We start from the raw sequence: 57,115 nt of genomic DNA, 5'->3' as shown, positions 1-57,115 counted from the left end.
TGTAGCACTCTGAAACTGCTGCATAATTTTCTCCTTAAATTGATTCCGATTTAAGGGATTATGCAGTAGGGGAGTTGAGAGAATAAGCTGCAACGGGCGTCAAAGCGCACACGAACGGTCTGCGTTCGATCTGTGCTCACTGGATCACAAAACATCTCTTCCGGAATTTAGCGGCTCTTCGAAGCGACTACTGCTTCCGCCTGAATGACGCACGTCTCAATTTCTTGTTTTGACATGCGTTCGCTGCATTGGAAAAAGGTCCAGCAGCCGCTGGCGTTCGCGCTGCGCAGCTGGCGCAAATTTCGGCCGTCAAGATAGAGGAGATCGAAAGCGTCGAGGATGATTTCGCCGGGTTCGTGCGCCGTGTGCCGGCGGCCGAGCGCCCGCTGCAGCAAGCCGAAATCGGATCGCCGATCGTTGGGCGACGCTAGCTTTTAGCTGCAAGAGATCCGCGTTTGGTGAGAGCGAACTCCCGCCCTCCGTTGCGTGTTCTAGCCCGGTCAGCCGCGAGACCAGCCATCGTGCGCTCCCTTTCCGGTAATCACTCTGAGGCCGATTCCCCGGTGCGAGAGATCCTTCGCGTGTTGAAAAAGGTGGTGAGTGTCCGGCCGAGCGGCTTGCAGCTTCTTCAGGCTCGCGCAATATAACATCCTTAAATACATCAGTTAAAATCGGATACCGACCCGGCTCCAAAGGCGCTCAGCTTCTCCAGGAGTTTCTCAGATATCTCGAATTGCCGTGCCGTTCCGCGACCCATCGAGTTCTTGACGAGTGTCTCTTTCAACATTCCGCGCTTGACCAGAAGATCCACTGTCTCCTTGACGCCGCTACGCGTCAGAGCCGTTATTTCCATAATATTGGAAAGGGTTAGCTTCTGGTGGCTCTGGTTCATGCTGTAAAGGATCGTCATCATGCCGACCTGCTTCAGTCTGGCCTGGGGTGTCTCGTCGTCAAGTGGGTGATCGAGAATCTCATGCAGAATGAGACCTGAGAAGGCGAGATTGTGCCATTGGGGTTTGAGCGCTCTTGTCATGTTATTTTACTGTGTTATATACGTCAGTATGACGATGCAAATGAGGCAGTCCCATCTTGTCTGCGCGGGAATGTCTTGTTTCGGAGGACGTGTTCATGAAAAACCTTCTGCTCAACTCGTTTGTAGCCGCCTGCTACATCCTGTCACCCTATCGTATCTCCGGTGGCAACGCGCAAGCAAGCGACTGGGGTTGCCAGGTCGTCCTGTGCCTCTCCAGCCCCGATGGCCCTGCCAAATTTGCCGAATGCCGGCCTCCGATCCGGAAACTTTGGCGGGAGCTTGCCTCGGGCCATTCGTTCCCGACGTGCAGCGGCGTGGGCTTTCACAGTTCGCGGCCAGGCTACGAGCCGTATTATTGCGAAGCCGGATACCGGCTGGAAGGCGACTTTGGTCCGCACGGACGCAAAGCAACCTGCGTGTCAACTGCCCTGAAACAGGTGCGCAACGTATTCTGCGTCAGTCACGGGGACGGCCACCAGTTCGTCACAGATTCTGTCCGGTCACCGCGCTGGGAAAAGGAGGATGGACGCCTCCAATGCAAGGGGCATTCGACAGCCCGCCCGAATGTGCGATCGCAGCCCCATTATGTCGACATCACCATCGACGGGGCCGCAACGCAGCGGGTCTGGTACTGATCGATGGCCGTCGCTTTCGTGGACCTCGCGCAGACCTGCGCACCCTTGGTGGGCGTCAGAACGCTCGCCGCCGTCGTCAGTCTCGAGAGTCACTTCAAACCCTTCGCGATTCGTATCAACAGCGGCTTGCCTCTTCGCGTACAACCCACATCCAAGGCCGAGGCAATTGAGCGCGCTACCGCACTCGCTGCGGATCACCAGGACATCCAACTCGGCCTTGGCGGAATCGGCATGGAGGAACTGCGCAAGCTGAAACTCTCGATATCGGATGCGTTCGATCCGTGCCGGAACCTCAAGGCAACGGCCACTCTCCTCGACGGATACTATCGCCTTGCATTGCGTGCGGGCGCCAATGCAGCACACGCCGAAACGGTGATGCTTCAGTGCTATTACGGCCGAGACGACCCGTCTATCGATAATATGGTCCGATATGACGAGCAGGTCCGCCAGGAAATGGTCCGGTTGCTCCCCAAGCTGGCATCGCTTTCCATCGCCGGGTTGCGCGATGAAGCCCCTGTCGATGAGCCCTTAGACGCACAAGAGGGGTCAGTCGCAAAGTCTCTTCCCCAAGCCGATGAAGCCACCTCATGGAACGTCTTCAACGCCCAGCGGCGGTCTTCGGTTCTCGTCTTTCAAAATGATCGATCGGAGCAAAGTGAATGATCTTGAAAGCCAATCTTCGCCCTCTCGCGGCGTCTGCCTTGATGGCAGCAGCCATCGTTGCGTGCCTGGTCGAGCCGGCCTTTGCCCAGGCGGCCGGTGTCGAAACCGTCCTGCAAAACATCGTCACCATGTTGACCGGCAACATCGCCCGCCTGCTCGCCATCATTGCCGTCATCATTATCTGCATTGCCTGGATGTTCGGCTATATGGATCTGCGTCGCGCCGGCTTCTGGATCATCGGTATCGGCGGAATTTTCGGCGCTACCGAGCTGGTGAACACGATCGTCGGAGGCTGAACGCCATGGCCAAAGCCGCCAGCATCGAGGAGGACATCCTGTTCCTTGCCTGCACCCGCCCGGCCATGATTGGCGGGGTGACGATGGAGGCGATGGGCCTGAACGTCATGCTGACGACGATCCTCTACATTACGGCCGGATCGCTCGCCTACGCGCTTGTCGGCGTCGTCTTCCATTTCCTGTTTCGCACGCTGGTCAAACATGACCATAACATGTTCCGCATCCTCCTTTCTTGGATCGAGACCCGCGGCCGTTCGCGCAACACGTCATACTGGGGTGGCGCCACGCTTTCGCCCCTAAGGCTCACCAGACGCTACGACGAAAGGGACTTTGGCCTTGCCTAGCAACGCAACGCTTCGGTCCCGCGAACTCGGGCCGGAAACCTTCATTCCTTACGTGCGCCACATCGATGAGGCAGCGATCGCGCTCGATTCCAGGGCGCTGATGGTGGTGCTCGCGGTCGGCGGCGTGTCGTTCGAAACCGCCGATGTCCTGGAACTCAACAGCCTGCACCGCGAGCTGAACACACTCTACCGGAACATCGCCGATGAGCGCCTCGCGCTTTGGACGCACGTCGTTCGCCGTCGCGACAACGACTATCCGCAAGGGCAGTTCGCCAATCCCTTCTCTGAAGGGCTCAATTCAAGGTACCGCGAGCGCATGATCGGTGAGGACCTTTTTCGCAACGACCTTTACCTATCGCTGGTCTGGCATCCCGGTTTAGATCCCGCCGAAAAGGCCGCCAACCTGCTTCCCCGCCTGCGCAGGGCACGTCGCTGCGACGTCGAACTCGATGAGAATGCCTTGAAGCACCTGCGCGACAAGGTATCCGACATCACGGCGGGCCTGAAGCGCTTCGAGGCTCGCGTACTGTCCCTCTACGAACAGGATGGTATGTTGTTTTCCGAACCGAGCGAGATGCTGCACGAGATCGTGGGAGGCCGGCGCGAGCGCGTCCCATTGACTGAGGGCAGGATTTCCTCGGCGATCTACTCGGATCGGGTCATTTTTGGTCGCGAGACCGTCGAGATCCGCCATGAGGCCGACACGCGCTACGCCGGTATATTCGGGCTCAAGGAATATCCCGCCACCGCGCGCAGCGGCATGCTCGACGGCATCCTGACGGCGCCGTTCGAGCTTATCCTGACGCAATCTTTCGCTTTCGCATCGAAAGCCGATGCCCGCACCATCCTGGGCCGCAAGCAAAACCAGATGGTCAGTGCCGGCGACAAGGCGGCGTCGCAGATTGAAGAGCTCGGCGACGCCATGGACGATCTGGAATCGAACCGCTTCGTCCTGGGAGAACACTATCTTGCGCTGTCGGTCTTCGCGCCCTCGGTGAAGCAGCTCACCGAAAACATGGCGAAAGCGCGAGCCCAGCTTACCAACGGCGGAGCGGTGGTCGCCCGCGAGGATCTTGGGCTCGAAGCCGCCTGGTGGGGGCAGTTGCCAGGCAATTTCCGTTACCGCGCAAGATCCGGAGCAATAACGTCACGAAATTTCGCAGCACTGTCTCCCTATCATACCTATCCGACCGGCCAGAAGGACGGCAACGAATGGGGACCCGCAGTCGCCATGCTAAAAACGGCGTCCGGCTCACCTTTCTACTTCAACTTCCATCACAGCGATCTTGGCAACACATTCGTCTGCGGACCCTCGGGCACGGGCAAAACAGTGCTCCTGAATTTCATGCTTTCCCAGCTCGAAAAACATGATCCCCACATGATCTTTTTCGACAAGGATCGCGGCGCAGACCTTTTCGTCCGGGCAGCGGGTGGCCGCTATCTGCCGCTCAGGAACGGTCTTGCCACCGGCTGCGCGCCGCTGAAGGCACTTAAGCTCACCGCGCAAAACAGGGTGTTTCTCTCACGCTGGATCGGCAAACTGGTCGGATCGGCGAAACGTGAGCTCACGGTCACCGAGTTGCACGACATCGCCGGGGCCGTCGACGGCCTTGCGGATCTGCCGGTCGAAAGACGCTCTATCGGCGCCTTGCGCACTTTCCTCGACAACACCGATCCCGAGGGCATCGCCTCGCGGTTGCGCAGGTGGGAGAGGGGAGGTCCGCTTGGCTGGGTATTCGACAACGAGACCGACGACATCGGTATTGGCGCGAAATTCATCGGTTACGACATGACCGATTTCCTCGACAACGAGGAAATCCGGACACCGTTGATGGACTATCTGTTCTTCCGCATCGAGCAGCTGGTTGACGGGCGTCGCATCATCATCGTGATCGACGAATTTTGGAAGGCCCTCCAGGACGAAGGCTTTCGCGATCTCGCCCAGAACAAGCTCAAGACGATCCGCAAACAGAACGGGCTGATGTTGTTTGCGACCCAGAGCCCGCGCGACGCCATTGTCTCGCCGATCGCCCACACCATCATCGAGCAGTGCCCGACTCAGATCTTCCTTCCCAATCCGCGGGGCGATCATGCCGACTACGTCGACGGTTTCAAACTGACCGAGCGGGAGTTCGAACTCGTCTCGCGCGACCTTTCGATCGAAAGCCGCCGGTTCATCGTCAAGCAAGGGCATAACAGCGTCGTCGCAGAGCTCAACCTCAGAGGCTTCGATGACGAGCTCGACATATTGTCCGGCCGAACCGCGAGTGTCGAACTCGCCGAGGCGATCAGGGCGGAGGTCGGTGATCGGCGTGAGGACTGGCTACCGGTGTTTCAGCAACGAAGGAGAACGGGATGATGGACGCGAGCAGGATACGGGTTGCTCTTGCAGCGACAGCTTTCCTGTGGCCGGCCGCAATGGCATGCGCACAGGGTATCCCGGTGATCGACCAGACGGCGATCGCCAAGCAGATCGAGAGCATCACGCAGCTGAAGTCTCAGCTCGACACGCTCCACGAGCAGCTCCAGCAGGCTGAACAGCTGTATGGATCGTTGAACAAGATCACCGACATGGCCGACGTCGCAAGCCTGCTGAACGCCCCGTCGATCCGCAAGGCATTACCCCAGGATTTCAATGCCATAGAAGGCTTGCTGAAGGGATCCGGCAGCGGAGCCTTCGGGCGCGCCGCTTCGAGATTCCTTGAGGACAATTCGACCTATCGTCCGAGCGCCAATGATTTCTACGCACAGGAACTGGCGCGTGTCCAGAACCAGAATGCCGGCCAGATGAGCCTCGGTCAGCAGATCTACGATGCGGCCACCAAACGCATCGACGGCATCGATCAGCTGCGCCAGCAGATATCGCGCGCAGCGGACGCCAAGGACATCGCCGATCTCCAGGCTCGGCTACAGGCGGAGACGGCATTCCTGCAAACCGACGTGCTTCGCATGCAGGGCCTGCAGATGATGCAACAGGCACAGGTACAGGTCGATGACCAGCGAAAGGCAGAGGATTGGCGCAAACGCATGGACGCAATGGCAGAGGCGCTCAAATGAAATATGCGCTTGTTGGAACAATTGCGGTTGCCCTCTCGGCTTGCTCCGGCCAGACGGAAAGAACCTATACGGTCGACGAGGCTGATGAGGCTCTGCTTTCGAAGGTCCTGAAGGAATGCCGCAACAATCCCGGCGAGCTACGGGAGGCGCCCAATTGCCGGAACGCTGATGCTGCGGATTGGAAGCTGCGTCTTGAGCGCATGCGCAAATCGCTTGGAGGCTGAACCATGTATCAAGTCTTCAGCTTCGTCGACGGCCAGTTCAAAATGCCCGTGGAAACCTTTATCTCCTCTGGCACCTCGAACATTGCAAACTGGGTCACCGGTCCGCTCACCGCGGCGCTGACCCTCTACGTGGTGCTTTACGGCTACATTGTGCTGCGGGGTTCCGTTCAAGAGCCTATGCTTGAGTTTGCGTTTCGGGCAATGAAGCTTGCGATCATCGTCATGCTGGTAAGGAATGCCAACCAGTATCAGGTCTATGTGGCCGATATTTTCTTCGAGACACTGCCCAAAGAGCTTTCCCAAGCGCTGAACACGGGCACGACCCCGAGCGCCTCCACGTTCGATAGCCTGCTCGACAAGGGGCAGAAGTGCGCCCAAGAGATCTGGTCGCATGCTTCCTGGCCGGTCGACATCGTCACTGGCACTGGTGGGATAATGGTAATTGGCGCGAGTGTCATCGTGGCGACGATTGGTTATATCGTTTCGCTCTATGCGCGGCTGGCACTCGCCATCGTGCTTGCGATCGGCCCGATCTTCATCGCACTTGCGATGTTTCAGTCCACCCGCCGATTCACCGAGGCCTGGATCGGCCAGCTTGCCAATTTCGTCATACTGCAGATCTTGGTCGTTGCGGTCGGTTCGCTGTTGATCACTTGCATCGACGCGACCTTCACGGCGATTGAAAGCTATACCGACCTTCTGATGCGCCCGATCGCGCTTTGCGCCATCTGCCTTGCTGCTTTTTACGTCTTCTATCAACTGCCAGGTATTGCGTCGGCGCTCGCGGCAGGCGGGGCGTCCCTCACTTACGGATTTGGTGCCGCTCGGGATGCTCACGAAAGCACGCTGACGCGGGCAGCCTCGCATACCGTAAGTGCGGTCGGGCGCGGGGCAAGCTCCGTCGGGCGTCGGTTGAGACCGCGAGGCGTCGAATGACGGCTGCTCCCTCGCAAAAAGCAACAGGTTGTTTCCGCATGCTTCGCATCGTTTCGTTGGTTCTCATCACCGGGGCGCTTTGCGGCTGCGGCTCGACGTTACACCGGCTTCCCAAATGCGACGGCTACTCCCGCCGGCCTTTGAACCGGTCCATGTGGCAGTGGGAAGACACAAGCAAACTGAAGCAGTTTACATCCAAGGCCGTCCCCACGGGCACGGCGGACCCTGTTGCTTCCTATGCGGTGGAAACGGTCCCGGTCGTGCCAGCCGCCTTTGCCCTTGTCGATGTCGACGTTTCTTACCGCCCCTGTGAGGGCAAGTGACGTGGTGACTCCCGATAATCTCAAGAGCTATTTCGACAAGGCCCGCCGGTTCGATCAGGATCGGCTGATCCAGATGGAGCGCTCAGCCCGTATTGCCTGGCTCGTTGCTGGCTGTGCCAGTGTCCTGGCGGCTGCCTCCGTCTTTGCCATTGCAGCGCTCACCCCCTTGAAAACGGTGGAACCCTTCGTGGTGCGCGTCGATAATTCCACGGGCATCGTCGATGTCGTTTCGGCATTGACATCCACCGCCGGCACCTACGATGAGGCCGTCACCAAATATTTCGCGGCGAGGTATGTACGAGCGCGAGAAGGCTACGTCTGGAGCGAGGCAGAGGAGAACTTCCGCACTGTTGCCTTGCTGTCGACCCAGCCGGAGCAGGCCCGCTTTTCAGCGGTCTACCGGGGCAGCAATCCGGACTCTCCGCAGAATGTTTACGGCCGCAACGCCACCGCGCGCATCAGCATTGTTTCCATCTCCCTGATCAATGCCACCGTGACCTCTGTGCGCTACATGCGAATAATCACCCGCGGAGACGATGTGCGTAGCTCGCACTGGGTGGCGACGCTCACCTTTTCCTACGTCAATGCGCCGATGTCGTCCACCGACCGGCTGGTCAATCCCCTGGGCTTCGCTGTCAGCGAATATCGAGCCGATCCGGAGGCCATCAATTGAGAAAGACACTCCTGATCGTCCTTGCTCTGACCTTCGGTCTTTCCCCGACGGCGTTTGCGCTGGAAATTCCCCGCGGTGCATCGCAGGACGGCCGCATCCGCTTCGTGGACTATCAGCCCTACAATATCACAAGGATCGTCGGCACCTTGCGGTCCTCGGTTCAGGTCGAATTTGCCGCCGACGAGGAGATCGCTCACGTGGCGCTCGGCAACAGCGTGGCATGGGAGGTGGCACCGGCCGGGAACATCCTGTTCCTGAAACCGCGCGAAAATCAGCCCGTGACCAATATCTCGGTTGTGACGAGCAGACGCGATGGAACGACGCGCAGCTATCAGATGGAACTGACGGTGCGTGACGGAACAGTCGAAGCCGGGCAAAATACCTATTTCTACGTCAAGTATCGCTATCCCGCCGATGAGGCCCAACGCCGACGACTTGAGGCTGCCGCCCGTGCCCAAACTGCTGAGGCCGGCGCAGCGGATCGGGTTCTTGCCCTCCATGAGGCTTACGGGCCGCGGAACTGGCGCTATTCCGCGCAAGGCTCGGCCGCGCTCGAACCGCAGGCGGTCTACGACAACGGCAAGGTCACGACTTTCGCCTTTGTCGGCAATCAGGAAATGCCGGCAATCTATGTGGAAAATTCCGACGAGTCCGAGAGTCTGGTTCCGAAATCTGTCGACGGCAATCTGGTGCTGGTCCACGCGATCAGCCGCAAGTTCATTCTGCGCAGGGGCGGAGACGTTCTGTGCGTGTTCAACGAGGCCCACGATCGCCTCGGAATCAACCCGCAAACCAACACCACGTCACCGTCCGTCGAGCGCGTCGTCACGATGCAACCCGCTGAAGCGCGATAGGGAAGTTTCATGGCCGAGGAAGACAACACCCGGATTCCTGGAGAGCGCGCGGAAACATCGACCGGCCGTGGCCTAGACAACAACCCGATCCTCAAACGCGGCGCGGTTACCGTGGCGATCGTTGCTTTCGTCGCTTTTGCCCTCTGGTCGATGCGGGGTCAGAACGGACCGGTCGAAGGTGCACGGCCGGAACGGGTCGTGATCCGCCAGACGTCGGATTTCGAGCCGGCCAAGGAACCGGTCCAGCCAGTCACAACGCCGATGCAAGTCCAACTTCCGACGCCTGTGGTGACCGAGCGGGAGCCGACCGAGGATGACAAGCTGCTGGATGCTGCCCGGCGCGCGCCAGTGATAGCCTATGGTGGCGAAAAGGCGCCACAGACCAATCGCCGGAACCCGGAACAGAGTTCGGGCGCGGCGTCGAACTACCTTCCGCTCGACGCCAATCCCGGCACCCTCGGTTCACAGGCCGAAAACGAAGATCAGCGCCTCGATCGGATGCTGACACCGACGCAATTGCAGGGCTCGCGCGCCGGCACGCTCGGCAACCGGGATTTCATCGTGGCGATGGGAACCGCAATCCCCTGCGTCCTGGAGACGGCGCTCTCATCGGATCAGCCGGGCTTTGCAAGCTGCCTCATCAACCGAGATGTGCTCTCGGATAATGGCCGCGTCGTGCTGATGGAGAAGGGCACGCAGGTCGTCGGCGAATATCGGGGGGGCCTTCGCCGCGGTCAGAAACGTCTGTTTGTGCTGTGGAACCGCGCCAAGACGCCGACGGGAGTGATCATTACCCTTGCATCCCCTGCGACGGATGCTCTCGGTCGTGCGGGCATGGATGGCTATGTCGATACGCATTGGTGGGAACGCTTCGGCAGCGCGATTTTGCTGTCGATCGTCGGCGATGCGAGCTCCTACGCGAACGGTCGACTACAGGAAGGCGATGTCGAGGCGCAGAACACCACGAGTGCCGGACAACAGGCCGCCGCGATTGCCGTGGAACAGTCGATCAATATCCCGCCGACACTCCTGAAGCACCAGGGCGACCTGGTCTCGATCTTCGTCGCCCGTGACCTCGACTTTTCCGGCGTCTACCGGCTGCGCCTCAAGGAGCCGCGCAACAACATCTACGATCGCGCCGTCCTCGGCGATTTTAGCCACGCATCGCCACTCGTTACGAAATAGGAAATCCAGATGAGAGAAGCGGCCGACTCCGCTGTCGTACGCGAGCTCCTCGCTCCATTCTCGCCCTGTCTGCGCGACAAGTCGCTCTACGAGGTCATCGTCAATCGACCGAGGCAGATCGTAACAGAGGGCACGGCGGGGTGGCAGACCCACGATCTGCCGGAGCTATCGTTCGATAAACTGATGCGTCTCGCACGCGCTGTTGCAAGCTATTCCAATCAATCGATCGACGAGACCCGGCCGATCCTGTCGGCCACGCTGCCTGACGGCGAGCGAATTCAGATCGTAATCCCACCGGCGACGACCAGGGGAACTGTCAGTGTCACAATCCGGAAGCCGTCGTCGGTATCGCTAAGCCTGGACGATCTCGACCAGGACGGGCTGTTTGACGATGCGGTGCGAGCTGAAAAAAGCGCCGACTCGTCGGACCGGAGGCTTTTGGAATTTTACCGAAAGAAGGCCTACAAGGCATTTCTGCGAGAAGCCGTATACGCGAGAAAGAACATCATCATTTCCGGTGCAACGGGATCAGGCAAAACGACCCTATCGAAGGCGTTGATACGTCATATTCCTTCAAGCGAGCGTATCATCTCGATCGAGGACACGCCCGAACTGGTCATCCCGCAATCGAACCACGTTCGCCTGTTTTACTCCAAGGGCGCGCAGGGCACGGCGAAGGTCGGCGCCAAGGACCTGCTGGAATCCTGCCTGCGCATGCGGCCTGATCGGATCCTGCTGCAGGAACTGCGAGACGGAACGGCCTTCTACTATATCCGCAATGTGAATTCCGGCCACCCTGGCTCGATCACAACGGTCCACGCCGATTCCGCTCGACTTGCCTTCGAACAGATGACGTTGCTGATCAAGGAATCGGAGGGTGGCAGGGAGCTTGAGCGGCATGATATCCGCGAGCTGTTGACGATCGCCATCGACGTCGTCGTCCAGTGCAAACGCGTCGACGGACGGTTTCGGGTGAGCGAGGTCTATTACCGGCACGCCGAAGACACTCATCGATCGGTACGACTGCTCCGGAACTGACGAGGTCAAGCTGTTCCATGTTTTTTCCTAAGGGGCGCGCTCTCGGCGTGACCTTCGCTGTGAGGCCGCGTCCGCGCCATGCGGATCTCGCAATTGAAGTCAGCGGCGAACCGGCTGGAACAACTCAACGAGATTCCCGGAGGGGTCTACCAACAGAATTTGCGACCCGCCAGGCCCCGTAACGATATCGTTGCGGAACTGTGCGCCGGTGGTGCGTAAACGAGCGACCTCGGCAGGCAAATCGTCGACGATGAGGTGAATGCGGTTCCAGCCACCGGGCCGCGGTTGTTCTCCATCGGGCATCGGTCGGCCCGCCGAGCTGGTCGGCCCACTGAGCAAGAGCCGCAACGATCCGAGCTTGATGTCGGCAAAAGCGGGTGCGTGGCTGGAGAGAAGCGAAAAGCCAAGGTGTCTGGTGTACCATTCGACGGCCACTTCGACGTCATCGACCATGTATCGCACATTGACGATAGTGTCTGACATCCTTGCCTCCTGAAGTTAGGGCCGCCGAGCCGCGTTCGGCCAGCGGCGGCGTGGATTGGAATGGAAGTCAGACCTCATTTTACAGGGTAAGCTGCAGTGATTGAAGTCGACCTCGACGGCCCATCTGTCGCGGATTCCACGCCTTCTAGCGCGAGCCATGTCCGGTGGAGCCGATCAATGATGAAACGGTGGCCTTCCGACCAGAGCGGGAAACTCGACCGATCCGGCTACAGAGTGCGTCGGCCAGCCCGCAGCGATGCCCTGTTCTGAGGGCAGGAGTCGTGCCAGGTTATGCCGCGGATCGGTCCTTCCCGAGGTCACGCTTGCCGTTGAAGTATGCCTCCGTGAACTGTTCGGCGCTGATCGGTCTGCTGAACAAATATCCCTGCAGCGCGTCGCAACCGGACACCCTGAGAACCTCGGCCTGCGCTTCGGTTTCAATCCCCTCTGCCGTGACTGGAATGTCGAGCGCATTGGCTAGAGCGATCGTCGCGTGCAACACAGCTCCGGCGTTCTGATCATGGTCGAGAGTTGCGATCAGCGAGCGATCCACCTTCATGCGGTCGAAGCCGAACTGGCGCAGCGTTCCGACACTCGCAAACCCCGATCCGAAATCATCCAGAGCAACCTTTATCCCCGCAGCTTTGAGGCCATCTATGGCGCGACGGGCCTGTTCGGGGTCAGAGATCAGCACACCCTCTGTCAGTTCGATGCTCAAGCGGCGCGGATCGAAATCGGCCGTCTCCAATGCGTCGGTGACCTGCTTTACGAACCTAGGGTTCTTGAGCTGGAGCGGCGAGACGTTGACCGCCAGGCCTATGGCGGGCCAGGAGGTCGCCGCCTGAAGAGATTTCTTGAGAACCTGCAGGCCCAGTTGGTCAATCAAGCCCGAGCGCTCCGCCAGCGGAATGAAAACGTCGGGAGCAATCCTGTCTCCACCCTCCGTAATCCAGCGGGCCAGGGCTTCCACGCCACAGATCGAACCGGATTTCGCGTCGAAAAGGGCTTGGAACGCCACATCGATGTTGCCAGCCGCCAACGTCGTCCGCAACTGTGCTTCGAGAGCCGCCTGTCTGTTGGTATCATCATCAAAGCTGTCCTCGAAATCAACGGTCTGACCGCGGCCAAGGTCCTTGGCACGATAGAGCGCAATATCGGCGCGACGGATAAGTTCGCCCGTCTCGATCATGCCCGAGGGCGACGTTGCCACCCCGACGCTCGCACCGATCTCGATCGTGCGGCCGCCGATCTCAAATATCCTTGAAAGCCCACGCTGAATGCGATGGCCAATATCGGATGCTGGGAGGTAAGGATTCTCGATTGTGACAACAGCGAACTCGTCGCCACCCAATCGGGCAATGATCGCATTTTCCGGTAGGGTCTCCATCAAACGGTGCGAGACCGCGACGATGAGTTCGTCGCCGACGTTGTGTCCCCACGCATCATTAACTGCCTTGAAGCCATCGAGATCGATGAAGTGAAGTTTGATGACGGGGGTATTCGAATTTGCCTCGGCCGATATGCCGCTCATGCTCTCGAGCAGGCCTGCCCGGTTCAACAACCCAGTGAGCGGATCACGCAGGGCCCTGTAGCGAGCGCGACGTTCGCTTGCTTTCAAACTTCGGACGGTAACGGCTCCGACGATGCCGATGCCGCACAGGAAAACCACCAGGACTGCGCCTGCTGCCCGCAGGTCGCTGGCAACCATTGCGTAGCTTTTGGTCCCCGGCGCCTGCGATGGCCAGGTGAACGCCGCTACCTTGTTCCCAGCCACATCCGTGAGGATCGCCTCCAGCCGTCCGGGAACTGGATAAGGGTCGAGACTGAGGCCGGCAATGTTGAAGCTCTCCGAAACCTCTGCGACCACCGCGGGTGTGATGTGCTTGGCAAACACCAGCACATAAAAGTCTTGGGGTCTCATGGAAGGCTCGCGCTCAAACGGTTGGATGGCGGCCGCTCCGATCAAGGCTGTCCCCGCTGAGGAGTGAACGAAGTGCACGGGTACTGGGTCAGACGGGCCAGCGCGCCTTGCAGCTTTCAAGAGAGCCGAGAAATTACCGAAGAATTGTGCAGGCGGGACTTCCATCGGCGCGCCGTTGCGATATGCGATAACGGGCACGTTGCGGCTGTCAACGACGATGGCGGTATCGTAAAGTGGGTAGTCCGCAGTCGTAGAGCCCCAGTTCTCGACCGTCCAGTCTACCCGGGCGTCAGAGTTGACCTGTTCGAATGCGTCGTCCCAATAGGCATTGTCACGCACCGTCGCGCCGAGTTGTTTGCGAAGAGATTGCAGCGCGCCCGCCGCGGCATGCCTTGCACGTCCGTCGTCGATCGCGTCGGCCGTGGCCGTGAGTGTATTGATTGACCCGGCGACCAGCCCCGCAAGCACGGCGGCGACGACGACAAAAATTGTTGCGACAGCAACGACTTGTAGCTGCCTGCGACGGCCCTCCGAAAAGACGTGTCTATGCAATTGTTGGAATCCCCGCTCCTGGAATGTAGCATGTTCCCCGAGCCGAGAAACGCAGAAAGGCATCATGCCCGCAAGGCGCTGCAAAGCGAAACTTAACAAGGGCTGCCTAATGCGGGGTTAAGAGGGCATGTCACTACGGGAGCTGCCGTTTTCTGTATCAATGAACCGATGCATATTGCTCCAGAGCCAACAGGAAGAAGTGCAATGAACGTAAATTTCAGCGATGGGAAATGGCTGAACGAGCCGACCAGATGGCATGTTGATCACACCGGCCTGACCCTCACGACGGACGAAAAAACTGATTTCTGGCGGAAGACCTATTACGGATTTACCCGCGACAGCGGTCATTTTCTCGGCTTTCCCACGGCTGACAGTTTCACTGCCAAAGTGCGCATCCGGGGCGAGTTCCGCACGCTCTACGATCAGGCGGGCATGATGGTGCGCATCGATGAAAATCGCTGGGCAAAGACCGGCGTCGAGTTCACCGATGGCGAGCTTTTCCTCAGCACCGTGATCACCGACGGTAAATCTGATTGGTCGGTGTCGCGGCCGTTTGACGACCTTGAGGATTTCTACATCCGCGTGACGGTTGCAAAGGGTGCCATGCGAATACAGGCCTCGCGCTATGGCAAGGTCTGGCCCTTGGTGCGTCTTGCGCCCTTTCCGCTTGCCTCGGCCTATGAAGTCGGTCCGACCGCTTGCACGCCGGAGCGTGGCGACCTGACCGTCAACTTTTCCGATTTTGCGATCGCACCGGCAATCACCACCGACCTTCACGATCTGAGCTGAAGCAACCCCTCTCTGATAGGCATCCGATCCTGACACCGACATTTCTCAATTAGCGGCGAGCGCGCCGGGACATGACTCCGAAATTAGACACGATAGTTGCCTAATTCTCTCCGGGTGGTTTCACCAGCCATCGACGGACATGGTGCGTCAGCGCTGTCCGGATTTTCGGCCAAGAAAGACGCCCTATACAATCTGTACAGGCTGTGCGGAAGGGCGAACAATGAAGGACGATCTCGTGATCTGAATGCGTTCGTGCAGGTCGCGCGCAGCGCCGCGGGGCTGGTGCTGCCGAGCATCGTTGCACTATTCCAGGCAGCCTGTCCCGGCATCCGGCTGGAGGTGATCGCTGACGAGACCTTCAACGGCGTGTTGGCGGCCGGGTGCGATGCGGGCATCCGCTACGAGGAGCGTCTGGACCAGGATATGATCGCGGTACCGATCGGACCTCGTATCCAGCGCTCGCCGCCTCGTCCCGGCGCCGCTGCGTGCTTTCGTTGACTACATTAGGAGATCGGCTGGCCAGTTTTGATGCAATCACCGTGTACGGAATAGGCCGGGCCACGCGTGATGCCGCCGCAGGGGGCAGGCCAACAACGGGAGACGAGCGGAATCGCGGCCTGGTGCCGCCGCGAGCGCGTGAGGATGATCCGGTGATCGTCGACGCTACCCAAACCGCGTGTCGTGTTTTCGAGCGCAGGCGCCGGCTTCGACGTCAGAAAAAAACCTGGATACGATCTGGAAGGAGCAATCACCCGTTCCCATCTCATTCTACACAAGTGTCGCGGAGTAGAAATCATGGAAGCCGACACCCGGGATTTTGATGGGACAGCGATCGAGATAATCCCTCCGGAGCCGAGGAACTGTGCTGCCCTTGGCGTTGCGTTGTGCGTCTGTTGCCGACGGCCATTTGAACCGGAACCAGACGACTACGGAATTTGTCGGGAGTGTCTCGAATGCCCTGGCATACCGCGCAACATGGCAGGAGAATGCCGGCCGCCACCATCCGGAACCGCCGGTCGCCCATCGAAACCGTGATTGTTTCTGGAGATACGCCGAAGTAGTCGGAGCTGCCCGCGCAAGCGCGCGCTCTTGTCGAGACCGCACAAGATGACCAAAGTCAGCGCGGCCTGCGAACGGCACCGAGATTTCAGTCACAAATTTGTGCTGCCTGTAAGTTGTGCCGAGACTGTTTATGGACTGGTAATCCGCTGGCATTTGAACGCGAGACGCGAATCCCGCTGCCGCTCGCCAGGCGCCTTAAGTCGGTTTCCGATCGGCCCGCGAATGGAGTGATATCTCAAGCCCAGAATGGGCATCCCACGTCCAGTTGTACGGCCCACCGGCGACTCGTCGGGTACGCAACTTCGATCGATCGACGCCGCGTCACGCAAGTGGGGCAATCGCACCTTTTCCCTGCTTTGCCAAATTCATCATCAACTCGTTGACGATCAGGCACAGAGCTGGGACGCTGTTTACAAGACCGTATGATGCGGATGCAGCCGAATTGGTTTTCCCAGCAATGGGACAGCGCCTGCGACCCGCGCACTCGAAAAATTTTGTTCGTCCGCGGCCTCGGGCGCCCTTCTATATTTTAATAGGAGCAATAGCTTACATACCTTTGACGCGCTGTTGCAACTTTGGGGACAGAAGAGCGCCTTCATATTTCACACGTCAATGCCGGAAAACATTCGGAGCCCTCTATGAACACGCCAATGAGCCCCCGGAATGCACACGATATTCATAGCACCGAGGACGGTGCCACGATTGTTGGCAACGACGGGTCTATGGTCGACCTGAACGAGCTTCTTGAGGCTCTGCAGTCCATGCGGCGGGGTGAATTTTCGGCGCGGTTGCCCGGCAACAAAACCGGCCTCGCCGGTAAAGTTGCCGATGTGTTCAATGATATCGTCGCCGCCAATGAACGCATGGCCCGCCAGCTGGAACATGTCGGTCAGGTAGTCGGGCGCGATGGAAAGACCCGCACCCGCGTACGCTTTGGCCTCTCGGAAGGCGCATGGTCGGACATGGAGACGTCGATCAATACTCTCATCGACGACCTGCTCTGGCCGACAACCGCGGTCACCAGGACGATAACGGCGGTTGCAAAAGGCGACCTTTTGCAAACCGTCCCTTTGGACGTTGACGGACGTCCGCTTAAGGGCGAGTTTTTGCGCTCCGCAACCATAGTCAACACGATGATCAAACAGCTCAGTGTGTTTACATCCGAAGTGACCCGTGTGGCTCGCGAAGTCGGGACGGACGGAAAGCTTGGGGGGCAGGCGCAGGTCCGGGAAGTCACCGGCGTCTGGAAGGATCTGACCGAGAGTGTGAACTCCATGGCTTCCAACCTCACGGCGCAGGTCCGCAACATCGCCGATGTGACGATCGCCGTTGCGAACGGCGATTTGTCGAAAAAAATAACCGTCGATGTACGCGGGGAGATCCTGCAGCTCAAGGAAGCGATTAACACGATGGTGGATCAACTCCGCTCGTTCGCCTCCGAGGTAACGCGCGTCGCGCGTGAGGTCGGCACCGAAGGAAAGTTGGGTGGCCAAGCGCTCGTGCCGGGCGTCGCCGGAACGTGGAAAGATCTGACTGATTCCGTTAACGCGATGTGCGGCAACCTAACAGCGCAGGTCCGCAATATCGCTCAGGTGACAACCGCGGTGGCGCGTGGTGACCTGTCGCGCAAGATCACCGTGGATGTTTCAGGAGAAATCCTCGAACTGAAGGAAACCATCAACACGATGGTCGACCAGCTTAACGCATTTGCCGGCGAAGTGACGCGTGTCGCGCGTGAAGTCGGAACCGAAGGCCGGCTTGGGGGTCAAGCACAGGTGCCCGGGGTTGCCGGTACCTGGAAGGATCTGACCGACAACGTAAACTCGATGGCCTCCAATCTGACGGCCCAGGTTCGCAACATCGCGGAAGTATCGACTGCTATTGCCAATGGGGACCTCTCGAAAAAAATCACGGTCACAGTGTCCGGGGAAATTCTCGAGCTGAAGGAAACCATCAACACGATGGTCGACCAACTCAACGCTTTTGCCTCCGAAGTCACACGTGTTGCGCGTGAGGTCGGCACCGAGGGACGCCTGGGTGGACAGGCCAACGTGCGCGGCGTCGCTGGCACTTGGAAGGATTTGACCGAGAACGTCAATTCGATGGCCGGAAACCTGACGTCGCAGGTTCGCAATATCGCCGACGTCTCCACGGCGATCGCCAATGGAGACCTGTCCAAGAAGATCACCGTCGACGTGAAAGGCGAGATTCTTCAACTGAAGGAGACAATCAACACCACGGTCGACCAGCTCAATGCATTTGCCTCCGAGGTAACGCGCGTGGCGCGGGAAGTCGGCACGGAGGGAAAGTTGGGCGGACAAGCCCAACTCAAGGGTGTTGCCGGTACCTGGAAGGATCTGACGGATTCCGTGAATTCCATGGCGTCCAATCTGACGGGGCAGGTTCGCAACATTGCCGAAGTGGCAACGGCAGTGGCGCAGGGAGACTTGTCGAAGAAAATCACGGTCACGGTGTCCGGAGAAATCCTCGAGCTGAAGGAAACCATCAATACGATGGTCGATCAGCTCAACGGATTTGCCGGTGAGGTGACGCGCGTGGCGCGCGAGGTCGGGACAGAGGGGCGCCTGGGTGGCCAGGCCAATGTGCTCGGCGTCGCCGGGACATGGAAGGACCTTACCGACTCGGTCAATTCGATGGCCGGAAATCTGACCGCCCAGGTTCGCAACATTGCCGAGGTGTCGACCGCGATCGCCAATGGCGACTTGTCGCGCAAAATCACCGTCGACGTGAAGGGTGAAATCCTTCAGCTTAAGGAAACGTTAAACACCATGGTCGATCAGCTCAATCGCTTCGCCTCGGAGGTGACGCGTGTTGCGCGCGAGGTCGGTACTGAAGGCAAACTCGGCGGTCAGGCTCAGGTTCCGGGCGTCGCCGGCACCTGGAAGGACTTGACCGAAAACGTCAATTCCATGGCGTCCAACCTGACAGGCCAAGTCCGCAACATCGCCGAAGTGACAACGGCGGTGGCGCGCGGCGACCTTTCTCGCAAAATCACGGTCGACGTGAAGGGCGAAATCCTGGAGCTGAAGAATACGATCAACACCATGGTTGATCAGCTCAACGCATTCGCCGGCGAGGTCACCCGCGTCGCACGCGAGGTCGGCACGGAAGGCAAACTGGGCGGCCAAGCCCTGGTCCCGGGCGTCGCTGGCACATGGAAGGATCTGACCGACTCTGTGAACTCGATGGCCGGCAATCTGACGGCACAGGTGCGCAATATCGCTGGGGTCGCCACCGCGATCGCCAATGGTGACCTGTCACGCAAAATCACCGTCGACGTTCGGGGAGAAATCCTGCTTCTCAAGGATACCCTCAACACCATGGTCGATCAGCTCCGTTCGTTTGCGGGCGAAGTGACGCGCGTGGCACGCGAAGTTGGCACGGATGGGCGGCTTGGCGGACAAGCGGTCGTGCCGGGTGTCGCTGGCACGTGGAAGGACCTGACTGACAACGTCAATCTTCTCGCCGCCAACCTGACCACCCAGGTCCGCAACATCGCCGAAGTGACCACCGCCGTGGCGCGCGGCGATCTGTCCCGCAAGATCACCGTGGATGTGAAGGGAGAAATTCTGGAACTCAAAAACACCATCAACACCATGGTGGATCAGCTCAATGCGTTCGCCGGCGAGGTCACGCGCGTCGCTCGTGAAGTCGGCACGGAAGGCAAACTGGGCGGTCAGGCGCAGGTCCCCGGCGTTGCCGGCACCTGGAAGGACTTGACCGACACGGTCAATGTGATGGCAGCCAATCTCACAGAGCAGGTGCGCGGCATCGTCAAGGTGGTCACCGCGGTCGCAACCGGGGATCTCGAACAAAACCTGACGGTCGCTTCGAAGGGCGAGGTAGCGGCGCTAGCTGAGACCATCAACAACATGACCAAGACGCTTGCGACCTTTGCCGACCAGGTCACCACCGTAGCGCGCGAGGTCGGCGTTGAAGGGCGGCTCGGGGGGCAGGCGAACGTACCCGGCACGGCCGGTACCTGGAAGGATTTGACCGGCAATGTCAACCTCCTTGCGGCCAATCTGACGACCCAGGTCCGTGCCATCGCCGAGGTCGCGACCGCGGTCACAAAAGGCGACTTGACGCGATCGATCCAGGTTGAGGCCCGTGGTGAAGTTGCAGAGCTCAAGGACAACATCAACACGATGATCGGTAATCTGCGCTTGACGACGGAGCGCAATACCGAACAAGATTGGCTTAAGACCAACCTCGCTCGCTTTACAAATATGCTTCAAGGTCAGCGGGATCTGTCCACAGTCGGGCGCATGCTGCTGTCAGAACTGGCGCAACTTGTCGGGGCGCAGCATGGAGTGATTTATCAGGTCGAGGCGGAAGGCGATTTGTCGAGTCTGCGGCTGCTTTCCACCTATGCTGACGATGCCTTCAAAGGTCACCCCGATCGGCTCCAGATGGGCCAAGGGTTGATCGGCCAGTGCGCACAGGATGCGCGGCGCATCCTCATCACCGACATGCCGAAAAACACCGTACCAATCGGCTCAGGCGTGTTCAAGGCGCGCCCGCGAAGCGCAATCGTGCTGCCCGTATTGTCGGAGGGGCAGGTCAAGGCAGTCATCGAACTTGCTTCCATCGGAAACTTCACCGACCTGCAGCTGTCTTTCCTCGATCAACTGACCACGTCCATCGGCATCGTGCTCAACTCCATTGAAGCGACGATGCAGACCGAAGGACTTCTGAAACAGTCGCAGCAGCTTGCGACTGAACTCCAGACCCAGCAACGCGAGCTGCAGCAAACCAATGAACAGCTTGAACAAAAGGCGCAGCAGCTCGCCGAGCGCAACGTCGAGGTGGAAGCCAAGAACCAGGAGATCGAGCAGGCCCGCCGCGCTCTGGAGGAGAAAGCAACGGAGCTGGCGCTGACCTCGAAATACAAGTCCGAGTTTTTGGCCAACATGTCGCACGAACTTCGCACTCCTCTGAACTCGATCCTTATCCTTGGCCAGCAATTGGGCGAAAACCCAGACGGCAATCTTTCGGGCAAGCAGGTCGAGTTCGCCCGTACCATCCATAGCGCAGGCACGGATCTGCTCAATCTTATCAGTGACATTCTAGATTTGTCGAAGATCGAGTCAGGGACGGTGTCCGTCGACGCTGAGGAAATCTTCTTCAACAGCCTCCTCGATTTGATGACCAGGCCATTCCGTCATGAGGCCGATAACCGCAAGCTCTCCTTTGAGGTGGAGCTTACGCCAGATCTGGATCGCAGCATCGTCACGGATTCCAAGCGGTTACAGCAAATTCTAAAGAACCTGCTCTCCAACGCGTTCAAGTTCACCGATTACGGGGGGATCAAACTTAAAGTCTCGCCGGTGACGTTTGGATGGAGTCCCGACCATCCATCCCTTCGACACGCACCGTCCGTCGTGGCGTTCGAAGTGACTGACACGGGCATCGGCATCCCGCCGGAAAAACAGCGCATCATTTTCGAAGCTTTCCAGCAAGCAGACGCATCGACCAGCCGAAAATACGGTGGCACCGGGCTCGGGCTTGCGATCAGCCGCGAACTCGCAAACCTTCTTGGCGGCGAAATCCAACTCCGAAGCGCTCCGGGTGTTGGCAGCACATTCACGCTCTATCTGCCTCAGACATTTATCGGTGCCACGCCGATCGCGATGCGACCCAGCATAACCGATGCTGCTGCCGTTTCTATCGCGGCGCTTGCCACTGGCCTGCTGGGCGATAATCCCTCTGAGCAAATTCACGACGATCGCCACCAGATTAAAGCTGGCGATGCTGTCTTGCTGATTGTAGAAGACGACCCGCATTATGCCAGCGTGCTGGTCGACCTGGCCAGGGACAACGGTTTCAAGGTTCTTGTCGCCATGCGCGGCGCGGATGCATTGGCGCTCGCGCGCGAGTATCGACCGACGGCCGTGTCGCTCGATGTTTTTCTTCCTGACATGCTCGGCTGGACCGTCCTCAGCCAGCTCAAGCAAGACCCAACCACGCGTCACATTCCCGTGCAAATCGTGACGCAGGACGAGGACCGGCAGCACGGACTCGCCCGGGGTGCTTTTGCCTTCATAACCAAGCCGACCACCAGCGAGGGACTGACTCAAGCACTCGCAAAGCTCAAAGACTATGCGCAGCCGCGGCGCAAGCGCCTTCTGCTTGTCGAGGACAACGAGGGCGAGCGTTTCGGCGTGACCGAACTCCTCGGTCATGATGATATCGATATCGTGAGCGTGGATACCGGGACGAAGGCGCTGGAATTCCTTCGCGAGACTTCGCCAGATTGCATTGTGCTCGATCTCAAGCTGCCGGATATGACGGGATTTGATGTATTGGAGTGTATTCGTGATGATGCCGCGATCGGTGACATTCCAGTTGTCGTATTCACTGGGCGCGAGCTTTCTCTCGAGGAGGACGCCCAACTCCATTCCATGGCGCGCAGTGTGGTGGTGAAAGGGGTCGAGTCACCCGACCGCTTGCTCGATGAAACAGCACTGTTCCTGCACCGGGTCGTTTCTGATCTGCCGCTCGCAAAGCAGGCGATGCTGGAACGGCTGCACGGTTCCGACGATGATCTGGTCGGAGAAACGGTTCTGCTCGTCGATGACGATGCGCGCAACATCTTCGCGCTCAGCAGTGTTCTGGAACGGCGCGGTATGAAAGTCCTGACGGCAACAACGGGCAATGAGGCGATCGCTGTAATCAACGCACAACCCGGCGTTGCCATCGTGCTTATGGACATTATGATGCCAGGCATGGATGGATATGAAACAATGCAGGTGATCCGGTCGAATCCAGCTTTCCGCCGTCTTCCTATTGTCGCCCTTACGGCAAAGGCTATGAAAGGTGATCGCGAGAAATGTCTGGAGGCGGGAGCTTCGGACTATCTCGCCAAGCCGGTCAATACCGAGCAGTTGCTTTCTGCGCTGCGGATGTGGTTGCATCGTTGAGGAAAGTGAGATGGACCCGGTCAACATCCTGCTCGTCGACGACCAACCCGCAAAACTTCTCAGCTATGAGGTTATCCTTCAGGAGCTGGGCGAAAATCTCATCAAGGCGAAATCAGGCCGCGAGGCCCTCGAACATCTTCTGAGAACGGAAATAGCTGTCATCCTCGTCGATGTATGCATGCCCGACCAGGACGGATTTGAACTTGTCGCAATGATCCGCGAGCACCCGCGCTACCAGAAGACGGCGATTATCTTCGTTTCCGCCGTAATGATGGCCGAGCCTGACCGCCTGCGCGGTTACGAAGCCGGAGCAGTGGATTACGTGTCCGTCCCGGTCGTGCCGGAATTGCTGCGGGCGAAGGTCAAGATCTTCGCGGAACTGTACCGCAAGACCCGCCAACTGGAGCGGTTCAACGCGCAGCTTGAGCAACGGGTCGCCGATCGTACTGCCGAACTTCAGGCGTCCTCGTCCCAATTGGCCGCGCTGAATGAGCAGCTCGAATATCGGATAGAAGAGCGGACACGCGAGCGGGAAGAAGCCCTTGCCCAGCTGTTCGAAGCGCAGAAACTGGACACCATCGGTCAGTTGACGGGCGGCGTCGCTCACGACTTCAATAACCTTCTGATGGCAGCTCTGAGTAGCCTCGAGCTCCTCAGTAAGCGCCTGTCGGACGGCGACGATCGCAGTCGCCGGTTGCTTAACAACGCCATCCAGGCTGCCGAGCGCGGAGCGGCGTTGACGCAACGCCTTTTAGCCTTTGCTCGCCGACAGGAATTGAAACCGCAGGCCGTCGATATCATCCGCGTCGTTACCGGCATGGAAGACCTGCTCCGGCGTGCCATGGGCCCCGGCATCCGGCTCCGGAGCGAGTTACCCGATGACTTGCCCTGGGTCTTGGTCGATACAAACCAACTTGAATTGGCCTTGCTCAATCTGGTCATAAATTCCCGCGACGCCATGACGGAAGGCGGTACGGTCACGATTTTCGCTGTTCCAGAAACCGTTCGTCAGGAAGGAGCGAAACTCAAACTCGAGCCCGGCAACTATATCCGGATCCGGGTAGCTGACACCGGCTGCGGTATGGATGAGGACACTCTGGCCAGAGCCACGGAACCCTTCTTCACGACAAAGGGAACGGGCAAGGGAACCGGACTCGGCTTGTCAATGGTCCAGGGTTTGGCTGCTCAATCCGGTGGGACGCTTGTCCTGTCCAGCAAGCCCAGCGGGGGCACCGCAGTAGATCTCTGGCTACCCGTTGCGGGCCAAATCCCCTACCAAAGTCCTGTCGCGGAAGACGAGGCGCCAGTAGAAGAAGGCGACCAGGTCTCCCGGACCATTCTCGTGGTCGACGATGACGCCTTGGTCAGCATGGGCACTGCGGCGATGCTCGAGGACCTAGGGCACAGGGTCACGGAAGTTAGTTCTGGTAGGGATGCACTGGCTGCATTAGCACGTAACCAAAACTTCGATCTCGTCATCACTGATCATGCCATGCCAGGTATGACGGGCAGCGAACTCGCTGCACAAATCAAAATCTCCTATCCTGGAATGCCCGTCATCTTGGCTTCCGGTTACGTCGAACTGCCTGGCGGCATCGAACTGCCAGATATACTCCGGCTGAGCAAACCGTTTTCACAGGATCAGTTGATTGCGGCACTCTCTCGATCGTTCGCATCCGAAGCGTCACCGGAGAGCAGCGTTAAACAATCCTACAAATGAAATTGTCCGCGTCTCATATCTGAAGCGGGGGCTTCAAGCGAGCTTGAGAAATATGGAGAAGCTCAAACCAGTTGCACGATGGAACAAGTTCGGATGCCGGCCATTTGTCTTCCATGAAAGCTGCCCTGCCGATGCAACTGCTCGTTCTGGCCATATCCGTTGGCGATACTGCGGCGCGCGAACTCCTTCCCGAAGCGATCGATAGCGCTTCGATCGCTACCATCGGGGCAGAGGCGCCCGCGCTCGCAGATCCCGACCCCGCGATCGTCCGTCTTCAGGTCCTGCTCGACCGTGCGGGTTCGTCTCCAGGCGTGATCGATGGCTTGTATGGCGAGAACCTCAGCAAGGCGGTGGCCGGCTTTGAAGCCATGAACAGTCTTCCTGTCGATGGGAAGCTGGATCGGGATGTCGTCGCCCGATTGGAAGACCCTGGCCCCGTCGTTGCGAGCTACGTCGTCTCGGCAGAGGATGCCACGGGCCTCGTTGACAGAATTCCTGAAGACTATGGCGAGAAGGCAAAGATGGAGAGCCTCGGATATACCAGCGTTGCGGAGAAGTTATCCGAGCGGTTCCACATGGATATTGATCTTGTGAAAGCACTCAATCCAGTTTCGCAGTTCCTGTCTGGTGATACGGTGTGGGTCGTGAACCCCGGTCCTCTAAGGGATGGAAAGGCGAAGAGAATCGAGGTCAACAAAAAGGCAGGGCAGGTGCTGGCCTATGCCGAGGATGGATCACTGCTTGCAGTGTATCCCGCGACGATCGGAAGTGAGGATAATCCGGCGCCCTCAGGCAGGCACAAGGTCAAGGGCGTCGCAAGGATGCCGGTATACAGATACAACCCCAAGCTCAACTTCAAACAGGGGAACAATGACAAGATCCTGACGATTCCAAAAGGACCAAACGGTCCGGTTGGCAGCGTTTGGATCGATCTGACCGAACCGACTTATGGAATACATGGGACACCTGAGCCTAAGCTTATCGACAAGGTTGGATCGCACGGTTGCGTGCGGCTGACAAACTGGGACGCGGAAGAGCTAGCCGGGATGGTCAGGCCAGGGGTGCGTGTCGACTTCGTCAATCGAAGTTGGGCCGTTCCAAGGTGAGTATCATTGGCTTCAATCTTCCTTTGGGCGAATGCCATCCCTCGCTGTGCCAAGGCCATCGTCTTGTGCCGGTTGCCGTGCTGAGGGGGTGCTTGTCGACGATGTGCTCGTCGGGGATCAAACCCAAAGCGCCAAAGGGGAGGAGGAACCAGGCCCGGCATCTGGCTGGTGGACCCCGATCTTCGAGCTGACATTCTTCCCGCTTCTGTCTGGTATTCCGCTCCTCTTGGTCGATGTCGGGCGCAACGACAATCTTCATACCGACCTTCAGAACGTCTGTAGACGCGACGCTGCTGGCCGGGCCCCTGAGCTCGGTGGGCGCGACGACGCAATCGCGAAACTCGCGACAGCAGGCAAAATCCGCCCCGCAGGGTCTATTGCGCCGCACGGAAATATGTTGCGCCGCAATAGGTCAAAAGAGAACAGAGTTCCCAGAATGGTCGTCAAATATCATACTAATGAAATTTCATTCTACGACCGGCGATCCCCGAATTGACAAACCGGACATGTCATGTACTTTTAGAGCTGGGACCGATATCTGGAATATTTTCAATTCTCTCATTTCTATGAGACGCAAACCGCGTCCGCTCGTATCCGTGCCAATCAGTATTGCGCCATGAACGGAGATTTCAGTGATGAAGCAGGTTGTCGAATACCAGGGTATTCCGGTTGGCGTTCTCATACCGCGTGATGGCGGCCTTGCCTTCATGGCAGTAAAATACGATGTGATGGAGCTCGATGGCAGACCCTTTTCGTCGGCGGCCGAAGCGCGCGAAGCTATCAGAGCGCTTGTGACACAACGTATCGCCTTCGCAGCCTAAGCCTTCCGAGGAGGCGTCTCCGACGCTTACCGGGAACCCTCCCGAGCAAAAAAGCCGACCGTCTCCGCGTCGGTACCGCTGGACTGGCGCACCGAACGGCGCCGGCGTCGAGCCTCTACACGTCCGCTATATGGCGCTCTGCCGAGGAGTCGGGTTTTGCTCGTCCGCTTCCTGTTCGAGCCGCTCGACCGCCGCCGCGATGCGCTCGGGCTGTTCATGTTCGAGGCCGACGACCTCGTTGCGGGTCTCACGCATCGATACGATGATTTCGTCGAGCTTGGCGTGGATTGCCGCGGTGTCGCGATAGCCCTGGATCAACACGATGCTGGTGATCACGATTGCCGCGACCGACAGTGCATAGGTGACGACGTTTGTAAAGCCGAACGGCACCAGGGCGGTGCTGCCCACCATCGCCGCGATCACGAAATAAAAGCCTGGAGGGCGGGAAAGAAAATCCGCCATTCGAAAGAGAAAGTCGTTCACGTCAGTCCTCCGCAAATCGGTGCCTATTAACGCGCCAATGCGGATCTAGTTCGAAGCCAATGCGTGGAGCGCCGCGATGCGCACAACTTGCTGGCATCGTCGGCAACTCTTGAGGATGCCCGCTTTGAACCCGATCTCCGTTCTCAAGCGGGCTACTTTTAATCTTCACCCTCGCGGATGGCCGAGGTCTCTTCGTTAAACCGTCCACGAAGATCGTTGTTATCACTTTGCATTCCTGGTTCAAAAGGATCTGCCGATTCCGGCGGCCTGGCGGGCGTAACAACGGCCGGCGCGCTTGCTCAATCTGTCTCCTTCGCAACCGGCGCAATACCCGTCGGACCAAAGTCGTATACCCAATGCGCAAAGGTCCGAGACCTTGGCAGGTGTGGAACATCGGGCCGCTACAACCCGTTCGTCACCATGCGTGAAATTATTCCGCTGAACAGGAAGGCTAAATGATGCAAGTCTCAAGGTTCAAAATCGCGCCCTTGGCGCTGTCGGTGGCTATGTTAGCCACCTCGTTCACTCCATCACAAGCATTCGTCACCATGCGACCCACCCAAATCGCTCAACCGGCGCCAGATGTCGACGTCGTTCAATATCGCAGCCGGGACGGCGACGACTGGCGCAGACGTCATGGATTCTACCGCCGCGGTAACGAGGCCTATTACAACGGCCACCGTGGCTACTACGAACGCCGGCGCGGCTATCGCCACTACAACGGAATGTGGTTTCCGCTCGCCGCGTTTACCGCCGGCGCGATTATTGGAGGGGCGGTTGCCGAGCGACCGGCCCGTTACGGTGGCAGCCATGTGGAATGGTGCGCAATCCGCTACCGCAGCTACCGGGCTTACGACAACACCTATCAACCGAACTACGGTCCACGCCGCCAGTGCAACTCTCCCTATTGAACGGCAGAGCTACCGTGAAACTGTCGATCGGCCGGAGGCGGACTTCGGCCGAGAAGCAGCGGAACCGGCAGGGCGCTCGTTTGCCGGTCTGGAGATGGGAAGCCCCTTGTTCATCCGGGAGGCGTAGGACCTTAGCCCAAGACGTCCACATTTGGGCGTTTGCATCATCAACGCTGATATAGGTGTTGATATTGCACATATATTCCTGAATGCTAAAGTAAATCACCGATCAGAAACCGCAAACCTTCGATCGATCGGCTGGAGGTTTTTGTCGATCCCCTCACAAAGCCTCTATACGTCGCTGCCATCATTAGTGGCACAGCGACGAGGGCCCGGGCGGTGATTCTCGCACACCGCTCGGGCCTTACTTCTATGCCGTCCTTGTGCTGGCGCTGGCTGGCAGTCGAGACGTTCCACGTAGCGGGCGATTTGTCGCGCGCCGGTGATACGTCAACTGGGTCGAAGGCACCGAGATTTCGGCCACAGCGTCCGGTTTCACTTTACACTTGCGCAACTCGGACATGAAACGCCACAACGCCTCATCGATCGCGCGGTGGGCATCGGCGAGAACGCGGCCTGTTTTTCCGCTGTGGCGGACACAGCTGTAATTGACCGCGGCGTTGATGGCGATGTCGGCAAATCGTCGACAAGCGGGCGTGGCATTGACATGTAGCAACACGGTTCGAACGTTGACGGCAAACGCGAGTTCGAACTCGATGGAAACGAATTCGCGATCAAGCGCGATAGGTTGAAGGCCCTCCAGAAAAATCCACCCTAGCGGCTCGGCGCTCATCTGCATCACTGACCCTCCGTCATTGTCTCGCCCGCTGAAAGTCGAGCCTGGTTTCGGCGCATAGTGGCCTGAAACCAATCCGCCTGCTTCAGCCTTTGGTCCGATGGGGAGGGTGACATTGGTCCGAGGTCGCCAAATAACTTCTGCAGGCGAGCCACGATTATCGCGACCTCAAATGTAAGGTGATCGGCAGGTTCGCCGCCCGCCACCATAAGAGCGATAGGTATTGTCCCGGGCGTCGTAGGAACGATACCGAGCCGCACCATTGCCCGTGCAAGTCATCACCATGAGCGGCCGCTTCCTCGGCCAGGGGCGCACCATCACTCGCGTCGGTGCGCGGGACGAACGGTGGTTGACACTGGCGGCGCGGTCCATTGTAGGGCTGATAGCTGTTGTCGGCCGCCCGATAGGACCTGTAGCGATGGCGGCACCATTCCATCGCTGCCTGACCGTCCCCGTCCGTCGACACTTCCACCGCTCCGGTGACCACAGTGTGGTCAACCGCATTCCATTCGAGGCTGTCGTCTGCCATGTCTATTGCCTGCATCTCGCTGCCGTCGTCTGAGGCTGCTTGTGCGGGCCGGACGTCGTGGGGGCCCACGTTCAAGGGGGGAAGACGCTCGAATTGCCGTGCGCTGCGATTGACCTTCACCGGATGGGCGGTCCAGAGGGATGGGGCGTTGATATTGTCGAAGCGGTGCGGCTTTGGCTCCGGCAGGATGGAGGAAATCGCACCGAGGCTTCCGGCAAAGAGTGTCAGCAACAAAGCGATTCTCACCAGGGGCAGGAAGACCTCTCTCATGACTTCGTTCCCACTCACGCAGCTCCTTAGTTGATCAGCGCCGCGTATTTCGGCCGCTGGCCAAGGCTATTTCGACAAGTTGGATTGGGAGAGTGTGGCGGGCACAAAGACCTTTGCGGTCTGCTTGGTCTCCTCGATATTGTGGGCGGCCACGAGAAGGAGGCCGATGGCCACCATCGCTGCGCTGATGCAAAGGCACAGTCCGGTGACGGACAGGTCGGATTTTCGCGATTCGTCGTGGGATATCATCACTCTCTCCTGACTTGGATGTAATTGCGCGAGGTTGGAACGGCAGCGGCATTGAGCCGCTGCCCAAGGGCATGGCCCCTGCTACTGGAGGACCTGCACGACGGTGTAGGTCTTTGGATCGACGATGACGCGCTGATCGTTGACGATCGTGTAAGAGTATCGGGGATCTTCGGCGACTGGCATCAGCACGACGTCGCGAGGCAGCGGCTTGCCGACGACGATGGGCTGCTGGACGACAACAGACTGCTGGACTGGCTGCTGCTGCACATAGGTTATGACCTTTTCCGGCGGCCGCTCAAGCGCGCTCCCGGCAACGGCGCCAACCACAGCGCCGACGCCGGCACCCACCGGACCGCCGACAATGGCACCCGTTGCAGCACCGCCGATCATGCCGGTCGTGGCGCCCTCCTGGGCGGAAGCCGCCGCCGCGAACGTTCCGAAAAATACGACACCAATGGTGATCAGTTTGGTCTTCATGACATGCTCCTTTTGAGTTCTTTCGCCGGAGCACAACGCCACATTGCGCCTGCCGTTCCGCGCTAGGACCTTTGCCACGAACATCCGACCTTTTGCCCATGCTCAGGTGGGACCTAAGTCCCATCCGGGAACCAGGCTGTGCCCTGTTTCGTTACCGCATTGGATGGTGCTGGGTGCGACCGACATGACAACGAAAGCGAAAGGTCTGGCTTTGATCGCAGCGGCAGCGCTGGCGACGACGGGTCTTGCGGCCGACTCGTCGCGCGATGAAACGTCACCGGCCGTGGCGCAGGTGGCGCCCTGGGAGGACCGAAACGTCAATCTCGAGGCGGCGGTGACGGTAACATTCAGCGAAGATATGGATCCAACCAGCATCGATGCGGGTTCGCTCCGTCTCTCGGCAGCGGGCGCACCGGTCGAGGCGAGCGTCTCATACGACGAGTGGACGCAATCAGCTGTGCTGACGCCAACCACGCCCCTTGCAGGTGATACGACATATACAGTGAGCCTTGCCGCTGATGCTGGCGACCGGTCCGGCAACACGCTGACGTCCGGTCAAAGCTGGTCGTTCACGACACGGCGCGACCTTGAGCGCGGTTTCGGCGGGCCTGTCCTGATCGTCACCTCACGAGCGTTGCCCTTCAGCAAGTATTACAGCGAGATTCTGCGCGCCGAGGGGATTGGCTCGTTTGAAAGCGTCGACCTTTCACGTGTCACCAAACAACTGCTCGACCGGTTCGATCTGGTCCTCTTGGGCGAAATGCCACTGAGTGAAGCGCAGGCGGCAATGTTTTCCGGTTGGGTCTCCACAGGTGGCGATCTGATCGCCATGCGGCCGGACAAAAAACTTGCTGGCCTGCTGGGATTGAGAGACCAGTCGGCATCGCTGAGCGAAGGTTACCTGCTGATCGACACCGCAGTAGCGCCCGGCCGCGGTATTGTTGACGAGACGATCCGATATCATGGCGCGGCCGATCTTTACCGGTTGAAAGAAGGAACGATCGAAGTCGCGCGGCTCTACAGCCACCTGTCCAACGCCACACCGAATCCGGCCGTCACGGTGCGTGCCGTTGGCAAAGCAGGAGGCCAGGCAGCGGCATTTACCTACGATCTTGCCCGGTCTGTCATCTACACCCGCCAGGGTAATCCCGCATGGGCCGGTGAGGATCGCGACGGCAATTCGATCATCCGAGCCAATGATTTGTTCTTCGGCGCCAAGGCAGGCGACAGGCAACCCGACTGGAACGATTTTGACAGGATTGCCATCCCTGTTGCCGACGAGCAGCAACGATTGCTTGTCAATTTGATGAATTTCATGCTCGAGGGCAAGGCTCCGCTGCCGCGGATGTGGTACTTTCCCAAAGAATACAAGGCGGTTCTTGTGATGGCGGGTGATGATCACAGGACCCCCAGGGGAACCGCGGATTCATTCGATCGGCTCAAGGCCAATGAACCTCGGGGATGTCTGCTCGCCGAGTGGGAATGCTATCGCGCCACATCATGGATTTACGCGAGCGGCCCTTTGTCGGCGAAAGAGGCCAACGACTACGTCGCAGACGGCTTCGACCTCGGCGTACACGTCGACACGGGCTGTGACAATCTGCAGCGACCGGACTTCGAAAGGACGTTCCACCGCGAGCTCTTCGGGTTCCGCGCCAGGTATCCGGATCTGCCCCCACAGACGGGAAGTCGCACGCATTGCGTGGCGTGGGGCGACTGGGCGTCGACGCCGAAGACTGAGGCGCGTTACGGGGTTCGCATGGACCTTAACTATTATTATTGGCCAGGCACATGGGTAAAGGACCGTCCCGGTTTCATGACCGGTTCCGGCCTGCCGATGCGGTTTGCCGATCTCGACGGGAGCATGATCGACGTCTACCAGGTGACATCGCATCTAGTGAACGAAAGCGAAATGAATTTCCCATCAGCCATCGAAGCTCAGCTTGACCGGGCTCTGGGATCCGAGGGATATTATGGCGCGTTCGGCACACATTACGACTTTAGTGACGGTTTTGATGAACAGTTGACGACCGCAGCGAAAGCTCGCGGCGTGCCGCTGGTTTCCGTGCAGCAATTGCTCGATTGGACCGACAGCCGCAACAACTCGCATTTCGCCCATATCGCCTGGGACGGCAACGCCCTTACCTTCGAAGCATTCGCCGACCGGCGAACCGGAACAATGCTTCGCGGAATGGTCCCGGCGCGAACCGCTGGGAAGGAGATATTGGCCATCAGCCGCGACGGCCAGCGCGTGAGCTACAAGACCAAGACTGTAAAAGGGGTCTCTTACGCCATGTTTCCTGTCGAGCCCGGCGTCTACCGGCTGATCTATGACCTGCGCCAAATCAGCGACGCAAGTTCTGTCAGGTAATGCGGGATCTGGCGACCGTATCGCCGCCACCTGCCTCGCAACGTGCCGTCGGAGCGAATCGTGGCTTCCCCCATATTCGCACTCTTCCATTGTCCAGATTCGAGTCGAACGCTGCTCGTAGGCACGCTGCGAGACCCGGGCGTCATGCCCGAAACCGCCCGGGCCTCGGGTCGCCACCTTTGCGGGTGTGGCGGCTCTGCAGAGGATGGGTAGATCGAAGGGAATGAACAACGGCCAAAGATGGGGGTTCCTTGGCGGCTTCCTGTATTCTACCTCCCTAGCCGCCCATCGCAAAAAAAAGCGATATCACAATGAAATGAGAAGTCGCCAGAACGCAGCTGTTAGCGGCGCATCCGACAGGGCCAATTGCCAGCGGGCTTAGAGGGGATGACAGCCGGTTTGGTTTTTTTCATCGATTGTGATTCGTTGGCCCGGAACCAAGGCGTATTTTTTGGGTTGTCGGTGATCATTTGGGTGCTGGGGAGGGCGACGCCGGGCCTTTTGCAGCTCAGAGCGGTAGTGGGATCGCCGATCGGAAGGCGTTTGGAATGGGCAGGCGCTGGGCCTCGGCGCCCCGGGTGTTGACAATGGCAAGGCAGCGCTTCCGCTGACCGCGTCGAGCGGCCCATATCCAACTCCGCCGGCGCGCCTTTTCCGCAACCGGTAATCGTGCGTCCCGCTCCGTGCGGTAAGCCTGCCGCTTTTGACTATGCCGCCACGCGACGTGCTGCCTTTTCGGCGGCTTTCTTGTAGTCTCCGTATTCGTCCAAGATCGCCTGCGCCTCCTCGAGGCTAATTCGAAATTTCTTGGCGAGCGCTTTTACGTCAATTGGTTTCGCAGGCGTCGGCGCCTGGCTCTGGTCGGTCATCGTATTCTCCATTTGAATTATCCGGCACATATCAATCGCACCATCGGGCGCGCGGCCGTCATGTTCGTATATGGAGTTTCGATGGTGGGCTTTCCAGTGACGGCGTTCGTCTAGTGCTTGAAGCGGTGGGCAGATCTGTCTGCTGCATCGCGATCTGAACCGTGCGCTTCGATGATGCGCTTCGCATCTTTTAGTTCGAGCCCGTGCTTTTTCGCGAAGTACGCGACGTCGTATTTTCCGCCTTGGGCCGCGAGCCTACGATCCTGGATTTGCTTCTTCCTGGTCTGCGACATTCCCGATCTCCATCTATTTGAAGCTTAACGGTCTCCGAGAATAGGATGTTCCCACGATTGTGCCGTAGGGCCGCGCGAGCGTTGTGACCTTCTGGAAGTCCCGCGACCGCGATCCAGGCAACGCATGTCATGCGCGGTCGCCTGACCCTCGTCAGTCGGATGCGGGTGCAAGAATAGCCGGGCATCATGATTGGCTCTTCTGCCTGGTCCGGATATTCCGAAAACGCGAGGCGAAGGTTCTCAGAACACCCTCGATCGCGTCCGAGGTCTCGACAGTGCCCCGCCGTGCATATTCGCCCTGTCGATGATCTCCAGCAGCCAACCGCCTCCATCAGAAAGGCTGATTTGTTCCTTCGAACCTGGTTCGTAAAAAAAAGCCGGCGACAGGATCCGAGCCCTTAGGGACAGAGAGAAATAAAGCCACGGCGCGATTGATCAAAGCAGCGGGACAATCTAAGCGTCAGCTGTCGATATATTGGAGGCGATAATGGGTGTAACTTTGAGGATGGGTGCTGACTACAGCATCGATATGAGTGATTTTGATTTCAATGCCTCCGAGCTGCCAAGCGCATATATCAGTCAGTATAATAGCACCACGATCGTGGGCTACGCTGACGGGGTAAAGGTGACCATCAAAGGTGCTGGTTTCACGTACGGTAGCAGCGGCATTACCGGCGGCGAAATCCAGAGCATTTCGGAAACCTGGGATGGTGAAACACTTTTTTCGCTAACCGGTCTGCAACTGTCCGTTAAATCCATTTTGAGTGTAGTTGAATCGGGAAGTATCTCCGAAGCCAAAAAGCTGCTGACATCCGCGCTTTCGGGCGCCGACGATATGTTCGGCGGCCAATATTCCGACACGCTTTACGGCTTCGGTGGCAACGACTACCTCGCGGGAGGCCGTGGCGACGACGCGTTGAGCGGAGGCTCCGGCGTTGATAGACTGCAGGGCGGTCTCGGAGTCGACACACTGTTCGGGGGCACTGGCAATGATACATTTGTCTACACGTCCGCCACACAATCAAACGCACGTCTCGGCCTCGACACGATACGCGATTTAACGATCGGCGATAAAATCGATCTGTCGGGTATCGACGCCAGTGTTAGTGCTACCGGCAATCAGGCATTCAGTTTCATCGGCACTGCCACGTTTCACGGCAAGGCGGGTGAGTTGCGCTTCGAGAAGAAAGCGTCCGACACATACATCTATGGTGACGTGAACGGGGACAAGGTGGCTGACTTTGCCCTTCATCTGGATGATGCCGTGACGCTGAGCAAAGGCTTCTTCGCCCTCTGATGCACTGCGTTCAATGATGGAAGGCTCCCTTGAAAGGGGCTTTTCACCAAGCCAAAAATCGAGGGCAACGCGCTCGGCCGCCCTCCTTCCCAAATGAGTGCTCGAGGCGGACGGGTGCGGCTGGCGTGATGGCCGTTCTGTCGTCGCTCACTTGCCAATTCCTAAAGCAGGTCTGGCTCTTGCGGTCGATCTCTTCGATGATGACCGGACTGTCGTCTTTTGGCGATCTCACGCTTCTGCCGATCTTCCACTTGGTCATCAGATCGACAGGGAAGATGGCGTCACGCGACGGGGGCGTTGCGTTTTTCCAGAGGCCGGGAGTGGCGCGAAAGTAGGAGGGGGGAGGGGATTCTGTGACGGGTTAGGAAGGCTGGAGAGAGGCTCCGGCTGGCCCGTCATGGAGAAAAAGCATGGCACAGGCCATCCAGAAGATCACGCTCAGCGTCGCGCGTGACATTCCTTTCAACAAGCTGGTGCTCGGCCAGCAGAACGTTCGCAAGATCAAGGCGGGCATCTCCATCGAGGAGCTGGCAGAAGATATTGCGCATCGCGGCTTGCTCGCGAGCCTCAACGTCCGTGCCGAACTCGATGGCGAGGGCAATGAGACCGGCATCTACCGTATCCCGGCCGGCGGGCGCCGCTACCGCGCGCTCGAGCTGCTCGTCTCCCAAAAACGTCTGGGGAAAACGGCGGGTGTCCCCTGCATCGTCAGCCGTGGCGATACACTGGATGTCGAAGACTCGCTTGCCGAGAACGTCCACCGCGTCCAATTGCATCCGCTCGACCAGTACCGAGCCTTCCAAAGCTTACGCGAGCAAGGTCTCGGTGAAGAAGAGATCGCTGCACGCTTCTTCATCTCGGTCGCAACCGTCAAGCAGCGCCTGAGACTTGCGTCCGTCTCGCCGCGTCTTCTCGATCTTTATGCCACTGACGAGATGACGCTCGAGCAGATCATGGCCTTCTCGATCAGCAATGATCACCTTCGCCAGGAGCAGGTCTGGGATACGGTATCGCGGTCACATGCGCGCGAAGCCTATTACATTCGCCGCCTTTTGACCGAAACGGCCATCCGTGCCAGTGACCGCCGTGCGGTCTATGTTGGCGTCGAGGCCTACGACGCTGCCGGTGGCATCGTGATGCACGACCTGTTCGAGCAGGATCGAGGCGGTTGGCTCCAGGATCCGGCACTGCTGGAACAGCTGGTGATCGAAAAGCTCGCGATCGACGCTGAAACCCTCAAGGCCACCGAAGGCTGGAAATGGGTCGAGGCTGCTGTGGATTTCCCATACGGTCATACGTCTGGCCTTCGCCGCTTCTACGGCGAACAAGTTGACATGACCGAGGATGAGCTCGCCCGGTACGACATCCTCAAAGGTGAATATCTCAAGCTCGACGCCGACCACGCTTCTGCGGGGGAGTATTCCAAGGAAACGGAAAAGCGGCTTGAAGAGCTCCGCAACGAGCTCGACCGCATTGACGACCGGCCCAATGTCTTTGATCCCGAAGAGGTCGCCCGCGGCGGTGCCTTCATCTCGATTGGTGCTGGTGGAGAGCTCAAGATCGAGCGCGGTTTCGTCCGGCCGGACGACGAGCCGACGGTGAACGTCGACGCAAGAACCGACGATGTCGATGGCGATACGGAGGTTGCGACCAACGGTGTCGTTGCAACGTGCGAGGTTTCGCTCGCCGCTGCGCAGGGCGAGGAAGAAGACGATGCAGCCCGACCGCTTCCGGATCGGCTGGTCCTTGACCTCACGGCGGCGCGCACCATCGCCCTGCGCAATGCGCTCGCCAACGATCCCGTCACTGCCTACATCGCCGTGCTTCACGCCTTTGTACTGAAGACCTTCTACCGTTACGGCTCTGATTCATGCCTCGAGCTGGCGCTGCAGAGTGCCAGGTTCAGCCAGACAGAGGGTCTCGCCGACACGGTCTGGGCGAAGGAAACTGATCAGCGCCATGAGGCCTGGGGTCAGGATCTGCCCAAGAATCCGAACGCGCTCTGGAACTTCCTGACTGCACTCGATGAGGTCAGCCGCCAGGTCCTCTTTGCTCATTGCGCTTCGTTGTCGCTGAATTCGGTCATCGAGCCGTGGAACAAGCGCACCCGCGCGATCGCGCACGCCGACCGGGTCGCCCGGTCGATGGGCTTCGACATGGTCGAGGCGGGTTGGACCCCGACAGCCGCCAACTACTTTGGCCGCGTCACCAAAGCGCACATCCTCCAGGCCGTCCGCGAAGCAAAAGGCGAGCAGTCGGCACAACTGATCGATCACCTCAAGAAGTCAGACATGGCCCGCGAGGCCGAACGCCTCCTGGTAGCAAGCGGCTGGCTTCCCGAACCGCTTCGGATCCCTGCGGATGAGATTGAACCGTGTGCGACCAACGATGGGGCCGGCGATCTGGGCGATGACGGTGCCGGGGATGCGGCCGCTGCCGACCCTCCAGCCGTGCTGACCGATGAGCCGCGCACCGACGAGCTCCAAGAAGATCTCGACGCCGCTGAATAATCGCTTCTCTCGAACAACCCGAGGCCCGGCCACGGTGCCGGGCCGTTGCAGGTACGGACATGGAGATCCGAACATGTTTCAATGGACAAGATCCTGCTCCTATGACGAGGAGCAGAAGCGCCGTTTTCATTCTATCGCCCGTTCGCGGCACAAAAAGCTCGCCGCTGAACTCGCTCTCTCGGTCGGCACCTCCCATATCTGCTCGAACAAGGCGGGCATCGCCGTTTCCGGTGAGATCACCCTGCATCACGAGCAGGTTTAGCTACAGGTCGGTCAATTCGGTCTCGGCTCGGGCCATGGCATTCTCATCCGCACCTGCAACACCCGCGGTCCGAACCACTTGGTCCCCCTGCTTGACGATATTCACGCCCTGGCCGCCAAGGTCCGTGCGATTACCGGCGCTGGGAGATCGACATCGACCCGACCAGGCCAAAGCCACGCGGCCTGATCCTTTTTCCACCTTCCGTCAACCTCACCCGGCATTCGCCCCTGCGATGACCGGTCTGCTTTCAAGGTGCTTCATCATGAACCTGTCACCCACAACGCCTCGCCCTGTCACCTCCGGCTATCGTGTCGATATATCGCGCGGCGAACGCATCGGCCGTGTGTCGTCGGAATGGTTCTCGCGTCCTGACGACGAGCGCTATCTCTCGCTTGGCAACCTGTATGATGCCGTCAAATTCCGCTCCGAGCGCGCGCACCCCCGCACCGTCGAAAGCACGGCGATCCGGGTGGAAGCCACGCGTGACAATGCCGAACGGCTTGAACTCATCATTCCCGGTCAGCGCCAACCGGTCGCACCAACGCACTGGAGCTACGGGCAGCTCTGCAGTCTGGTCGGTGCGCCCGCGACCTACATGCGCCAGTTGCCGGCGCCGCTTGCCGCCATCAACTTGCAGCACGGATTGCTCAACCACCGCGCCGAACTTGTGAAAACCCTAGAGACGGACAATGGCCGTCTCGAACTGCGGGCGGTCACCGGTCCCGAATATGGCCGCATCTGGGATCACGAACTTGTCTCGGCAGTGATGAACATTGCCGGCAATGGCACCGGCGACACCATGTGGAAAGTGCCGGGCGTGCTCGACTGGGCGACGATGACGCACAACCCGTTTGTCGATATTACCAAGGACACTACGACCCTTTACGCCAGCGACCGTGATGTCTTCCTGTTCCTGGTGGATGACACACATCCCATCGAAGCCGGTCGCCTGCCGAACGGCGAACCGGATCTCTATTTTCGCGGCTTCTATGCTTGGAACAGCGAGGTCGGCTCCAAAACGCTCGGCATAGCATCCTTTTATCTTCGTGCTGTCTGCGCCAACAGGAATCTCTGGGGCACGGAGGCCTTCGAGGAAATCACCATCCGGCATTCGAAGTTTGCCGCCCAGCGCTTTGCGCACGAAGCGGCTCCCGCGCTGACAAGCTTTGCCAATTCATCGCCCGCTCCGTTTGTCGCCGGAATCAAGGCCGCCCGCGAGCGCGTCGTTGCTCGCGGGCAAGAGGATCGCGATGCGTTCCTGCGCCGGCGCGGCTTCTCGAAAGGCGAGACAGGCAAGGTCATCGAGATGGTCCTTGCCGAAGAGGGGCGGCCGCCCGAGACGATCTTCGACTTCGTTCAGGGAATTACCGCTCTGGCACGAACAAAGGCCAATCAGGACACCCGTCTCGACCTCGAAGGCAAGGCAAAGAAGCTTCTGGAGAGCGCCACCTGATCCCTTCCCTCCGTCCCTCGATCTCATGGCCCAGCCGTCGGCCCCGCCGGGCCGGCTTTTTAAAGCTCAGATGGGTGTCGTCATGCGTCACTGCCCGCCCTCGTGGCACGCGCCCGATTCTGCCGAAACCATCAAGACGGTAGGCAGTGGCAAGACTGGGTGCTGTAGCCGGAATGTCTCTCATGGCAGCTCCGGCATACCTCCTTGCCCAACGCGCCATATCCATGGGGTCATCTCCGCTCTCGCTTCGATCATTTCGCCCAGTATCCTTTCGTAGTCCTCATCAGCCCCTGCCGGCACAACGAACATTGCAACTGCTGCAGGCCGCTGTTCCGGCAACGTCAGCGAAACGATCGGCTGCTTGCGTGACAGATTGAAACGCAACCCTTTAACGCTCTTGCGTTTCGACCCCGACAGCCTCTCCAGAAGGCGTTGCTCATGGACGCTTTCGAACGGAATCCAGTTCTCGTTCACTACCATCAAGGCGACCTCGTCAACCGCCGCAATCCCGGCGGCGGAGATTCCAAATGTGGCGATAAGGATGAGGTGGAATTCGTCCCCCGATCGCCACAGCTCAAGCTCGGTTTCGTATCTGACATTCAGCCGGTTCCACGTTGATTGCTCGACCATGAACGGAAAGGGGAGGTGACGGAGGACAATCTTCCGGCCGTCACGCGCGGCCGCGAACTCTTTTATTTCACCGACAGCCAGCATGAGTTTCCTCGTCCCCGAACCCGACGACTGCGCCCCCGCAAGGGCTGCTGCTCTGCGGGCGGCAATGGCGTCCTTGTCCTCCTGGCGGAAAACCTCCGGCACGAAGAGAAGATCACTGAGTGGCCCGCCACGAACCGTCATCTGTCGCGCGGCATGCATCAGACTGCTGCGGACCCTTCCCCATCCGCGTTTCCCGGCCCAGAGCGACGTCCACTCCGTCAATTCCCCCACGTCCCACAGATAATGCAGCATTCCTCGCAACGACAATCTCTTCGTTTCATTGCGCAGAGTGTCAGACGCTTCTCCCGGGGACGCTGGCGCCGTGCCTACGCCTCGCTTTGACAGCGAGAAATCGAGTTTCAGCACCGCAGCCCCGGACGCGTCATCAATCTGGATGGCGTTTCCGATCAATGGCCCGAGCCCTGATAGTTCATAAGGGGGCTCATAGGACGGGCAGGCTGGATCGTGATCTCGTCCCGAGAGCGGCATTCGCTTGATCAGGTATTGCCCGTCGAGACGCGCGATATACATGGCCACTGACGGCTCCCGGCACCTGCAGTACGGGCGAAGCTTCCGCGCGACGGCGTCCTGCAGGGCCGACTGAAACTCGGTCATGTCCTCGTCGAATGTCCGACCGCCTATCGTGAACCGCCGCATGTTCTGTCTCCTGCCCGTAATCCCCGTTCGGCTCGGCTGCTGGAAACGCCGCTCGCCAACCCTCCAAAACCAAAGCCGATATACTGATTTAAATAAGACAGTATATCGCGCCGGGCGCTGCAGGAAAACCCTTGGCGCAAGCAGAGCAAGAGAAGGGCCTGGGGCAGGTTGGCCTGGCAGAGATTGAAGAGCGACCGGGCATTTCCTGCTGCCGGACAAGGGTTACCCATGAACGCGCGATCAAAGCTGATGATCAACGGCAAGTCCGACCGGCCGGCGGGTATGTGAGCGGCATCGCGTGGTCGAAGCCCGTTCGTGAGGGAGGAGGCGTATCCATGTTGTCTGCCTCGGAACTGGCAAGTCGTCTCGCGCGCGACGCCGAGGCGGTTTGCCGCCATTATCTCTGCGCCGGCCGTCGCGCCGGAAACTACTGGATCGTCGGCGACGTCGCCAACAGCAGGGGTCGCTCGCTCTACGTCCGTCTCTCCGGCTCCCGCGCCGGCAAATGGACAGATGCTGCGACCGGCCAGTATGGCGATCTGCTCGATCTTGTCCGCGAGGCCTGCGGCCTCGTCGACTTCCGCGATGTCGCTGACGAGGCCCGGCGTTTCCTGAGCCTGCCGCGACCCGACCCCGCTCAGTTTCGCACGCATGAATCGAACGGGACAGCTTCCGTCAGCCGACCGGCAGCGGAACGGGCTCGGCGCCTGCTCCAGATGACCCAGCCGGTTTCGGGTACGCTTGGCGATCACTACCTGCGTCGGCGCGGCATCTTGCGGGCGTCGGTGCATCGGGCGCTGTGGTTCCATCCGTCCTGCTATTATCGGGATCTCGTGACCGGGAGCATGACGAGCTATCCGGCCCTTGTTGCGGCCGTGACCGACCCGGCCGGCCGCGTCACGGGCGTGCATCGGACCTGGCTTGATCCGAACGGCGATGGAAAGGCGAAGGTGGATGATCCCCGCCGTGCGCTCGGCGATCTGCTTGGCAATGCCGTTCGCTTCCGGTTTCCGATCCGTGAACCTGTGTCTGTCATGGCGGCAGGCGAGGGCCTCGAAACCGTGCTGTCACTGTCGGATGTGCTGCCCGCAATGCCGATGGCGGCGGCGCTCACCGCCAACCATCTCGCCGCCCTCAGACTTCCCGCCGGATGCCGGCGCCTCTACATTGCAGCCGACGCCGATGCTGCAGGCCGGCACGGGATCGAAGGCTTGAGCCGCCTGGCGCAGGCGGCGGGGATCCTGCCGCTCGTGCTTTCCCCCGAACTCGGCGACTTCAACGAGGATCTGCGGCGGCTGGGGCCGGACCGGTTGACGGCGCGGCTTCGCGAGCAACTCGCTCCGGAGGATGCGATGGCCTTCCTGCCCGCATGATGGATGTCCATCAAAGGCCCGCTGCAAGGTCCGCGGCCGGGCGGGAGGGCTTGACGCCGCCGCTCTCCTTCCCGGTGGCGCGCGCCTGCGGGCCTGCCGAGAGGCGACCTTTACCACGCGCGATCCGGGCCTTCAGCGGGTCAGTCAGGTTTCTTCCCCTGCCGGGCCGCAGGACGGCCGACATTCCTCGCGCTCCAAGAAACCTTCCTTCCGCCGCCCGGCGCTGCGCTGGTCCGCTGCGCTTCGCGCCGCGGTTCCGGCCCGTCTCCGCGTGATCGGGATCGCCGTCAGGCCGCGAGAGGCGCGGCCGCAACCGGATGGAGATCATCATGAACCTTTCCCTTCCCTTCGATGACCGCGATGAGCCCTACCACGCATCTTCCCCGACCGATCGCTTCATCTACGAGATGCAGATCTTCGGATATCGCCCCTTCCAGGACGAACCCGACCCGCGACCCCTGCCGGAAGAGCCGGTCGTCCAGATGTCGCTGACGACGATCTTCGATGCCCTGTTCGAAATGCTCGGTGAAACGCGGCTGGAGCCCGATCTCGAGGATCTGCTCTGGTCGGCCGTCAATCTGTTCCATCGCACCGGCGAACGCATCCAGCGGGAACTGCAACGCAATGAGGATGCGCAGCGCACCGGACAGCGCGAGCAGGACGGCTCGGAGGTCAAAAGCGTTGAGCTGGAACGCCTCGTCGCCGAAGGCATCACCCTTCTCGAACGTCGCAACAGTTTCGAGTTCATGCGCGACTATGCCGCCGACCTGTTCGAGGCTCAGATAGGATCGGCATGGCGGCCGCGCACCGGCTCCAAGGTGAGCCACGCCAACATGACGGCGGCGATGATCGATTCCAGAGACTTTCTCTCTGCCAGACGCCGCGCCGAGACCGAGGTGCTGATCCCGGCCGGTACCAAGATCGCGTTCGGCGGCGGCATGGACTACAACGATCACGAACGGGTCTGGGCGAAACTCGATCAGGCCCTCGCCAAGTACCCCGATATGGTGTTGCTGCATGGCGGTGCGCCAAAAGGCGCGGAACGCATCGCCGCCTGCTGGGCCGAGGCCCGCAAGGTGACGCAGATCGCCTTCAAGCCGAACTGGACGAAGCACGTCAAGGCCGCGCCCTTCCGCCGCAACGACGACATGCTTTCGGTCATGCCCGCCGGTGTCATCGTCTTTCCGGGATCGGGCATCACCGGCAATCTCGCCGACAAGGCCCGCCGGCTCGGCATCCCGGTCTGGCAGGCCACGGGGGATGGCGCGTGAGCGCCATTTTCTCCGCATAAAAGCCAGGGATGACGGAGGACCACCGCGAATTGCGGGCATTGTTCCGACGGCGTGATCACAGCAACACTTTTAGAGCTAGGGCCGAGGATGTCCCATCAGTGCCTCATACTCCCTGTCGGTCAATCGTTCGATTGCGTGCAACTGCGTGGGAACATCCATCCGCTCAGCAGGCTGCTCGTCATGACCGTGCTCTCCGTCTTGGATTGCTGGGCAAATAGTTCTGTATCGGATGGTGATACGAATATTTGGCACTAGGGTTTCCAGCTCCCTGCAAATATCGCGCCGGATTGATAGGAGGGCTCCGACCCGTTCATAGTGTAGGCGGGTGCAGCCGCGTATCGAGCGCAAACGCCTCCTGGAACTTCGGAGCATAGGCGCCTGTCGCGCCCCCCGCCAGAAAAATCAGGTTCCAGCTATGCGGTGAGACCGCGCTCGGAATCGCGACGAAACGGTGGCTTCGAAGTAAATCGTCTCCGAAAGCTTGCTGTCCCGCGCCGGGAATGCCCGGGCGCAGCCAGTTGGGATTGGGCACGCTACCCGGAGCAACGACATGGACATCACCGGCATCGGCAATGACAGCTGCTGTTATCACATGCGCCACCGTGTCGAGCGCCCGGAACCCCTTGTGGACGGCGACCTCAAGAATTGCCGTCGCTGGATCGAGCGAGCAATAGACTGCGCGAACCCCCTTGCTGTTCCAACGGCCGCCAACCCGATAGGCGCCTTCCCCGCTATCCCATGTCGGCGCGTGGACTGCCTGATCAAGCCGCCACGCGACTAGGTCGGTCCCGCCAAGCGCGATTGGCACAAGGGTCATGCATAGACGCCGTATTCGAGGCGGTCGAGATGATCCTCGACAAGCTCGATGCCGGCGGGCGTCCCGAGGAGATCGATCGGACGGCGCTGGTCAAGCCCGACCGCCGGACGCTCCAGCCATTGTTCGGCTTCCGCCTGCGTTCCGAAGATATCCGTCGCCTTTGCGAGAATCTCGGCGAATTTCCACGCGCGGCCGCTCTGTTCCTGGCTGAGCGGCTTGGAGGGCGTGTCCTTCCGCCGCTGCCAGGTGCGCAAGCTCATGCCCACCGCCTTTTCGAGGGTCTCGTTCTTGCCGATGACGACAAGATTGCCGACAAGGTGATCCAACGCTGAGGCAGGCAACCCGTGCAGAAGCAACTCATGGGCGTCGAGGGCACTGGTCAGGCGACGTACCAGAATACGCGAGCCCCCGAGCAATGCTTCGATTTTTTGAAGTTCACTACTGCCTGCTGCTAAAGGGCGGGCTTTTGCTGTGATGGCCATGATCTTTCTCCCGCGTCATCTGTCATTTTCTATATGTCATGTGTCGCGGTCGATTTCAAGATGACCGTCGGCATCCCGGTCTGGCAGGTCGCAGGCACGGCGCGTGAGCGTCGCCCGTAGATCGACCGGTTGGCGCGCTGCGAAGGGTATGACGATGAGCCGTGAGTTCCTGCCCGGTCAGGTGATCCCCATCTCTGGGCTTGGCAACACAGCGCGGAGAAACCGAGGGCGGCAAGACCCGGTCGACCTGCGTCGTGGTCGCGGCGCGTGGAGCCAACGACGGCCTCATCCATCTGGCACTTCTGGCGGTCACGACCCAGCCCCGCACGCCGATGGATCGCGCTGGAAGTTTCCGATATCGAATCCGGCGGGCAGGCCTCAGCGACCTCAAGCGCTGCTGGATCATCGTCGACGAATACAATGACGATGTCGCCGAGCAGTCCTGGTACCTTGAGCCGGACGGACCAGCGCTCAGCCGGTTCAGTAAGGAGGATCGCCGCAGCGTTCGGCGCGAAGTCGCGCAAATCGGGTCGCCGCGTCAGTCGGATAGACCAAGCGGACGCCCGGCCCCGATCGCCCCGGCCTGATCAATCCGACCAGGTCCGTGTCCGGGCCACGATACTGCGGCAACAGCGCGTTGGCTGCAGTCTGGACATCGAAGGGATGTGGTCAGACGTGGCGCTTCGCATCGACTTTGTTGGCCGCAGCGGGACGAGGGGCATTTCGCCCGACGGTGTCCAAGCGATCACAGGCGCAGTCGAACTTGCCAGCGCCGGGTCGGACGGCCGCTGTGATCTGTCGCGGCCTTCGGTTGCAGGAGACCATTCCCCTTTCTTGTGCCGCCTCTTTAAGGGACCGGCTGCGAGCAGCGTCAACCCCGCAAGGGGGTTCCCCTTCGCTGTCGCTCCGGTGACGCCTGCAGTTCGGCCCCTTCTTCGGGCGTCATCGGGAATGGTCCCGAGCAACCGAAGGAGCAAGTCACATGGCCACCACGATCGCAACCCTGACGCAGAAGGCCGATGGCAGCCTCGAAGGCGTCTTTGCCACCATCCGGGTCAACGCCCCGATCGCCATCCTCCCGAACGCTAATAAGGCGAGCGAGGAAGCCCCGGACTACCGGGTCATCCATCGCAAGACCGGCTTCGAGATCGGCGCAGGCTGGAGCCGCATCGCCCGCCAGACCGGCGAGGAATACCTTTCGGTCAAGCTGGAGGCCCCGGAGATTGGCGTGATCTTCGGCAACCTCGCACCCGCCCCCGGCGGCGAGCCGAACCGCAAGGTCATCCTCTGGAACAACCCGGCCTAAGTCCCACAACGGCCGGCCCCGGCAACGGGGCCGGCGCCCGATCTGCAAATCTCTCCGATCAAAGGATCCTCCAATGAGCCGATATACGATCACCGTCACCAAAACCGCTACCCGACACGCCGATCCCGATGCCGTCATCGGATACGACCGTCCCCTCCAGACTTTCTTCCTGCAAGCCTTCCTTGATGAGGAAGGCGATGACCTGGCACTTTGGCTCGGCACGCAATACCGTGCGCATGAGACGCTTTCCGACCTCAGGGCTGCGGCGATCGCCAAGGGTTACGACTTTATCCCGATGTCCTCCGGTACCCTCTGGAAGCTACTAGACGACTACGCACGTGACGCACTCCGGTGCGTGCCGGAAACCATTCTACGGGATATGCAGGAGGGTGATACCTCTACCGGATGACGCAGCGCCCCGCGAAACTCGAGACATGGGGCTCGGCCCAATGCGACCTGGCCCCGGGGCTTGCTCAGGGCCGACGCATCCAGTCTGAGACGGGCAACCTCTTCACGCATCCGCGATATGTCTCCGACAAGGTCGGATTGCCAACCCGCAAACGGGTATCGAACCCGTTTGCGGGCTTCGGGGTGCCACACGAGACGGGGGCTGTCTGCTCAGTTCTGGAAAAGTCTGCCATGCGGAGATCAAGGCCTCAAGGCCGCGCGGCCCCTCCAATTTTCCCTGCGCTGCGTTTCACTCCGCTCCGAAAAAATCGGTTCCTCCGCGCGCCGGCTCTGCCGGTCGCGTTCCGCGAGCCTTGACCCCTCCATCCCCTCATGACTGCCGGCGGCATCTTTCACATCAATTAAGGAGATGACGACGATGACCACCGAACAGCTTGTCGAATTCGAACGCCAGATCGAAGAGTTGCGTGCCGAGATGTCCGCCTGCATCGACCCGGACGAACGCCGGCAGATCGAAGCCGAGCTCGGGACCATTCGCGCTGAACTGGCAGCGGAAATCCAGGAGAAGCTGCCATGATCGGCAGCTTTTTCTGGTCGAGACGAGAGCCTTTCCGTCCGGATCGACCGGACGGAAAGGCTGGCGAAGGAGCCCCCTGCGTCCCCCAGCCGTGTCAGGAAAGGCAGGCTCGGTCACCAATCGCCTCGCGAAGGCTTCGGTTTAGCGCTTGCGTACGAATTCGGTCCGCAGGACAAGACCTTTGATCCCCTCGTAGCGGCAGTCGATTTCCTCGGGATTGTCGGTGAGACGGATCGACCTGATGACGGTGCCCTGCTTCAGCGTCTGGCCCGCTCCCTTGACCTTCAGATCCTTGATCAGCGTGACGGAATCGCCGTCCGCCAGCACATTCCCGCTTGCGTCCCGAACGACCGCGTCACCCGCGATGGTCGCCGCCATCTCGGACGCCGGGCGCCATTCACCCGTTGCTTCATCATAGACATAGTCGTCGTTTTCGTTGGACATGCGTATCTTCCGGTTCAGTTTCGCAGATGCCGGTTACCGCAGGAAAGATATCGGCGCAATATGGGCGCGTGTTATCGGCTTCATCACGCGCGGCGACAAACCTGGTGTATCGCTGCTCAGCTTCGTACGAAACGGTTGGCCTTTGCCGCCTCATCCATGTCCTTGCGCCGGAAGTAGATCGCCCGGCCGCAGCGGATCGGATTATGGCCTTGAACAATGATGATCTGCTCGTCCTTGCGCATCGACTGGGTGATCTCGTGTGGCATGATCAGTGGCCGACGCTGAAAATTTACCGTTTCGGATTTGCGCGTACCGTTCTTCGAACCGATATTGCGGGAGCGACCTTGAACCTCAACGGTCATTTCGCCGCATTGTGCGGAGACGTTGCGGGCCGTGTCGAGGGCCTTGATGGCGGCGTATGAGGCGAGCGCGCAGCCGTCGATCCAGGAGGTTGCGCCATCTTTGCCGAAGTGCCGCTCGAGCTGTCCGACCGATTGGTACATCAGCATCATGCTAATGCCGTATTTGCGACCGCGATCACGCGCCTCCTCCAGGACCCGCATGTAACCGAGCAGGTCGACCTCATCCAGCATGAAGAGCGCCCGCCGCTCGAAGCCGCCGTCGGCCTGTACCATGGCGTTGACGAGAGAGCCGATGACGACGCGGCCGATGCCGGGGTAGGAGCGCAGGATCGACGCCGGGATATTGAGGAACACGTCCCTTCTGCCGCTGACGATATCGCGCGACTTGAAGGCATTGCCGCATACGAGCGCGGCATAGCTGTCGAGGGAGAGCCACTGCGTGTCTTTCGACGCCGTTGAATAGACACCGCTAAATGTCTGCTCCGTCATGTTGGTAAAGACGCCCAGCGTTTCGCGGATGAAGACCGATTGCGAATTTTCCCGAATGTCGCGCAGCATGGCGAGCACAGAAGGCTCCGGCTCGGACACGATCTGGCGCAGGCTGCGCAGGGTACGCCGCCCGGCATATTCCGGCGACAGCATGACATGGGCCAGCAGGCCGGTTAGAAGGTTATGCGCCTGGTTTTGAAAGTACGAGCCGGTCGAGGATTCGAAACGCACGCTTTCCGACAGAAGCATATGTGCAATCCCGACGATATCTTCCTCTTTCCGACGTGACGTCTCGATGCCGTCCAGCACGTTGAATCCCATGATCGGGTTGGCCGGGTCGAGCACCATGACTTCGCGACCGAGCACGCGGTTGCGGTGTTCGACGACCATTGGCGCGACCTCGGTGGAGGGATCGAGGCAAATGAGTGGCCCGGTATAGCGCAGTGCGGTCGGCACGACATTGCTTGTCGTCTTGTACCCGCCCGATCCGGCGAAGAAGAGCATATGCGTCGAATCGAAATCCTGCTTGTAGGTCAGGAGTGGAGCCCTGCCGCCTTGCCCCCAGGTGGCGCGATCATTCGGATCAAAGGGCAGTTCGTGAACGATTTCCTTGTCGACGCGGTAACGCTCGCCGACGACGATTTCGCCGTCCGGCGGAAACAGTTTCGACGCAGCCGCCATGGAAAGCCAGTCAGCATCCCCGAACGTTCCGCGCCGCGCGCGTTTGATCGGTTCGGGCACGACGACGGAGATGCGGGCAGCGACCGCGACTGCCATGAAGCCGGCAAGCGCGCCGATCACGGCAATCATGTCCAGGAAGGCCAGCGCATGATCCCATGTGACTGTCCCGGTCGCAACCGATGGTGCGAGACGTTCATATTCTCGCAAGGCGTAGACGCTCGCGACAATCAGAAAGCACAACAGGCTCGCCAGTGCGATCGGCCGGCGGCGATGAAGCGGCAATACCCAAACGGTCAAAAGACCGCCGAGCGGTCCAAACAGAAGCGCCGGCACGGGTGCCATCCGCAGGAACCAGTAGTGCGTCTTGCCTGACATGCCGGTGGCCAGGTCCTGCCATCGCCAGCCACAAATGTAGGCGGTCGATACCGTCACCGCGATCGGCGCGAGTATGAGCAGAAGGCTCGGATGAAATCTCCCGTTCACTGCCATTCCGCCGTCTCCTCCACGTGTGGGGAGGCCGCTGCCAACGGAGGGGCCTTGAATGCCGCCGCACCGATCTCACGCAGCCGCCGGTGCTCGGCCGAGCCGGGAACCACCTGCGCCAGTTGGATGAGGCCACCGAGCAGGAACGCCCGGTCGGCCCTGGACAATCCTGCCCTGGCGACAATGCCGCCGAGCAGGATTTTGTGGCGGGCTTCACGCTTGCGATCAGCTGTCATGAGAAACCTCCGCCGTCGCTCCAGTCCCGCCACCTGTTGGTCGACGCGCCTGAGCAACCGCGACAGCACCTCCTTTCTTCTCCCCTTTGCGAAATCGGGCCGCAAGCTCGTCGAAGATCCGGTCGATCTCCTCGTCGGCGATCTCCATTTCAGCCAGACCGGACTTGGTTGCGGCGCGGGCAAAGCGCTCGGCGGACTTTATGATGAGGAGCCTTTTGCGTTCGCGTAGCTTGTCGATCTGGGCGTCGAGATCGAGAATTGATGGTTTTGCAGCCATTCCCTGTTTCCCTTCCTGTGTCGATGAGGTCGCTATCTGAATTATACTAACTAGAATACGATAGTAAAATAGGCCACTTTGCGCTACCCGAAAAATGTCGCACCGGAATTCCGGCAGTCGCCGGCCTTCCGGAAAAGCGGCATCGGCCTGATCAGGCCGATCGGTTTGAGGGCGCAATATACGTCGCTGACGCGACGTGCTCGCAAGGCTTGGGGGGCGGTCGTGGCCATCATGTTCGTGAGAGCGCAGGTGATCGGCAGAGGAGGAGGACGCAGCATCGTCGCCGCTGCCGCCTATCGTCATCGCGCCCGGATGATTGACCAACAGGCCGGCACGTCCTTCAGCTATCGCGGTGGCGCGTCGGAACTGGTGCATGAGGAACTGGCCCTGCCAGGGGATATACCGGTCTGGCTTCACACGAGTATCGACGGGCGATCCGTTGCCGGCACAAGCGAGGTCTTGTGGAATGCCGTCGATGCTTTCGAGAAGCGGGCCGACGCACAGCTCGCCCGGGAACTGATCATCGCACTGCCAGAGGAACTGACGCGGACGGAGAATATCGCGCTGGTGCGGGAATTCGTCCGCGACAATCTCACGGCCAGGGGGATCGTGGCCGACTGGGTCTATCACGACAAGGACGGAAATCCGCATATCCACCTGATGACGACGCTCAGGCCGCTGAAAGAGGAGGGGTTTGGGGCGAAAAGGGTGGCGGTGACGGGAGAGGATGGACAGCCGCTGCGGGTGGTCACACCGGACCGGCCACAAGGCAAGATCGTTTACACGCTCTGGGCGGGCGACAAGGAAACGATGAAGGCGTGGAAGATGGCCTGGGCGGAAACGGCAAATCGGCATCTGGCGCTCGCCGGCCACGACATCCGGCTTGATGGCCGTTCGTATGCCGAACAGGGGCTCGACGGGATTGCGCAAAAGCATCTCGGTCCGGAAAAGGCCGCACTGGCCCGAAAAGGCAGGGAGGTGTTTTTCGCGCCGGCGGATCTGGCACGAAGGCAGGCCATGGCCGATCGGTTGCTGGCCGACCCGGCGTTGTTGCTGAAACAGCTCAGCAATGAGCGCTCCACCTTTGACGAGCGCGATATTGCCAGGGCGTTGCATCGCTGTGTCGACGATCCGTCGGATTTCGTCAATATCCTCGCGCGCCTCATGGCTTCAAGCGATCTGGTCATGTTGAAGCCGCAGCTGTTCGATCCGCAACACGGAAGAGCCGCCGAGCCGGCAATCTTCACCACGCGGGACATCCTGCGCATCGAATATGACATGGCGCAGTCGGCGCGGATTTTGTCGGAGCGCGGCGGGTTCGCCGTTGCCGATCGGCGGATCAGGGCGGCGATCGGAAGGGTTGAAACAGGTGATCCGGAAAGGCGCTTCCAACTTGATGCGGAGCAGGTGGACGCTGTCCGTCATGTCACCGGGGATGGTGCCATTGCAGCTATCGTCGGGCTCGCTGGCGTCGGAAAGTCGACTCTGCTTTCAGCCGCTCGCATCGCCTGGGAAAACGACGGCCACCGGGTGATAGGTGCTGCCCTTGCCGGCAAGGCAGCCGAAGGTCTCCAAGACAGCTCCGGTATCAGGTCGCGGACGCTGGCATCATGGGAACTGGCCTGGGCCGCCGGGCGCGACAATCTCGATCGCGGCGATGTGCTGGTGATCGACGAGGCCGGCATGGTGTCGTCACAGCAGATGGCGCGCGTGCTCAAGGTCGTTGAAGGAGCGGCGGCCAAAGTCGTCCTGGTTGGTGACGCCATGCAGCTTCAGCCGATCCAGGCGGGTGCTGCCTTCCGGGCGATCACGGAGCGGATCGGCTTTGCCGAGCTCTCCGGCGTGCGCCGGCAGCGCGAGCAGTGGTCGCGCGACGCGTCGCGGCTGTTTGCCCGCGGTGACGTGGAAGCGGGACTCGACGCCTATGCTCAGCATGGCCATCTTGTCGAGGCTGAGACGCGCGGGGACGTAATGGGACACCTTGTTTCCGACTGGACCGATGCCCGTCGTCAGCTTCTTGATCAATCGACGACGCTGGGGAAACCCGCCCGGTTTCGCGGTGACGAACTTCTGGTACTTGCCCACACCAACCGGGACGTGAGACGGCTGAATGAGGCACTGCGGGCCATCATGGTCGGGGAGGGTGCGCTACGTGACGGTCGCGCGTTCCAGACTGAACGCGGGGCGCGTGAGTTCGCCATTGGGGATCGCATCATCTTCCTCGAGAACGCCCGGTTCGTCGAGTCGCGTGCCAAGCATCTCGGTGCGCAATATGTAAAGAACGGTATGCTGGGCACGGTCGTTTCGACGACCGACAGACGTGGCCGAACAGTGCTTTCGGTGCGTCTCGATAACGGCCGTGACGTGGTTTTCAGCGAGAGCAGCTACCGTAATGTCGATCATGGCTATGCCGCGACGATACACAAATCGCAGGGCGCTACGGTTGATCGGACGTTCGTGCTCGCGACCGGCATGATGGACCAGCACCTGACCTATGTGTCGATGACCCGGCATCGCGATCGTGCCGATCTCTACGTTGCGAAAGAAGACTTTGAGGCACAACCGGAATGGGGCCGTAAACCCCGCGCGAGCCATGCGGCCGGTGTCACGGGCGAGCTTGTGGAGGAGGGGACGGCAAAATTCCGAGCCGAACAAGACGTAGAGCAAAGCCCCTATGTCGACATCAAAACCGACGATGGCGCCATCCATCGTCTGTGGGGTGTCAGCTTGCCGAAGGCGTTGGAAAAGGGCGGCGTTTGCCTGGGCGATACGGCGACATTGCGCAAGGACGGCGTCGAGAAAGTTACGGTGAAGGTCCCCGTGATCGATGAGGAAACTGGCCAGAAACAGTTCGAAGAGCGCAGCGTGGATCGGAATATCTGGACCGCGACACAGATCGAAACGGCTGAAGCCCGCGCAGAGCGAATCGAGCGGGAAAGCCACCGGCCGGAAGTGTTCCATCGGTTGGTCGAGCGATTGTCGCGCTCCGGCGCCAAGACGACGACACTCGATTTCGAAACAGAGGCGGGATACCGGTTGCATGCGAGCGATTTTGCCCGCCGCCGCGGTATCGATAGTCTTTCAGTAATTGCGGCCGAAATGGAGGAGCGCGTCTCGTCGCGGCTGGCGGGGATTGCCAAGAAAAGGGAGCAGGTGGCGAGACTCTGGGAGCGGGCGAGCATTGCGCTCGGCATCGCGATCGAGCGCGAACGAGCGGTCGCCTATGACGGTAGTGCCGTTCTCTATCAGCCGCTCGCTGCAGCGGGCTCTGACGGTGCCCGCTATCTGCTTGCGCCAACAACCGTCTTTGTCCGCAGCGCCGATGAGGAGGCGCGGCTGGCGCAACTTTCGTCGCCGGTCTGGAAGGAGCGTGAAGCAAATCTGCGGCCACTGCTGGAGAGAATCTACCGAGATCCGGACGCGGCGCTTGCCACCTTGAATGCGCAGTCGTCGACTGCCGGTGTCGAACCGCGGAGGCTTGCCGAGGATCTTGCGACCATGCCCCAGCACCTTGGCCGGCTGCATGGATCTGATCTCATAGTCGATGGTCGCGCTGCGCGTGACGAGCGCAACGCGGCCAGGGCCGCGTTATCGGAATTGCTGCCGCTTGCACGCGCCCATGCAACCGAGTTCCGACGACAGGCCGAACGCTTCGGCATCCGCGAGCAGCAACGGCGCGCTCGTATGTCATTGTCGATTCCCGCGCTGTCGACACAGGCGCTGGCGCGTCTGGTCGAAATCGAGGCAGTGCGCGACCGTGGCGGGAATGATGCCTACAAAACAGCCTTTGCAATCGCCGCGGAAGATCGATCGGTCGTCCAGGAGATCAAGGCTGTCAGCGAGGCGGTGGCGGCACGGTTTGGCTGGAGCGCCTTTACGTCAAAGGCAGACGCCGTTGCCGAGCGGGCCATGATCGAGCGCATGCCAGACAATCTGACCTCTGAAAAACGCCGCGAACTGACCAGCCTGTTTATCGCTGTCAAGCGTTTCGCACAGGAGCAGCATCTCGCGGAGCGGCGAAACCGCTCGCTCATCGCAGGCCCTGCAAGCGTCGACCCTGAAAAGGAGAATGCCACCGTTCTTCCCATGCTTACGGCGGTCATCGAATTCAAGACACCGGTCGACGAGGAGGCTCGAAGCCGGGCTCTGGCAATGCCGCTCTATCGCCAGCAGCGCGCCGCGCTGGCGGACACCGCAACGCGCATCTGGCGTGATCCGGCTGGCGCGGTCGGAACACTCGAGGAACTCCTGGTGAAGCGCTTTGCAGCTGATCGAATTGCAGCCGCAGTGGTCAACGATCCGGCCGCTTATGGCGCTCTACGAGGCTCGGATCGCATCATGGATCGGATGCTTGCCTCCGGTCGGGAAAGGAAAGGGGCGCTTCAGGCGGTGCCTGAACTCGCGGTCCGTCTGCGCTTGCTCGGCTCAACCTACGCAAGCTTACTCGATACTGAAAGCCAGGCCGTTACTGAAGAACGCCGCCGCATGGCAGTCGCCATTCCGGGATTGTCGCAAGAGGCGAAGGCGGTTCTGGCGCGACTGGCGATTGAGGGGAAGAAAGACGACCGGAGACTTGGGATATTCGTCGGTTCCCTCGATCCGGGCATCCGGCGCGAGTTTGCTGCTGTCAGCAAGGCGCTCGATGAGCGCTTTGGCCGCAATGCGATCCTTCGCGAGGAGAAGGATCTCATCAACCGGGTTCCGCCCGCGCAACGACCCGCATTCGAGGCAATGCGGCACAAGCTGAAAGTCTTGCAACAAATAGTGTGGGTTGACAGTAGCCGGGCGATTATATCCGAGCAGCCCGAGCGCGTCAGAAATCGTGCGCACGGCATCGATATTTAAGGGCGGGGGAAGCGGCCCGCGGGAAGACCAATCCGGAATTATGTAGCAGATGCCACAAGCAGGCACGGTGCGACTTCGGTATCGTCAGCCAATGGCGTCGAGATATTGCCACAGTCACCTTAGTAGTATGAATTTAGCATGAGGGTGGACGTGTGGTCGAACCGATTTCCCAAGAGCACTTTACAGCGCTAAAGCGGACCGTCGTGTTGCCAAACGGGCTCCGACTTGCGTACGTCGAGTTGGGCGACCCCAACGGCATGCCCATCCTCCTGCTACACGGGTTTACTGACAGCGCCCGAAGCTGGAGCCTCACCGCGCCGTATCTCGCAACGGGCTTTCGCGTCGTAGCGCCAGACCTGCGGGGTCATGGGAATTCGGACAAGCCTGAGGGTTGCTATACGATTCCCGAGATGGCGAATGATGTCCGGTTGCTGATGGTGGCCTTGGACCTTGCGCCGTGCCACGTGGTCGGCCATTCGCTGGGTGGACGGCTTGTGCAAGCACTCGCTGAGCGGTGGCCTTGTCTCGTCCGAAAAATCGTTCTTATGTCTACCTCCGCCGTGTTGCGCGAACGTCGGGGGTGGTTGTGGGAAAACATCCAGATGCTCCGCGATCCAATCGATCCAGAAAGCGCATTCATCCGGGAATGGTGTTCTGGCGCAGTTCCGGTCGACGAGAATTTCCTCGCCCAAGCGCGACGCGAAAGCGCCGCGGTGCCGTCACGAATCTGGCATTCGATATATTACGAGCAGCTTGCCTATGATCCGTCGCCGCTTCTGCAGGATATTTCCGCGCCAACGCTCATTCTTCGGGGCGAGGAGGACAATATCGCGACTGAGGAGCATCAGGCCCAGATGAATGATGCGATCGTCGGCGCGGAGTTCCTTTCCCTTCCCGGCCAAGGCCATAACATTCATTGGGAAGCTCCCGAAAAGGTGGCCGACTTAATTCGAATATTTCTGGAGCGTCGATAAGAAGGAGCCGCTCTTGCCACGGCACCCCACTGAAAAGCTTGCGGCATGTGCTACATAATTTCGGACTAATCGCCTATGGGTTGTCCACTAAGAGCTAAGCTAAGTTTCCGACGCGGAATTTCTACCTAGCCGCTTCACGGGCGGGCAGTGACAGTTCAAATCCCTGATGCGTTGGTGAGGCTCATGCGGAATTGATCACGTCGGCGTCGATATTTGCGGGTCATTTCCGCTGCATGGCCGAGCTGGTTCTGGACATAAACGCTCATCGACTCGGCCGAGGGGCAAGGTCGGCCTGCAGAGAATGGCCGGAGATTTTTTGCCGCTCGCTCCCCTTCAAGAGGAGGCCCTTGGCGCGCTTTGCGAGCCTGATCCAGTTTCGCCAGCGACGAACGGCCAGGTGGCGTCAGAGGAGCTGCGCCGACCCCGACGACGCACAGACCGGACTTGCCTGCATCATTACCAACAGCCCTTGTCGAGGGTCTCGATCCGTGAGCGTCCGGCGAAGGCATTTTCGCTTGGTTGAGAGGCCGATATTATAGGCCGCGTTTCATCTCGTCTGCCATAACGCGTTCGACCACATCCGGATCGCATTGTTCATCGACGAGAAACTGGCGGATTCCACCATCCCATGTCCTTATGTCGGCGATGAGATTTTGGAGCTCGTCCACGCCGTTCTCGGTCAGGCCCTTCGTGCCGTATTCGCTGCCGTCGCGGACATAAAGCAATTCGCCCTCGCTGATATTATCCGAGTTGGCGGTCACCTCTTCGATCAACTCGAGGTTCTCGCCGATCATCTCAGCGACCTCTTTGAGGGTATAGATGATCCTTGAGCGCGCCATCACGCAGCCTCGTACCGGTCTTTTGCCGGAGTCCACTGCCACGGGAGCAGTTCCTCAAGTCGATCCTTCGGATGGCTCTGGATCCTGGTCAGGACGTCTGTCAGATAGGTCTCTGGATTGTGGCCATGGAGTTTAGCTGTCTCGATGATGGTCAGGATATTGGCGATGCGCTCGCCGCCCTTGTCGGAGCCGGCGAAGAGCCAATTTTTTCTTCCAATTCCGAGTGGCCTCATAGCGCGCTCAGCNATGTTGTTATCGATTTCGACACGGCCATCGTCAACGTAGACGCTCAAAGCTGCCCATCGCGAGAGAGCGTAGCGCATCGCTTCTGCAAGCTTCTGTTTCTGCGGCAGCGTCGAAAGCGTCGTTTCAATCCAGGCCTTGAGGTCCGCCAGAATGGGTCTGGCGTGTTGCTGGCGGAGTGTTCGCC

General features: G+C 59.9%; 52 protein-coding genes and 4 pseudogenes. 33 read left to right on the top strand and 23 right to left on the bottom strand.

All coding sequences use genetic code 11. The annotated features are described in order from the left end of the window. Positions 1-258 precede the first annotated feature (258 nt). The 3 genes and pseudogenes from A3AY_RS41515 to A3AY_RS0119435 all read right to left on the bottom strand — a co-directional run. Positions 259-410: pseudogene (locus A3AY_RS41515) on the bottom strand (non-homologous end-joining DNA ligase); the annotation flags it as partial. Between the two features lie 44 nt (positions 411-454). After that, positions 455-596 (bottom strand): annotated as a pseudogene (locus A3AY_RS41675) (recombinase family protein); the annotation flags it as partial. Positions 597-661: 65 nt separating this feature from the next. Then, entirely contained in the window at positions 662-1,033 is a 372-nt protein-coding gene (locus A3AY_RS0119435; protein ID WP_018327338.1) for a hypothetical protein, read from the bottom strand. A 95-nt stretch (positions 1,034-1,128) separates the two neighbouring features. On the opposite strand from A3AY_RS0119435, the gene A3AY_RS0119430 reads away from it, so the two are divergent. From A3AY_RS0119430 to virB11, 13 genes are read left to right on the top strand one after another with little or no spacing between them, the layout of a single operon-like run. Further along, positions 1,129-1,668 (top strand): hypothetical protein, encoded by a 540-nt coding sequence (locus A3AY_RS0119430; RefSeq protein ID WP_018327337.1) that lies wholly within the window; start codon positions 1,129-1,131, stop codon positions 1,666-1,668. A gap of 3 nt (positions 1,669-1,671) precedes the next feature. Then, positions 1,672-2,331, top strand: coding sequence for a lysozyme family protein (locus A3AY_RS0119425; protein WP_018327336.1), 660 nt, complete (start codon positions 1,672-1,674; stop codon positions 2,329-2,331). Then, positions 2,328-2,627, top strand: a complete 300-nt coding sequence (locus A3AY_RS0119420; protein WP_018327335.1) for a TrbC/VirB2 family protein — start codon at positions 2,328-2,330, stop codon at positions 2,625-2,627. Before A3AY_RS0119425 ends, A3AY_RS0119420 begins: the two co-directional genes overlap by 4 nt. Positions 2,628-2,632: 5 nt before the next feature. After that, positions 2,633-2,971, top strand: coding sequence for a VirB3 family type IV secretion system protein (locus A3AY_RS0119415; RefSeq protein ID WP_018327334.1), 339 nt, complete (start codon positions 2,633-2,635; stop codon positions 2,969-2,971). After that, positions 2,964-5,330: a VirB4 family type IV secretion/conjugal transfer ATPase gene (locus A3AY_RS0119410; protein ID WP_026203624.1), complete on the top strand. Its 2,367-nt coding sequence runs from the start codon at positions 2,964-2,966 to the stop codon at positions 5,328-5,330. Before A3AY_RS0119415 ends, A3AY_RS0119410 begins: the two co-directional genes overlap by 8 nt. Further along, positions 5,330-6,028 carry a P-type DNA transfer protein VirB5 gene (gene virB5, locus A3AY_RS0119405; protein WP_040668985.1) on the top strand — a complete coding sequence of 233 codons (699 nt, stop codon included), beginning with the start codon at positions 5,330-5,332 and terminating at the stop codon, positions 6,026-6,028. The genes A3AY_RS0119410 and virB5 overlap by 1 nt, the downstream gene beginning before the upstream one ends. Beyond that, positions 6,025-6,252 (top strand): EexN family lipoprotein, encoded by a 228-nt coding sequence (locus A3AY_RS0119400; protein WP_018327331.1) that lies wholly within the window; start codon positions 6,025-6,027, stop codon positions 6,250-6,252. The genes virB5 and A3AY_RS0119400 overlap by 4 nt, the downstream gene beginning before the upstream one ends. 3 nt (positions 6,253-6,255) lie before the next feature. Next, on the top strand, positions 6,256-7,188 hold the full coding sequence (locus A3AY_RS0119395; RefSeq protein WP_018327330.1) for a TrbL/VirB6 family protein: 933 nt from the start codon (positions 6,256-6,258) through the stop codon (positions 7,186-7,188). A gap of 38 nt (positions 7,189-7,226) precedes the next feature. Further along, positions 7,227-7,511 carry a hypothetical protein gene (locus A3AY_RS0119390; RefSeq protein WP_018327329.1) on the top strand — a complete coding sequence of 95 codons (285 nt, stop codon included), beginning with the start codon at positions 7,227-7,229 and terminating at the stop codon, positions 7,509-7,511. A gap of 1 nt (position 7,512) precedes the next feature. Then, positions 7,513-8,184, top strand: coding sequence for a VirB8 family type IV secretion system protein (locus A3AY_RS0119385; RefSeq protein ID WP_018327328.1), 672 nt, complete (start codon positions 7,513-7,515; stop codon positions 8,182-8,184). Next, positions 8,181-9,038 (top strand): P-type conjugative transfer protein VirB9, encoded by an 858-nt coding sequence (gene virB9 / locus A3AY_RS0119380; protein ID WP_018327327.1) that lies wholly within the window; start codon positions 8,181-8,183, stop codon positions 9,036-9,038. The genes A3AY_RS0119385 and virB9 overlap by 4 nt, the downstream gene beginning before the upstream one ends. A 9-nt stretch (positions 9,039-9,047) precedes the next feature. Next, positions 9,048-10,223: a type IV secretion system protein VirB10 gene (gene virB10, locus A3AY_RS0119375; RefSeq protein ID WP_018327326.1), complete on the top strand. Its 1,176-nt coding sequence runs from the start codon at positions 9,048-9,050 to the stop codon at positions 10,221-10,223. A 9-nt stretch (positions 10,224-10,232) separates the two neighbouring features. Then, entirely contained in the window at positions 10,233-11,261 is a 1,029-nt protein-coding gene (virB11, locus tag A3AY_RS0119370; RefSeq protein ID WP_018327325.1) for a P-type DNA transfer ATPase VirB11, read from the top strand. A gap of 99 nt (positions 11,262-11,360) precedes the next feature. Here the strand turns inward: virB11 and A3AY_RS0119365 are convergent, their stop codons facing one another. Both A3AY_RS0119365 and A3AY_RS0119360 read right to left on the bottom strand, forming a co-directional pair. Beyond that, a complete protein-coding gene (locus tag A3AY_RS0119365) occupies positions 11,361-11,744 on the bottom strand; it encodes a VOC family protein (protein ID WP_018327324.1) in 384 nt (127 codons plus the stop codon). Between the two features lie 289 nt (positions 11,745-12,033). Next, the gene (locus tag A3AY_RS0119360; RefSeq protein ID WP_018327323.1) at positions 12,034-14,217 is read right to left on the bottom strand and encodes a bifunctional diguanylate cyclase/phosphodiesterase; all 2,184 of its coding nucleotides are present in this window, start codon (positions 14,215-14,217) and stop codon (positions 12,034-12,036) included. Positions 14,218-14,421: 204 nt separating this feature from the next. Between A3AY_RS0119360 and A3AY_RS0119355 the strand changes: the two genes are divergently transcribed. From A3AY_RS0119355 to A3AY_RS0119320, 6 genes and pseudogenes are all read left to right on the top strand, one after another. Further along, entirely contained in the window at positions 14,422-15,006 is a 585-nt protein-coding gene (locus A3AY_RS0119355) for a DUF1349 domain-containing protein (RefSeq protein WP_018327322.1), read from the top strand. 258 nt (positions 15,007-15,264) lie between these two features. Continuing rightward, positions 15,265-15,465 (top strand): annotated as a pseudogene (locus A3AY_RS39255) (LysR substrate-binding domain-containing protein); the annotation flags it as partial. A 1,241-nt stretch (positions 15,466-16,706) separates the two neighbouring features. Continuing rightward, positions 16,707-23,012: a HAMP domain-containing protein gene (locus tag A3AY_RS0119340; RefSeq protein ID WP_234913225.1), complete on the top strand. Its 6,306-nt coding sequence runs from the start codon at positions 16,707-16,709 to the stop codon at positions 23,010-23,012. Positions 23,013-23,022: 10 nt separating this feature from the next. Continuing rightward, the gene (locus A3AY_RS0119335) at positions 23,023-24,732 is read left to right on the top strand and encodes a response regulator (protein WP_018327318.1); all 1,710 of its coding nucleotides are present in this window, start codon (positions 23,023-23,025) and stop codon (positions 24,730-24,732) included. Between the two features lie 113 nt (positions 24,733-24,845). Beyond that, positions 24,846-25,838, top strand: coding sequence for a L,D-transpeptidase family protein (locus A3AY_RS0119330; protein WP_018327317.1), 993 nt, complete (start codon positions 24,846-24,848; stop codon positions 25,836-25,838). Positions 25,839-26,473: 635 nt separating this feature from the next. Then, complete coding sequence (locus A3AY_RS0119320; RefSeq protein ID WP_018327315.1) at positions 26,474-26,659, top strand: hypothetical protein; 186 nt, start codon at positions 26,474-26,476, stop codon at positions 26,657-26,659. A 126-nt stretch (positions 26,660-26,785) separates the two neighbouring features. Here A3AY_RS0119320 and A3AY_RS0119315 read toward each other — a convergent pair whose 3' ends face one another. Beyond that, positions 26,786-27,142, bottom strand: a complete 357-nt coding sequence (locus tag A3AY_RS0119315) for a low affinity iron permease family protein (RefSeq protein WP_026203620.1) — start codon at positions 27,140-27,142, stop codon at positions 26,786-26,788. A gap of 455 nt (positions 27,143-27,597) precedes the next feature. Between A3AY_RS0119315 and A3AY_RS0119310 the strand changes: the two genes are divergently transcribed. Continuing rightward, the gene (locus A3AY_RS0119310) at positions 27,598-28,053 is read left to right on the top strand and encodes a BA14K family protein (protein WP_018327313.1); all 456 of its coding nucleotides are present in this window, start codon (positions 27,598-27,600) and stop codon (positions 28,051-28,053) included. A 370-nt stretch (positions 28,054-28,423) separates the two neighbouring features. On the opposite strand, the gene A3AY_RS0119305 is transcribed toward A3AY_RS0119310, so the two are convergent. The 4 genes from A3AY_RS0119305 to A3AY_RS0119290 form a co-directional block, all read right to left on the bottom strand. Continuing rightward, positions 28,424-28,852: a hypothetical protein gene (locus A3AY_RS0119305; protein WP_018327312.1), complete on the bottom strand. Its 429-nt coding sequence runs from the start codon at positions 28,850-28,852 to the stop codon at positions 28,424-28,426. Positions 28,853-29,006: 154 nt separating this feature from the next. After that, complete coding sequence (locus tag A3AY_RS41670) at positions 29,007-29,648, bottom strand: BA14K family protein (RefSeq protein ID WP_026203619.1); 642 nt, start codon at positions 29,646-29,648, stop codon at positions 29,007-29,009. Between the two features lie 66 nt (positions 29,649-29,714). Then, positions 29,715-29,897, bottom strand: a complete 183-nt coding sequence (locus tag A3AY_RS0119295; protein ID WP_018327311.1) for a hypothetical protein — start codon at positions 29,895-29,897, stop codon at positions 29,715-29,717. Positions 29,898-29,978: 81 nt separating this feature from the next. Continuing rightward, complete coding sequence (locus tag A3AY_RS0119290) at positions 29,979-30,374, bottom strand: DUF1236 domain-containing protein (protein WP_051108373.1); 396 nt, start codon at positions 30,372-30,374, stop codon at positions 29,979-29,981. A gap of 184 nt (positions 30,375-30,558) precedes the next feature. Between A3AY_RS0119290 and A3AY_RS0119285 the strand changes: the two genes are divergently transcribed. Beyond that, complete coding sequence (locus A3AY_RS0119285) at positions 30,559-32,745, top strand: Ig-like domain-containing domain (RefSeq protein ID WP_112864803.1); 2,187 nt, start codon at positions 30,559-30,561, stop codon at positions 32,743-32,745. Positions 32,746-33,452: 707 nt separating this feature from the next. Here A3AY_RS0119285 and A3AY_RS39765 read toward each other — a convergent pair. Both A3AY_RS39765 and A3AY_RS0119275 read right to left on the bottom strand, forming a co-directional pair. Continuing rightward, on the bottom strand, positions 33,453-33,614 hold the full coding sequence (locus tag A3AY_RS39765; RefSeq protein WP_167332405.1) for a hypothetical protein: 162 nt from the start codon (positions 33,612-33,614) through the stop codon (positions 33,453-33,455). Positions 33,615-33,724: 110 nt separating this feature from the next. After that, positions 33,725-33,907, bottom strand: a complete 183-nt coding sequence (locus A3AY_RS0119275; protein ID WP_018327307.1) for a hypothetical protein — start codon at positions 33,905-33,907, stop codon at positions 33,725-33,727. Between the two features lie 487 nt (positions 33,908-34,394). Between A3AY_RS0119275 and A3AY_RS35575 the strand changes: the two genes are divergently transcribed. The 4 genes from A3AY_RS35575 (at position 34,395) to A3AY_RS0119250 (ending at position 39,429) form a co-directional block, all read left to right on the top strand. Continuing rightward, positions 34,395-35,204, top strand: coding sequence for a calcium-binding protein (locus A3AY_RS35575; RefSeq protein WP_112864801.1), 810 nt, complete (start codon positions 34,395-34,397; stop codon positions 35,202-35,204). Positions 35,205-35,614: 410 nt separating this feature from the next. Continuing rightward, positions 35,615-37,714 carry a ParB/RepB/Spo0J family partition protein gene (locus tag A3AY_RS0119260; RefSeq protein WP_018327304.1) on the top strand — a complete coding sequence of 700 codons (2,100 nt, stop codon included), beginning with the start codon at positions 35,615-35,617 and terminating at the stop codon, positions 37,712-37,714. Between the two features lie 73 nt (positions 37,715-37,787). Then, on the top strand, positions 37,788-37,976 hold the full coding sequence (locus A3AY_RS40620) for a hypothetical protein (protein ID WP_018327303.1): 189 nt from the start codon (positions 37,788-37,790) through the stop codon (positions 37,974-37,976). A 262-nt stretch (positions 37,977-38,238) separates the two neighbouring features. Beyond that, the gene (locus tag A3AY_RS0119250) at positions 38,239-39,429 is read left to right on the top strand and encodes a hypothetical protein (RefSeq protein ID WP_026203617.1); all 1,191 of its coding nucleotides are present in this window, start codon (positions 38,239-38,241) and stop codon (positions 39,427-39,429) included. 180 nt (positions 39,430-39,609) lie between these two features. On the opposite strand, the gene A3AY_RS0119245 is transcribed toward A3AY_RS0119250, so the two are convergent. After that, positions 39,610-40,800, bottom strand: coding sequence for a DUF1173 domain-containing protein (locus A3AY_RS0119245; RefSeq protein WP_018327300.1), 1,191 nt, complete (start codon positions 40,798-40,800; stop codon positions 39,610-39,612). A 335-nt stretch (positions 40,801-41,135) separates the two neighbouring features. Here A3AY_RS0119245 and A3AY_RS0119240 point away from each other — a divergent pair, with 335 nt between their 5' ends. Next, the gene (locus A3AY_RS0119240; RefSeq protein WP_018327299.1) at positions 41,136-42,173 is read left to right on the top strand and encodes a DUF7146 domain-containing protein; all 1,038 of its coding nucleotides are present in this window, start codon (positions 41,136-41,138) and stop codon (positions 42,171-42,173) included. Positions 42,174-42,183: 10 nt separating this feature from the next. On the opposite strand, the gene A3AY_RS40615 is transcribed toward A3AY_RS0119240, so the two are convergent. Next, positions 42,184-42,504, bottom strand: a complete 321-nt coding sequence (locus A3AY_RS40615; RefSeq protein ID WP_018327298.1) for a hypothetical protein — start codon at positions 42,502-42,504, stop codon at positions 42,184-42,186. Between A3AY_RS40615 and A3AY_RS0119230 the strand changes: the two genes are divergently transcribed. Further along, positions 42,503-43,444, top strand: coding sequence for a DUF2493 domain-containing protein (locus A3AY_RS0119230; protein WP_018327297.1), 942 nt, complete (start codon positions 42,503-42,505; stop codon positions 43,442-43,444). The two genes, A3AY_RS40615 and A3AY_RS0119230, sit on opposite strands and share 2 nt — an antisense overlap. A 96-nt stretch (positions 43,445-43,540) precedes the next feature. Here A3AY_RS0119230 and A3AY_RS41200 read toward each other — a convergent pair. From A3AY_RS41200 to parS, 3 genes and pseudogenes are all read right to left on the bottom strand, one after another. After that, positions 43,541-43,630 (bottom strand): annotated as a pseudogene (locus tag A3AY_RS41200) (type II toxin-antitoxin system RelE/ParE family toxin); the annotation flags it as partial. 145 nt (positions 43,631-43,775) lie between these two features. After that, positions 43,776-44,282: an RES family NAD+ phosphorylase gene (locus A3AY_RS0119225; RefSeq protein WP_018327296.1), complete on the bottom strand. Its 507-nt coding sequence runs from the start codon at positions 44,280-44,282 to the stop codon at positions 43,776-43,778. Further along, entirely contained in the window at positions 44,279-44,764 is a 486-nt protein-coding gene (parS, locus tag A3AY_RS0119220) for a type II RES/Xre toxin-antitoxin system antitoxin (RefSeq protein WP_018327295.1), read from the bottom strand. The genes A3AY_RS0119225 and parS overlap by 4 nt, the downstream gene beginning before the upstream one ends. 200 nt (positions 44,765-44,964) lie before the next feature. On the opposite strand from parS, the gene A3AY_RS35565 reads away from it, so the two are divergent. The 4 genes from A3AY_RS35565 (at position 44,965) to A3AY_RS39755 (ending at position 47,055) form a co-directional block, all read left to right on the top strand. Then, entirely contained in the window at positions 44,965-45,351 is a 387-nt protein-coding gene (locus tag A3AY_RS35565) for a hypothetical protein (protein WP_420830341.1), read from the top strand. A gap of 395 nt (positions 45,352-45,746) precedes the next feature. Further along, positions 45,747-46,070 (top strand): DUF736 domain-containing protein, encoded by a 324-nt coding sequence (locus A3AY_RS0119210; RefSeq protein ID WP_018327294.1) that lies wholly within the window; start codon positions 45,747-45,749, stop codon positions 46,068-46,070. Between the two features lie 73 nt (positions 46,071-46,143). After that, positions 46,144-46,479, top strand: coding sequence for a hypothetical protein (locus A3AY_RS0119205; protein WP_018327293.1), 336 nt, complete (start codon positions 46,144-46,146; stop codon positions 46,477-46,479). A 417-nt stretch (positions 46,480-46,896) separates the two neighbouring features. Further along, on the top strand, positions 46,897-47,055 hold the full coding sequence (locus tag A3AY_RS39755; protein ID WP_018327292.1) for a hypothetical protein: 159 nt from the start codon (positions 46,897-46,899) through the stop codon (positions 47,053-47,055). 141 nt (positions 47,056-47,196) lie between these two features. Here A3AY_RS39755 and A3AY_RS0119195 read toward each other — a convergent pair whose 3' ends face one another. The 4 genes from A3AY_RS0119195 to A3AY_RS0119180 form a co-directional block, all read right to left on the bottom strand. Further along, positions 47,197-47,499, bottom strand: a complete 303-nt coding sequence (locus A3AY_RS0119195) for an alkylphosphonate utilization protein (protein ID WP_018327291.1) — start codon at positions 47,497-47,499, stop codon at positions 47,197-47,199. A gap of 116 nt (positions 47,500-47,615) precedes the next feature. Beyond that, complete coding sequence (traG, locus tag A3AY_RS0119190) at positions 47,616-49,520, bottom strand: Ti-type conjugative transfer system protein TraG (protein ID WP_018327290.1); 1,905 nt, start codon at positions 49,518-49,520, stop codon at positions 47,616-47,618. Next, positions 49,511-49,750, bottom strand: a complete 240-nt coding sequence (locus A3AY_RS0119185; protein WP_018327289.1) for a conjugal transfer protein TraD — start codon at positions 49,748-49,750, stop codon at positions 49,511-49,513. Before A3AY_RS0119185 ends, traG begins: the two co-directional genes overlap by 10 nt. After that, entirely contained in the window at positions 49,740-50,027 is a 288-nt protein-coding gene (locus tag A3AY_RS0119180) for a TraC family protein (RefSeq protein ID WP_018327288.1), read from the bottom strand. Before A3AY_RS0119180 ends, A3AY_RS0119185 begins: the two co-directional genes overlap by 11 nt. A gap of 222 nt (positions 50,028-50,249) precedes the next feature. Here A3AY_RS0119180 and traA point away from each other — a divergent pair, with 222 nt between their 5' ends. Together traA and A3AY_RS0119170 are read left to right on the top strand one after the other, a co-directional pair. Then, positions 50,250-54,872, top strand: a complete 4,623-nt coding sequence (gene traA, locus A3AY_RS0119175; protein ID WP_026203616.1) for a Ti-type conjugative transfer relaxase TraA — start codon at positions 50,250-50,252, stop codon at positions 54,870-54,872. 152 nt (positions 54,873-55,024) lie between these two features. Further along, positions 55,025-55,846 (top strand): alpha/beta fold hydrolase, encoded by an 822-nt coding sequence (locus A3AY_RS0119170; RefSeq protein ID WP_018327286.1) that lies wholly within the window; start codon positions 55,025-55,027, stop codon positions 55,844-55,846. Between the two features lie 533 nt (positions 55,847-56,379). Here A3AY_RS0119170 and A3AY_RS40605 read toward each other — a convergent pair. Further along, complete coding sequence (locus A3AY_RS40605; RefSeq protein WP_018326619.1) at positions 56,380-56,685, bottom strand: hypothetical protein; 306 nt, start codon at positions 56,683-56,685, stop codon at positions 56,380-56,382. Continuing rightward, positions 56,685-57,115 (bottom strand): IS66 family transposase (locus A3AY_RS35560; RefSeq protein WP_040668855.1); only part of this gene is annotated, 431 nt, incomplete at its 5' end. The genes A3AY_RS40605 and A3AY_RS35560, both read right to left, overlap by 1 nt.

The organism is Rhizobium giardinii bv. giardinii H152 (assembly GCF_000379605.1).
Taxonomy (GTDB): Bacteria; Pseudomonadota; Alphaproteobacteria; order Rhizobiales; family Rhizobiaceae; genus Pararhizobium; species Pararhizobium giardinii.
Note: the sequence above shows the minus strand (reverse complement) of the source record. Positions and strands in the feature narration are given on the sequence as shown.

Bases quoted from the DNA above. Each gene is read 5' to 3' on its own strand.
- A3AY_RS0119435 (WP_018327338.1), bottom strand. From the start codon at position 1,033: ATGACAAGAGCGCTCAAACCCCAATGGCACAATCTCGCCTTCTCAGGT.
- A3AY_RS0119430 (WP_018327337.1), top strand. From the start codon at position 1,129: ATGAAAAACCTTCTGCTCAACTCGTTTGTAGCCGCCTGCTACATCCTG.
- A3AY_RS0119425 (WP_018327336.1), top strand. From the start codon at position 1,672: ATGGCCGTCGCTTTCGTGGACCTCGCGCAGACCTGCGCACCCTTGGTG.
- A3AY_RS0119420 (WP_018327335.1), top strand. From the start codon at position 2,328: ATGATCTTGAAAGCCAATCTTCGCCCTCTCGCGGCGTCTGCCTTGATG.
- A3AY_RS0119415 (WP_018327334.1), top strand. From the start codon at position 2,633: ATGGCCAAAGCCGCCAGCATCGAGGAGGACATCCTGTTCCTTGCCTGC.
- virB5 (WP_040668985.1), top strand. From the start codon at position 5,330: ATGGACGCGAGCAGGATACGGGTTGCTCTTGCAGCGACAGCTTTCCTG.
- A3AY_RS0119400 (WP_018327331.1), top strand. From the start codon at position 6,025: ATGAAATATGCGCTTGTTGGAACAATTGCGGTTGCCCTCTCGGCTTGC.
- A3AY_RS0119395 (WP_018327330.1), top strand. From the start codon at position 6,256: ATGTATCAAGTCTTCAGCTTCGTCGACGGCCAGTTCAAAATGCCCGTG.
- A3AY_RS0119390 (WP_018327329.1), top strand. From the start codon at position 7,227: ATGCTTCGCATCGTTTCGTTGGTTCTCATCACCGGGGCGCTTTGCGGC.
- virB10 (WP_018327326.1), top strand. From the start codon at position 9,048: ATGGCCGAGGAAGACAACACCCGGATTCCTGGAGAGCGCGCGGAAACA.
- virB11 (WP_018327325.1), top strand. From the start codon at position 10,233: ATGAGAGAAGCGGCCGACTCCGCTGTCGTACGCGAGCTCCTCGCTCCA.
- A3AY_RS0119365 (WP_018327324.1), bottom strand. From the start codon at position 11,744: ATGTCAGACACTATCGTCAATGTGCGATACATGGTCGATGACGTCGAA.
- A3AY_RS0119355 (WP_018327322.1), top strand. From the start codon at position 14,422: ATGAACGTAAATTTCAGCGATGGGAAATGGCTGAACGAGCCGACCAGA.
- A3AY_RS0119340 (WP_234913225.1), top strand. From the start codon at position 16,707: ATGAACACGCCAATGAGCCCCCGGAATGCACACGATATTCATAGCACC.
- A3AY_RS0119335 (WP_018327318.1), top strand. From the start codon at position 23,023: ATGGACCCGGTCAACATCCTGCTCGTCGACGACCAACCCGCAAAACTT.
- A3AY_RS0119330 (WP_018327317.1), top strand. From the start codon at position 24,846: ATGAAAGCTGCCCTGCCGATGCAACTGCTCGTTCTGGCCATATCCGTT.
- A3AY_RS0119320 (WP_018327315.1), top strand. From the start codon at position 26,474: ATGAAGCAGGTTGTCGAATACCAGGGTATTCCGGTTGGCGTTCTCATA.
- A3AY_RS0119310 (WP_018327313.1), top strand. From the start codon at position 27,598: ATGATGCAAGTCTCAAGGTTCAAAATCGCGCCCTTGGCGCTGTCGGTG.
- A3AY_RS0119305 (WP_018327312.1), bottom strand. From the start codon at position 28,852: ATGCAGATGAGCGCCGAGCCGCTAGGGTGGATTTTTCTGGAGGGCCTT.
- A3AY_RS41670 (WP_026203619.1), bottom strand. From the start codon at position 29,648: ATGAGAGAGGTCTTCCTGCCCCTGGTGAGAATCGCTTTGTTGCTGACA.
- A3AY_RS0119295 (WP_018327311.1), bottom strand. From the start codon at position 29,897: ATGATATCCCACGACGAATCGCGAAAATCCGACCTGTCCGTCACCGGA.
- A3AY_RS0119290 (WP_051108373.1), bottom strand. From the start codon at position 30,374: ATGAAGACCAAACTGATCACCATTGGTGTCGTATTTTTCGGAACGTTC.
- A3AY_RS0119285 (WP_112864803.1), top strand. From the start codon at position 30,559: ATGACAACGAAAGCGAAAGGTCTGGCTTTGATCGCAGCGGCAGCGCTG.
- A3AY_RS39765 (WP_167332405.1), bottom strand. From the start codon at position 33,614: ATGACCGACCAGAGCCAGGCGCCGACGCCTGCGAAACCAATTGACGTA.
- A3AY_RS0119275 (WP_018327307.1), bottom strand. From the start codon at position 33,907: ATGTCGCAGACCAGGAAGAAGCAAATCCAGGATCGTAGGCTCGCGGCC.
- A3AY_RS35575 (WP_112864801.1), top strand. From the start codon at position 34,395: ATGGGTGTAACTTTGAGGATGGGTGCTGACTACAGCATCGATATGAGT.
- A3AY_RS0119260 (WP_018327304.1), top strand. From the start codon at position 35,615: ATGGCACAGGCCATCCAGAAGATCACGCTCAGCGTCGCGCGTGACATT.
- A3AY_RS40620 (WP_018327303.1), top strand. From the start codon at position 37,788: ATGTTTCAATGGACAAGATCCTGCTCCTATGACGAGGAGCAGAAGCGC.
- A3AY_RS0119250 (WP_026203617.1), top strand. From the start codon at position 38,239: ATGAACCTGTCACCCACAACGCCTCGCCCTGTCACCTCCGGCTATCGT.
- A3AY_RS0119245 (WP_018327300.1), bottom strand. From the start codon at position 40,800: ATGCGGCGGTTCACGATAGGCGGTCGGACATTCGACGAGGACATGACC.
- A3AY_RS0119240 (WP_018327299.1), top strand. From the start codon at position 41,136: ATGTTGTCTGCCTCGGAACTGGCAAGTCGTCTCGCGCGCGACGCCGAG.
- A3AY_RS0119230 (WP_018327297.1), top strand. From the start codon at position 42,503: ATGAACCTTTCCCTTCCCTTCGATGACCGCGATGAGCCCTACCACGCA.
- A3AY_RS40615 (WP_018327298.1), bottom strand. From the start codon at position 42,504: ATGATGATCTCCATCCGGTTGCGGCCGCGCCTCTCGCGGCCTGACGGC.
- A3AY_RS0119225 (WP_018327296.1), bottom strand. From the start codon at position 44,282: ATGACCCTTGTGCCAATCGCGCTTGGCGGGACCGACCTAGTCGCGTGG.
- parS (WP_018327295.1), bottom strand. From the start codon at position 44,764: ATGGCCATCACAGCAAAAGCCCGCCCTTTAGCAGCAGGCAGTAGTGAA.
- A3AY_RS0119210 (WP_018327294.1), top strand. From the start codon at position 45,747: ATGGCCACCACGATCGCAACCCTGACGCAGAAGGCCGATGGCAGCCTC.
- A3AY_RS0119205 (WP_018327293.1), top strand. From the start codon at position 46,144: ATGAGCCGATATACGATCACCGTCACCAAAACCGCTACCCGACACGCC.
- A3AY_RS39755 (WP_018327292.1), top strand. From the start codon at position 46,897: ATGACCACCGAACAGCTTGTCGAATTCGAACGCCAGATCGAAGAGTTG.
- A3AY_RS0119195 (WP_018327291.1), bottom strand. From the start codon at position 47,499: ATGTCCAACGAAAACGACGACTATGTCTATGATGAAGCAACGGGTGAA.
- traG (WP_018327290.1), bottom strand. From the start codon at position 49,520: ATGGCAGTGAACGGGAGATTTCATCCGAGCCTTCTGCTCATACTCGCG.
- A3AY_RS0119185 (WP_018327289.1), bottom strand. From the start codon at position 49,750: ATGACAGCTGATCGCAAGCGTGAAGCCCGCCACAAAATCCTGCTCGGC.
- A3AY_RS0119180 (WP_018327288.1), bottom strand. From the start codon at position 50,027: ATGGCTGCAAAACCATCAATTCTCGATCTCGACGCCCAGATCGACAAG.
- A3AY_RS40605 (WP_018326619.1), bottom strand. From the start codon at position 56,685: ATGGCGCGCTCAAGGATCATCTATACCCTCAAAGAGGTCGCTGAGATG.